The sequence below is a fragment of the Hoylesella loescheii DSM 19665 = JCM 12249 = ATCC 15930 genome (assembly GCF_000378085.1).
Classification (GTDB): domain Bacteria; phylum Bacteroidota; class Bacteroidia; order Bacteroidales; family Bacteroidaceae; genus Prevotella; species Prevotella loescheii.
Genome location: NZ_KB899220.1, coordinates 1 through 57671 on the forward strand (window position 1 = coordinate 1; position 57671 = coordinate 57671).

General features: G+C 46.8%; 44 protein-coding genes, 2 tRNA genes, 1 rRNA gene and 1 pseudogene (1 of these 48 running past the window's edge). 15 read left to right on the top strand and 33 right to left on the bottom strand.

Translation table 11 applies throughout. The annotated features are described in order from the left end of the window. The 3 genes from F453_RS0110800 to lptB all read right to left on the bottom strand — a co-directional run. Window positions 1–255: ribosomal RNA gene (locus tag F453_RS0110800) — 16S ribosomal RNA — on the bottom strand; the annotation flags it as partial. Between the two features lie 878 nt (window positions 256–1133). Then, window positions 1134–1206, bottom strand: a tRNA-Met gene (locus F453_RS0110810). 239 nt (window positions 1207–1445) lie between these two features. Then, the gene (gene lptB / locus F453_RS0110815) at window positions 1446–2273 is read right to left on the bottom strand and encodes an LPS export ABC transporter ATP-binding protein (protein ID WP_018968026.1); all 828 of its coding nucleotides are present in this window, start codon (window positions 2271–2273) and stop codon (window positions 1446–1448) included. A gap of 392 nt (window positions 2274–2665) precedes the next feature. Between lptB and F453_RS0110820 the strand changes: the two genes are divergently transcribed. Both F453_RS0110820 and F453_RS0110825 read left to right on the top strand, forming a co-directional pair. After that, on the top strand, window positions 2666–3412 hold the full coding sequence (locus F453_RS0110820; protein ID WP_018968027.1) for an MlaE family ABC transporter permease: 747 nt from the start codon (window positions 2666–2668) through the stop codon (window positions 3410–3412). Window positions 3413–3565: 153 nt separating this feature from the next. Then, window positions 3566–4354, top strand: a complete 789-nt coding sequence (locus tag F453_RS0110825; RefSeq protein WP_018968028.1) for an ABC transporter ATP-binding protein — start codon at window positions 3566–3568, stop codon at window positions 4352–4354. 128 nt (window positions 4355–4482) lie between these two features. Here the strand turns inward: F453_RS0110825 and F453_RS0110830 are convergent, their stop codons facing one another. From F453_RS0110830 to F453_RS0110845, 4 genes are all read right to left on the bottom strand, one after another. Continuing rightward, window positions 4483–4869: a hypothetical protein gene (locus F453_RS0110830; RefSeq protein WP_018968029.1), complete on the bottom strand. Its 387-nt coding sequence runs from the start codon at window positions 4867–4869 to the stop codon at window positions 4483–4485. Window positions 4870–5339: 470 nt separating this feature from the next. Continuing rightward, the gene (locus tag F453_RS0110835; protein ID WP_234398514.1) at window positions 5340–5615 is read right to left on the bottom strand and encodes a hypothetical protein; all 276 of its coding nucleotides are present in this window, start codon (window positions 5613–5615) and stop codon (window positions 5340–5342) included. A 321-nt stretch (window positions 5616–5936) separates the two neighbouring features. Beyond that, window positions 5937–6470 (bottom strand): hypothetical protein, encoded by a 534-nt coding sequence (locus tag F453_RS0110840; RefSeq protein WP_018968031.1) that lies wholly within the window; start codon window positions 6468–6470, stop codon window positions 5937–5939. Window positions 6471–6478: 8 nt separating this feature from the next. Continuing rightward, window positions 6479–7315, bottom strand: coding sequence for a hypothetical protein (locus tag F453_RS0110845; RefSeq protein ID WP_244869425.1), 837 nt, complete (start codon window positions 7313–7315; stop codon window positions 6479–6481). 733 nt (window positions 7316–8048) lie between these two features. On the opposite strand from F453_RS0110845, the pseudogene F453_RS16295 reads away from it, so the two are divergent. Further along, window positions 8049–8315, top strand: a pseudogene (locus F453_RS16295) (hypothetical protein). Here the strand turns inward: F453_RS16295 and der are convergent. From der to F453_RS0110905, 13 genes are all read right to left on the bottom strand, one after another. Beyond that, the gene (der, locus tag F453_RS0110850; protein WP_009237867.1) at window positions 8302–9615 is read right to left on the bottom strand and encodes a ribosome biogenesis GTPase Der; all 1314 of its coding nucleotides are present in this window, start codon (window positions 9613–9615) and stop codon (window positions 8302–8304) included. The pseudogene F453_RS16295 and the gene der overlap by 14 nt on opposite strands. Window positions 9616–9700: 85 nt before the next feature. Continuing rightward, the gene (era, locus tag F453_RS0110855) at window positions 9701–10582 is read right to left on the bottom strand and encodes a GTPase Era (RefSeq protein ID WP_018968033.1); all 882 of its coding nucleotides are present in this window, start codon (window positions 10580–10582) and stop codon (window positions 9701–9703) included. Window positions 10583–10709: 127 nt separating this feature from the next. After that, the gene (locus F453_RS0110860; RefSeq protein WP_018968034.1) at window positions 10710–11732 is read right to left on the bottom strand and encodes a beta-ketoacyl-ACP synthase III; all 1023 of its coding nucleotides are present in this window, start codon (window positions 11730–11732) and stop codon (window positions 10710–10712) included. Then, window positions 11732–11920, bottom strand: a complete 189-nt coding sequence (gene rpmF, locus F453_RS15405) for a 50S ribosomal protein L32 (protein ID WP_009231934.1) — start codon at window positions 11918–11920, stop codon at window positions 11732–11734. The genes F453_RS0110860 and rpmF overlap by 1 nt, the downstream gene beginning before the upstream one ends. Window positions 11921–11933: 13 nt before the next feature. Beyond that, window positions 11934–12461 (bottom strand): YceD family protein, encoded by a 528-nt coding sequence (locus F453_RS0110865; protein ID WP_018968035.1) that lies wholly within the window; start codon window positions 12459–12461, stop codon window positions 11934–11936. Between the two features lie 186 nt (window positions 12462–12647). Further along, entirely contained in the window at window positions 12648–12869 is a 222-nt protein-coding gene (locus F453_RS0110870) for a hypothetical protein (protein ID WP_018968036.1), read from the bottom strand. Between the two features lie 83 nt (window positions 12870–12952). Continuing rightward, window positions 12953–13366, bottom strand: a complete 414-nt coding sequence (locus F453_RS0110875) for a hypothetical protein (RefSeq protein WP_018968037.1) — start codon at window positions 13364–13366, stop codon at window positions 12953–12955. A gap of 99 nt (window positions 13367–13465) precedes the next feature. Beyond that, the gene (gene imm40 / locus F453_RS0110880) at window positions 13466–13840 is read right to left on the bottom strand and encodes an Imm40 family immunity protein (protein ID WP_018968038.1); all 375 of its coding nucleotides are present in this window, start codon (window positions 13838–13840) and stop codon (window positions 13466–13468) included. A gap of 266 nt (window positions 13841–14106) precedes the next feature. Further along, window positions 14107–14499 (bottom strand): DUF6984 family protein, encoded by a 393-nt coding sequence (locus F453_RS0110885; RefSeq protein WP_018968039.1) that lies wholly within the window; start codon window positions 14497–14499, stop codon window positions 14107–14109. Between the two features lie 20 nt (window positions 14500–14519). Further along, window positions 14520–15161: an SH3 domain-containing protein gene (locus F453_RS0110890; protein WP_018968040.1), complete on the bottom strand. Its 642-nt coding sequence runs from the start codon at window positions 15159–15161 to the stop codon at window positions 14520–14522. Window positions 15162–15365: 204 nt separating this feature from the next. Then, window positions 15366–15827 (bottom strand): Imm44 family immunity protein, encoded by a 462-nt coding sequence (locus F453_RS0110895; RefSeq protein WP_018968041.1) that lies wholly within the window; start codon window positions 15825–15827, stop codon window positions 15366–15368. A gap of 623 nt (window positions 15828–16450) precedes the next feature. Then, entirely contained in the window at window positions 16451–17176 is a 726-nt protein-coding gene (locus F453_RS0110900) for a nitroreductase family protein (protein WP_018968042.1), read from the bottom strand. A 304-nt stretch (window positions 17177–17480) separates the two neighbouring features. Further along, window positions 17481–18074 carry a Crp/Fnr family transcriptional regulator gene (locus tag F453_RS0110905; RefSeq protein ID WP_018968043.1) on the bottom strand — a complete coding sequence of 198 codons (594 nt, stop codon included), beginning with the start codon at window positions 18072–18074 and terminating at the stop codon, window positions 17481–17483. A 155-nt stretch (window positions 18075–18229) separates the two neighbouring features. Between F453_RS0110905 and F453_RS0110910 the strand changes: the two genes are divergently transcribed. The 5 genes from F453_RS0110910 (at window position 18230) to F453_RS0110930 (ending at window position 25203) form a co-directional block, all read left to right on the top strand. Continuing rightward, the gene (locus F453_RS0110910; protein WP_018968044.1) at window positions 18230–18715 is read left to right on the top strand and encodes a T9SS type A sorting domain-containing protein; all 486 of its coding nucleotides are present in this window, start codon (window positions 18230–18232) and stop codon (window positions 18713–18715) included. Further along, a complete protein-coding gene (locus F453_RS0110915) occupies window positions 18712–19632 on the top strand; it encodes a calycin-like domain-containing protein (RefSeq protein ID WP_018968045.1) in 921 nt (306 codons plus the stop codon). The genes F453_RS0110910 and F453_RS0110915 overlap by 4 nt, the downstream gene beginning before the upstream one ends. Window positions 19633–19782: 150 nt before the next feature. Continuing rightward, the gene (locus tag F453_RS0110920) at window positions 19783–20577 is read left to right on the top strand and encodes an HmuY family protein (RefSeq protein WP_026292560.1); all 795 of its coding nucleotides are present in this window, start codon (window positions 19783–19785) and stop codon (window positions 20575–20577) included. Between the two features lie 316 nt (window positions 20578–20893). Then, complete coding sequence (locus F453_RS0110925; protein WP_018968047.1) at window positions 20894–22849, top strand: TonB-dependent receptor plug domain-containing protein; 1956 nt, start codon at window positions 20894–20896, stop codon at window positions 22847–22849. A gap of 620 nt (window positions 22850–23469) precedes the next feature. Further along, window positions 23470–25203 (top strand): prolyl oligopeptidase family serine peptidase, encoded by a 1734-nt coding sequence (locus F453_RS0110930; protein WP_018968048.1) that lies wholly within the window; start codon window positions 23470–23472, stop codon window positions 25201–25203. Window positions 25204–27054: 1851 nt separating this feature from the next. On the opposite strand, the gene F453_RS0110940 is transcribed toward F453_RS0110930, so the two are convergent. From F453_RS0110940 to F453_RS0110970, 7 genes are all read right to left on the bottom strand, one after another. Beyond that, the gene (locus F453_RS0110940; protein ID WP_018968050.1) at window positions 27055–29634 is read right to left on the bottom strand and encodes a zinc-dependent metalloprotease; all 2580 of its coding nucleotides are present in this window, start codon (window positions 29632–29634) and stop codon (window positions 27055–27057) included. A 53-nt stretch (window positions 29635–29687) separates the two neighbouring features. Then, window positions 29688–32219 (bottom strand): zinc-dependent metalloprotease, encoded by a 2532-nt coding sequence (locus F453_RS0110945; protein WP_018968051.1) that lies wholly within the window; start codon window positions 32217–32219, stop codon window positions 29688–29690. Window positions 32220–32273: 54 nt separating this feature from the next. Continuing rightward, window positions 32274–33716 carry a PKD-like domain-containing protein gene (locus tag F453_RS0110950; RefSeq protein ID WP_018968052.1) on the bottom strand — a complete coding sequence of 481 codons (1443 nt, stop codon included), beginning with the start codon at window positions 33714–33716 and terminating at the stop codon, window positions 32274–32276. A gap of 86 nt (window positions 33717–33802) precedes the next feature. Continuing rightward, the gene (locus F453_RS0110955) at window positions 33803–34549 is read right to left on the bottom strand and encodes a DUF4843 domain-containing protein (RefSeq protein WP_018968053.1); all 747 of its coding nucleotides are present in this window, start codon (window positions 34547–34549) and stop codon (window positions 33803–33805) included. After that, window positions 34536–35990 carry a RagB/SusD family nutrient uptake outer membrane protein gene (locus tag F453_RS0110960; RefSeq protein ID WP_018968054.1) on the bottom strand — a complete coding sequence of 485 codons (1455 nt, stop codon included), beginning with the start codon at window positions 35988–35990 and terminating at the stop codon, window positions 34536–34538. The genes F453_RS0110955 and F453_RS0110960 overlap by 14 nt, the downstream gene beginning before the upstream one ends. Before the next feature lie 83 nt (window positions 35991–36073). Next, entirely contained in the window at window positions 36074–39340 is a 3267-nt protein-coding gene (locus tag F453_RS0110965; RefSeq protein WP_018968055.1) for a SusC/RagA family TonB-linked outer membrane protein, read from the bottom strand. 632 nt (window positions 39341–39972) lie between these two features. Beyond that, a complete protein-coding gene (locus F453_RS0110970; protein ID WP_018968056.1) occupies window positions 39973–41394 on the bottom strand; it encodes an MATE family efflux transporter in 1422 nt (473 codons plus the stop codon). 1339 nt (window positions 41395–42733) lie between these two features. On the opposite strand from F453_RS0110970, the gene F453_RS0110975 reads away from it, so the two are divergent. Next, a complete protein-coding gene (locus tag F453_RS0110975) occupies window positions 42734–43906 on the top strand; it encodes a sensor histidine kinase (RefSeq protein ID WP_025790056.1) in 1173 nt (390 codons plus the stop codon). Window positions 43907–44543: 637 nt separating this feature from the next. Here the strand turns inward: F453_RS0110975 and F453_RS0110980 are convergent. From F453_RS0110980 to F453_RS14725, 6 genes are all read right to left on the bottom strand, one after another. Next, a tRNA-Leu gene (locus F453_RS0110980) sits at window positions 44544–44625 on the bottom strand. Between the two features lie 268 nt (window positions 44626–44893). Beyond that, window positions 44894–45913 (bottom strand): S41 family peptidase, encoded by a 1020-nt coding sequence (locus F453_RS0110990; RefSeq protein WP_025790057.1) that lies wholly within the window; start codon window positions 45911–45913, stop codon window positions 44894–44896. Next, entirely contained in the window at window positions 45910–46827 is a 918-nt protein-coding gene (locus F453_RS0110995; RefSeq protein ID WP_018968060.1) for a DUF3316 domain-containing protein, read from the bottom strand. Before F453_RS0110995 ends, F453_RS0110990 begins: the two co-directional genes overlap by 4 nt. Then, complete coding sequence (locus tag F453_RS0111000; protein WP_018968061.1) at window positions 46817–49558, bottom strand: DNA gyrase/topoisomerase IV subunit A; 2742 nt, start codon at window positions 49556–49558, stop codon at window positions 46817–46819. Before F453_RS0111000 ends, F453_RS0110995 begins: the two co-directional genes overlap by 11 nt. Before the next feature lie 17 nt (window positions 49559–49575). Beyond that, window positions 49576–50280 (bottom strand): hypothetical protein, encoded by a 705-nt coding sequence (locus F453_RS0111005; protein WP_018968062.1) that lies wholly within the window; start codon window positions 50278–50280, stop codon window positions 49576–49578. Further along, window positions 50277–51380, bottom strand: coding sequence for an AAA family ATPase (locus F453_RS14725; protein ID WP_018968063.1), 1104 nt, complete (start codon window positions 51378–51380; stop codon window positions 50277–50279). The genes F453_RS0111005 and F453_RS14725 overlap by 4 nt, the downstream gene beginning before the upstream one ends. A 408-nt stretch (window positions 51381–51788) precedes the next feature. On the opposite strand from F453_RS14725, the gene F453_RS0111015 reads away from it, so the two are divergent. The 6 genes from F453_RS0111015 to F453_RS0111045 all read left to right on the top strand — a co-directional run. Next, on the top strand, window positions 51789–53330 hold the full coding sequence (locus tag F453_RS0111015) for a glycine--tRNA ligase (protein WP_018968064.1): 1542 nt from the start codon (window positions 51789–51791) through the stop codon (window positions 53328–53330). Window positions 53331–53332: 2 nt separating this feature from the next. Further along, window positions 53333–53956: a BamJ family beta-barrel-assembly machinery protein gene (gene bamJ, locus F453_RS0111020; RefSeq protein WP_025790059.1), complete on the top strand. Its 624-nt coding sequence runs from the start codon at window positions 53333–53335 to the stop codon at window positions 53954–53956. Window positions 53957–54749: 793 nt separating this feature from the next. Continuing rightward, window positions 54750–55619 carry an electron transfer flavoprotein subunit beta/FixA family protein gene (locus F453_RS0111030; RefSeq protein ID WP_018968067.1) on the top strand — a complete coding sequence of 290 codons (870 nt, stop codon included), beginning with the start codon at window positions 54750–54752 and terminating at the stop codon, window positions 55617–55619. 70 nt (window positions 55620–55689) lie between these two features. After that, on the top strand, window positions 55690–56706 hold the full coding sequence (locus tag F453_RS0111035) for an electron transfer flavoprotein subunit alpha/FixB family protein (protein ID WP_018968068.1): 1017 nt from the start codon (window positions 55690–55692) through the stop codon (window positions 56704–56706). Between the two features lie 230 nt (window positions 56707–56936). After that, entirely contained in the window at window positions 56937–57326 is a 390-nt protein-coding gene (locus F453_RS0111040; RefSeq protein ID WP_018968069.1) for an endonuclease domain-containing protein, read from the top strand. Window positions 57327–57554: 228 nt separating this feature from the next. Next, window positions 57555–57671 carry the start of an acyl-CoA dehydrogenase family protein gene (locus F453_RS0111045; RefSeq protein ID WP_018968070.1) on the top strand. 1593 nt of this gene lie beyond the right edge of the window, so 117 of the gene's 1710 nt are visible here — the first part of the coding sequence; the start codon lies at window positions 57555–57557; its stop codon lies beyond the right edge, outside the window.

Consider the following 57671-nt stretch of genomic DNA (forward strand, 5'->3'; position numbering starts at 1 on the left):
TGGCTAATCGGACGCATCCCCATCCTTCACCGCCAAACCTTTCGTCCAAATCGGATGCCGTCAATGGACAACATACGGTATTAGTCCGACTTTCGCCGGGTTATCCCGTGGTGAAGGGCAGGTTGGATACGCGTTACTCACCCGTGCGCCGGTCGCCATCGGGGATTGCAAGCAACCCCCATGCTGCCCCGCGACTTGCATGTGTTAAGCCTGTAGCTAGCGTTCATCCTGAGCCAGGATCAAACTCTCCATTGTAAAATGTCTGCGCATGAAGGAATCCCTAACGAAAGAGAAACCAAAACGCTAAAAGTTCTATGCCTTGCGGCATTATCCCATCAGGACGAGCACCCAAATCTATCGTAGTTCCACTCACCTGTATCGATTAACCCACATCCTCTATAAGAAGACAAAGGAGAACCGACGGTTCTTTAATGTTCTACCCAAACGCGCCATCTAAAAAAACGAGCGCGTCTGCTCTTGTACTACTACTGTCTATGTAAATCTTTCAATGAACTCTTTCATGTCGCTCACGGGAATTTTGTTCCCGAAAGCGGATGCAAAGGTAGGACATTTTTCAACAACACGCAAGCCTTTTTAAGGAAAATGTTCAAAAGGAATGCAAGATTTCGTATTTCTTTACATAAAACCAACGCAACAGGAGAATACACCTTATAGATATAGGGACGATTTTAGGGCACCTGCCACATCCACTCATAAACTATGAGACTCACGCGACAAATGCAAAACCACCAAAGCCATACCCTATAGAAGCTGCAAGACCCCAAAAGCGACCCCAACCTCACCCTCTCCCACCAGCCACCGACGACAACACGCACACCAAGGACACGTTTTCCGCACCCCAACAACTAAACCCTAGGCCACCAGTCCTAGTCTTTCACCACGTTACAGATGAAATGTAAGTTCGTTACACACGACAGGTATATTGCCACATGCGACATGCAACGCAACCACATACGAAAGGAAACTAAAGCACCACACGTACGCAACCCTGCCAGAGAACAGGAAATGAAGTTTACCATGCAATTTATGAATGCGTATTTTGGCATTAGAAACGAACAGAATACAATGCAAAAGAGGTGTAAGAAACAAAACCTTACACCTCTTTAATATAGTTGCGGAGACACGACTCGAACATGCGACCTCCAGGTTATGAGCCTGGCGAGCTACCAACTGCTCCACTCCGCGATATTTATTTTTTACTTTTTGCATCTCGTTCCCGATTTGCGAGTGCAAAGGTACACATTTATTTGGAACTACACAAACTTTCTGCTGACTTTTTATATAAAAACCATAAAATTGTTAATAGTGCGACTTTGCAGAGCGTTAGGCAAAGAACGCAAGCACACTCAATAACAACACAGGGGAAATTTGGCTAATCCCTGCACGTCATCACCACGTTGAGCGCGCAACATTTCACCAGTTCATCAATGCTCCCCATCACGTGCGCGACGTTCTTCATCCAGCGTTTGGAAATCTTTTTTGCGCAACACGAAGCTGTTACTGAGATATTTCTCGCGCACAATTTTATTCTCTGCCAGCTCTTCGGGCGCACCCTGAAAGAGTATTCGTCCCTCGAACAACAAGTAAGCCCTATCTGTGATGGTGAGAGTCTCTTGCACATTGTGGTCGGTTATAAGGATACCGATGTTGCGATATTTCAACTGCCAAACGATGTGTTGAATATCTTCAACCGCAATAGGGTCTACGCCGGCAAAAGGTTCATCGAGCATAATGAACTTCGGGTCAATGGCCAAACAGCGTGCAATCTCGGTTCGGCGACGTTCACCACCCGACAACTGGTCGCCCTTGTTTTTTCTAACCTTACCCAAACGGAACTCACGGATAAGGCTTTCAAGCTTTTCAAGCTGATATTCTCGTGGCTTCCCGGTCAGTTCTAACACAGCCATGATATTGTCTTCCACACTCAACTTCCTAAAAACACTGGCCTCTTGAGGCAGATAGCCTATACCCGCACGAGCCCGCTTGTATACGGGGAAGTCGGTAATCTCAGTATTGTCAATAAAGATATGTCCGTCGTTGGGCAACACCAAGCCCGTAGTCATATAGAACGAGGTGGTTTTTCCCGCTCCGTTAGGGCCAAGCAGTCCCACAATCTCTCCCTGGCGCACGTTGATTGAGACATCGTTCACCACCGTTCGCTTGCCATATCGCTTCACAAGTCCTTCGGCACGCAGCTCCATGTGAGTATCTTCGTGGTTCTGTTCGTTGAGTTGAAAATCATTCGTAGACATATCTTCTCCTTATATTCTGATAATTAAACCTTGGTGCAAAGGTAGGCATAAAAGTGGTAACAAGAAATAAAAAGCACGCGCAAGATGGCTGTTTCTATCATAATTTGCGTACTTTTGCATAAGTTTGGCTGCGCTCGGCAATAAGAAAACAAGTTTTCATTGCACTCACTGGCACCAACTTTGCATAAGTTTGGCTGCGATCGGCAATAAGAAAACAAGTTTTCATTGCGCTCACTGGCACCAACTTTGCATAAGTTTGGCTACGCTCGGCGATGCAAGAAGACGGATTTCGCACCAAATGACGTGCCAAACGACAAAAGGACTAAAACGTTGCCTACCGATAAACGGAGAGTAATCGAAAGGCTTACACATTATTATATATAGGATAAAAAATGTTGATACTCAACTATCTCAACACACTTGGGCAATACCTCATATTGATGGGGCGCTCCTTTTCGCGCCCCGAACGCATGCGGATGTTCTTCAAACGATACGTCAAGGAGATGTCACAGCTTGGCGTCGACTCGGTGGGCATTGTCTTGCTCATCTCTTTCTTCATTGGAGCAGTTATCTGCATACAGATGAAACTGAACATCCAAAGTCCGTGGATGCCCCGTTGGGTGTCGGGCTATACCACACGCGAGATTATGTTGCTCGAATTTTCATCAAGTATCATGTGTCTTATTTTGGCCGGAAAGGTGGGTTCTAACATCGCATCCGAACTTGGTACGATGCGCGTTACCCAACAGATAGATGCGCTCGACATCATGGGCGTTAACTCGGCTTCTTACCTGATATTGCCCAAGATATTGGGACTGGTGACCATCATGCCGTTTCTTGTGATATTCAGTTCGGCAATGGGCATCCTCGGAGCCTACGCCACTGCCTACATCGGACACATCCTTACCCCCGACGACCTCACCCTTGGCATACAACACTCGTTCAATCCTTGGTTTATGTGGATGAGTATCGTCAAGAGTTTGTTCTTCGCCTACATCATCGCCAGTGTGTCGTCGTACTTCGGTTACACGGTTGAAGGCGGTTCGGTAGAGGTTGGAAAGGCCAGTACCGATGCAGTTGTAAGCAGTTCGGTGCTCATTCTGTTCTCAGACGTGTTCCTTACACAGATGCTCAGCTAAACTTAGCGAGGCACCACCCACCAACAACCAACGGCAAGAGAAAAAGCGTTTTTAGGTATCGTAAACGAAAGGGGAAGCCTGATTTTTCGGGCTATAGGTGGTCACAACACAGCGAAAGACTAGCCCAAAGACAAGCCCCCAAAAGTAAAAACAATGATTGAAGTAAAGAAACTGACCAAATCTTTCGAGGACAAGACCGTTCTCAAAGGTATAGATTGTGTGTTCGAAACAGGCAAAACCAACCTCATCATCGGACAAAGTGGTTCGGGTAAGACGGTGTTAATGAAGAATATCGTGGGCTTGCTCGAACCTAGTTCGGGCGAGATACTATACGATGGGCGCAACTTCGTTACCATGTCTAAACGCGAAAAGGTGCACATGCGCCGCGAGATGGGCATGATTTTCCAAAGTGCAGCCTTGTTCGACTCGCTTTCGGTACTCGAAAACGTGATGTTTCCGCTCGACATGTTCTCCACGATGAACCTGCGTGAGCGAACAAAACGTGCACAAGAGTGCCTCGACCGCGTAAACCTTACCGACGCGCAAGATAAGTTTCCAGGCGAAATTTCGGGCGGAATGCAAAAGCGCGTGGCCATTGCAAGGGCCATTGTGCTAAACCCCAAGTACCTATTTTGCGACGAACCGAACTCAGGACTCGACCCCAAGACCTCACTCGTGATAGATGAACTGCTATCGAGCATTACCAAGGAGTTTGGCATGACCACCATTATCAATACCCACGACATGAACTCGGTAATGGGTATTGGTGAAAACATCTGCTTTATCTACAAAGGTAAGAAGGAATGGCAGGGAACAAAAGACGACGTGATGGGTAGTAAAAACCAGAAGCTGAACGATCTCGTGTTTGCCTCCGACTTGTTCAGGAAAGTGAAAGAGGTGGAAGAGCGCGAAGAAGCCAACTTGGCAGCCAGCAAAGGATAGTCTGGTTCTGTGCTGCAACAGAGTTACTTGCGCAATGCACGTTACACGCAACTTAAAGGTAAATTGCCCGTAATCAAAATTTGACCAGCCCTCGACAACAACCTAAAAGACCCTACGTAGAGATGAAGTTAGCGCATATACCACACACCCCGATGCTGCACCATAGGCACAACAACCTCTTCGCTGGTGCTGTCGCCATAAGCAAAGATTAGGAAAACATTGGCTGAACGCTTAACTGTATCGGCCACAGCGTTCACCACACGCACATCAAGGATGCCACGGCGTTCGTCTTTCTGCTGCCCCACAAACATCTTGGCGTTGTCTATAAGTTGTCGGCGATAGCTCGCAGGAATGCTGTCAGGCCGATAAAAGCCATCTACATAATGTTCGTATTTTCCTGCCAACAGTTGGGTATAATACTCCTTGGCTGCCTGTGCAGCAACTTCCCCAGGGTCGGGCCCCGACGAACAAGCCACAGCCAGTAATGCCACGAAAAAGTAAAATAGTTTCTTCATCCGTTCGTTATCCTGTTAATTCGTAACGCAAAGATACGAATTATCTACATAGTACTATGTCATTGCAACGCTAATTTCCATTCTGTTACAATGTTTTAAGGGAAAAAGGGTTGTTACAAATCGCTGTGCCTAGATTGTCATAAGGGTGAAAAACTTTATGAAAAAGCAACTTGTACAAGAAACACGTTCATTCGTCCAGTGGCAGCAACAAGCGAAATACTGCCAATTTATTACATCTCGGTTTATGAAAGATGTCTCATAGAGCACTTTGCCCCACTTGAGATTCTATCATTCATAAAACAATTGAGCGTCATGTTCTCACAACGTCCTGTCAGTTAACATTCTCCTCAACTTCCAATTGCTTGAGGTATCATTACTCTTCATACATCAAAGCATTATGATCCTAAACATTTTAACAAACATGTTCAGGATCATAATGCTTATTTGTTGATTAGTGCAATAGAGCATCATTACTCCGAGAACTCTGCCCCTTCGTTTGTAGTAGTTGTCTCATTTTGTTTCATATCACTTATCTTCTCTTCAGAGGCACACTCTTCCTTCGATATATCAGAATTGTTTTCTTCCACTACCTGTTCAGGCTTTCCACTTGAAGAAACCTCAGAGACAGCATGCCCTTGATCTTTGTTCTGCTTCTTTACTTGATAATCTGATATTTTCCTTTTTTTCTTCTTCTTACTTCTTTTTATTTCAGTTTTTTGCTTTTCACTTTTTACATGTTTTTCCATCCGCTTTAAAATGAAAGGGCTGAAAAGAAAAATGATCGACATAAAAGCTACGACAATAAGGATTATATAGAGACATCCCCTTGGGGTTTTGCCCGCTACATTCCTGCTCCTTGCCATACTACGACATCTACCACAGCAAAAACCATCGTCCCACAGCCCGTCACCATCATATTCCTTTCCACAATATCTACACTTACTCATGATTCATACGATTTAAATGTTAACTTATACCATACTCATCTTACCTTTTCAACATGTTGCCTCACTTGTTTATCTGATTGCTTACGGTGATTTCAATGCAACAATTAGAGGACTCCATGCTTATAGTTCTTCCCCTTCTTTGCAGATATATTTCTCCCACTTACACGCCTTATTCTTTTTGGAAACTTTAATGGCAGAAACCAAAAGGTTTGTAGAGATATCACCATCATTTTGGCCTATTGTCATTCCTACGAAATCGTCCAAATCCCGTGGGTAAAAACTAAACTTGAGACCTGTTTCATCTTCCGTCAGAAAATATCTTGGTCGGGAGGTATCTTCCATTTCATATACATAGATAAAACTGTATTTTTCTCCTTCTGAAGAGCCTTCCAATTCCTCCCAATTCAAAGGGGTATCGCTATCCATTTTTTTCGCTGTCCCGTCAGGATAAAGCGTAAAAACATCATCTTCTCCCAATTTGAATGTCACAGGTTTATCGAGGCTTGCACCTTCTTCACCAACAATAGCCGTACTGGCATTCTTTTTATACTCACTTTTAATGGCTTCCTTTACCAAATCTGGTCCCAAACATTTTATGGCTACAGCGCCTATCACGAGCAAAACGGATAGTACGGACATAATTTTCTTTCCCATAGTGTATTTTACTTTATTAAGTTATTAAAATTAGAGTGAATGTCATAGATGATTGCCTCAACATACCTATAATAGTCAGGCTTAGCCTTAGGATAGGCATTGGGATGGCAGGTACGGTAAGCGAGCTTAACGCCAGGTATAGTAACCTTTGCTACATCATGTACGGGAAACTCACTAAAAGGAATAAAGTCTTCGTCTGTCAAACCAAAGCTTTCTTTGATGTAGGCATCATAACGTCCTGTCAAGAAGAGAATGATGTCGGGATGAAGTATTTCTACTTCTTGAGCAATGACTCTCGAAAGGAATTGTCTTTCAATATTATGAGTATGGTTATCTACTGGCTTACCATCAATGGTAGATAGTTTGCTGATGTTATTCCACATACAAACTGTACGAAGTTTGGGATTAAAGGAGTGTACAATTTCATCAAGCTGGGACATAAAATTATTGATACCCTTAGCGTGGAAAGTGTTCTTTCGTCCTTTCTCATCAAAATACCACATGCCGTCATTGAGCGAATAATTGGTTGCATAGAAGTTCTCATAAGCTGACATTATGGTTTCTACGGTCTCAGGTTCATCTCCTGTATAGAACTGAGATGCTGAGTTAAAGTCATCGCATCTATCAATGCCATACCATTTGTTAGGTTCTTGTCCGAATACCATCACCTTTAAGTCACTATTAGTATACCATTTTTCCGTAGGAACACCTCCCTCCCAATGGCAGGTTGACAATAGGAAAGGATAACCTATACTAGTGCCCGACCTTTTTATTTCCCTACAGAACTTGTTCCAGTTGTCTTGATATAACTGTCTCAGACGTTCGTTTAATAGTAGATTGTTCATGGTCATTTGTCTTGACTAACAATTTATGCTAACTATTTCCCAGAAGTAAGCGGTTTAGTAAATAGAAAAAGCGTGGGAACTATTGGATGTTGTCTTATCTGAGGTTCTGCAATACCCACTACCAAACAACAAACAATAGCCCACGCCGTGAGGTATATTATGCCCTTTGGTAAGGGTACAATAATCCCAAGCGTGAGCGTACTGCCTATTGCCTTTGGTAGTTGAAATTTTGCAGATTTCAGATAAAAGACAATATATCAAACGCTCTTTTTGAAAGTTGAACTCTTTAGAACGCACACCTGCACACAGATGAACTAGAAATTCGGATACAAAGGTAGACAAAATTTCTTATTAAATGTCTCTTTTTGTGCATAATTATATAAATAAGACAAAAAAAACACATCAAAGAACACCATCCTTTATGAATAAGAGAATAATGACATTCTCAGAGATAAAGCCAACAGCAGACCGTCTAGGATATATTAGTGTATTGAAAATAAAGAAAGAGACAATTATCTAGGTATGGATTTAACAGCGCGAGTTCGGGATAAAACCCAATTGTTATGCCAACTGCCGCATAGCACTTGTTGGCGAGATTGTCATTGCTTTACTTGGCTTAGTCTTGTTCAAAAGTCATGGTATCTTATCCCGAACTCGCCAATTAACCATTCCATCGGTCACGTTTTCATCGTTCCGAAAGTGCGCTTGCTAAGCCCTGATTATGCAATATTAGATTAATCGCCACGTTAAATGTATTTTGGACCGCTGTTCCAACTTATCTGGAATGCTGTTCCAGTTGAATTGGAACACTGTTCCAACTTAGCTGGAACAGGAGTCCAACTTAGCTGTAACAAGGCGAGAGCTGAAAAAACTCACTACAAGAGCTTATTGGGTGGCGAATGAAAAATGGCGTTTGGAGGTGGGAAATACACGTTCGCAAGATAAAACAAGTTGGGGATACGAGCCTAAGCCGTATCCCCAACATCTTATTTTTGCCTGATAAACACGTTAATTGGACAACCATGCATATCCCAGTTATCGCGTATCTTGTTTTCCAAAAAGCGACGATAGTTCTCTTTTACATATTGCGGCAAGTTGGCGTAGAACACAAACGAGGGTATCTGCGTGTTGGGCAACTGCGTGCAATACTTAATCTTGATGTACTTGCCCTTGGTTGATGGGGGCGGATAGGCCTCGATAAGGGGAAGCATCACTTCGTTAAGTTTCGACGTTCCCACATGTGCCTTGCGGTTAAGATATACCTGCTTGGCCGTTTCTAGCACCTTGAAGATGCGCTGCTTGGTAAGCGCCGAGGCAAAGATGATGGGGAAATCAACAAACGGAGCCATGCGTTCGCGAATAGCATTCTCGAAAGTTTTGATCACCTTTTGATCTTTATCGGCCACCAAGTCCCACTTATTAACCACTACAACAAGCGACTTTTGGTTTTTCTGAATAAGCTGGAAGATGTTCATATCCTGCGCTTCGATACCACGGGTGGCGTCGATCATCAAGATACAAACGTCGCTATGCTCGATAGAACGTATCGAACGCATCACGCTATAAAACTCCAAATCTTCCGTTACCTTGTTCTTTCGGCGTATTCCAGCCGTATCTACGAGGTAGAAGTCGAAGCCAAACTTATCGAAACGCGTATAAATACTGTCGCGCGTGGTGCCTGCAATCTCGGTAACGATATTGCGATCTTCGCCGATAAAAGCGTTAATGATACTGCTTTTGCCCACGTTAGGCCTACCCACTACAGCAAAGCGGGGTATGCCGTCTTCAACGTTTTCAGAATCTCCGGGCTTCAGTTTCTCGATCACGGCATCGAGCAAGTCGCCCGTTCCGCTACCCGTTGCTGCGCTAATGGGGAACGGATCGCCCAAGCCCAGCGAGTAAAACACGGGCGCTTCGTAAATCTGCTCGTTGTTGTCGGCCTTGTTCACCACCAACAACACAGGCACTTTGGTGCGTCGAAGAATCTGCGCCACATCCTCATCGAGGTCGGTTACGCCCGTATTCACATCTACTAGGAACAGCACCAAGTCGGCTTCTTCGGTAGCCACGAGCACCTGTCGGCGAATGGCATCTTCAAAGATGTCGTCCGAATTGACCACCCATCCGCCCGTGTCTACAACCGAGAACTCGCGCCCCGACCAGTCACACTTACCATATTGACGGTCGCGCGTGGTGCCAGCGGTATCGCTTACGATGGCGCTACGTGTTTTTGTAAGTCTATTAAATAAGGTGGACTTGCCCACATTAGGGCGTCCCACGATAGCTACTAAGTTTGCCATAAATGTAAATTCTTAATCGTCGAAAAGCTCGTTTGCGTGACACGCCCTGCCAAATGTAGTGGATGCGTGGCCCACAAGAAACGTCTTATTCGGGGTTATAGCCAAAACTGTCGAGTTCTTTCTTCGAGCTTCGCCAGTCTTTATCAACTTTCACGAAGGTTTCAAGATACACTTCCTTGTCGAAAAACCTTTCCAACGCCTTACGTGCTTCCGTAGAAACCTTCTTCAACGCCACACCCTGATGCCCGATTACGATGCCTTTTTGGCTTTCGCGCTCAACGTATATAACGGCGTTGATATGTATCTTCTTTTCCGTTTCCTTAAATCGCTCGACCTTAACCTCCACCGAATAGGGTATCTCCTTATCGTAATAGAGCAGTATTTTCTCGCGAATTATCTCGCTAACGAAGAAGCGCGCGGGCTTATCCGTAAGCTGGTCTTTGTCAAAATATGGTGGCGACTCGGGCAGCAACTCTTGAATTCGACGCAGAAGGAGGTCTGTACCAAACTTGTTTTTAGCCGAAATGGGTAATATTTCGGCGTTGGGCAGCAGCGCATGCCAACGTTCCACGATGTCGCCGAGGCTCTTCTGGTCGCTCTCGTCAATCTTATTGATGAGCAGCAGCACGGGAATCTTCATGCCCCGCACCTTTTCCAAGAAGTCGGCGTTCTTTTCGGGGTCTTCCACCACGTCGGTAACGTACAGCAATACGTCTGCATCGTTAAGGGCCGAAACCGAGAAAGCCAGCATCGACTCTTGCAACTTGTAGTTGGGTTTTAGTACGCCAGGCGTGTCCGAGAATACGATTTGCACCTCGGGCGTGTTCACAATGCCCATAATTCGATGTCGCGTGGTTTGCGCCTTAAAGGTGGCGATAGAGATACGTTCACCCACCAGCTGGTTCATCAGCGTGCTTTTGCCCACGTTCGGGTTACCCACGATGTTTACAAATCCTGCCTTGTGCATGTATGTCGCTGTGATAAAGATATTTGTTTAGAGCTTGGATAAAGCTCAAAAAGACGCATCTTAAGAAATTAAGGATGCGTCTTCTTTAATATTAACCTATTGAAGTTGAAGCAAATGTGCCGTTCGCTTACTTTCCTTGGTCGGCTGTTTCCGCTCCGTCGTATGCCCACTTGTAGTAAGAAGCACCATGAACGAAGCCTGCACCGAAGCCAGTAAAGATAACATTATCTCCCTTCTTCAATTGCTTTTCAAAATCCCAAAGCACCAAGGGCATACATGCCGCACTGGTGTTTCCGTAGCGTTGGATGTTTACCAGCACCTGCTCGGGTTGCACGCCGATGCGCTTTCCTACCGCTTCGATAATGCGAAGGTTGGCCTGATGAGGCACAACGTAGTCAATATCATTGGGTGTTAAGCCATTGCGCTCAATCAGTTTGGTGCAGTCGTCACCCATTGCCGACACGGCATAGCGGTAAACGGTGCGCCCTTCCTGATAGGTATAGTGCAAGCGATGGTCTACGGTAAACTGCGAAGAGGGACAAACCGAGCCACCAGCCTTTACGTGAAGGAAGGGCAAGCCCATTCCATCGGCCACGTGTAGCGAGTCTACCAATCCCACGTTCTCTTCCGTAGTGCCTTCCACCATTACAGCTCCAGCCCCGTCGCCAAAGAGCGGACAGGTTGCGCGATCCTTATAATCGGTGATGGCTGACATCTTATCAGCGCCAATAACGATAATGCGTTTGTGGCGTCCGCTTTGTATCATGTTACAAGCCACATCGAAAGCGTACATAAAACCGCAACAGGCAGCCGAGAAATCGAATGCGAAAGCATTTCTCAAGCCTAGCTTACCCAGCACGATAGACGCTGTAGAGGGATGGATATAGTCGGGAGTGGTGGTGGCAACGATAACCGCATCGATACTGTCGGGATCAACGCCCGTCTTCTTCATCAGAAGTTTGGCGGCCTTACGGGCCAGATAAGAAGTACCGAGCCCTTCTTCCGTGAGGATGCGGCGCTCCTTGATACCAGTACGCGTAGTAATCCATTCGTCGTTGGTGTCTACGATACGCGACAGTTCATCGTTGTTCAGAACATAGTCGGGTACGTATCCAGCGACGCCTGAGATTATCGCATTGATCTTATCCATTATTCAGCAACCTCTTCCTTAACGATAGCTACCTTACCTCTGTACTGTCCACAAGTGGGGCAAACCGTGTGATAAATGTAATAAGCGCCACAGTTTGGGCATAGAGCCAGTGTGGGAGCTACGGCTTTATCGTGAGTTCTTCTTTTGAGTGTACGAGTCTTGGACTGTCTTCTTTTAGGATGTGCCATTTTGTCTTAATCTTTAATATTGGTTTTTTATTTCTTTCAATTTCATCCAGCGCGGGTCAATCGTCTCTTCTTCATCCTCATCGCCACTTCGGTTGGCAGCATGTGCATCCAGCATGTCTATCATTGCCGGGTTGCATTTGCCAGGAGCGTGCACATGCTTGATGGGTATGGTAAGTGCGATAAACTCGTAAACGAACCACGACAGGTCGAGAACCCCAGGGTCTTCTTCCAACGTAACCAGTTCGTCTTCTTCTGAATATTCTTCTCCGAACCTCACTAACAGCCGCTCTTTAGTACTTACAGGCTGCTCCATGTCGTCTAGACACAGGTCGCAAGGTATGCTGACCGAACCTTCAATATCGAAGTTCAGTTCAAAAAGGTCGCCGTTTCTTATAGCTTGCAGCTCAACGTTCACCTTTCCTTTCTTAATTTCGGGGGCGTCGATAGCCTCAAAGAATCTGTCGTCAAGCACGTATTCCAGCGAGGTTTTACCTTGCTTTAACGCCTTGATATCCAGCTTAAAGGTTTCTAAGTCACACATTTGGTGTGCAAAGTTACAAATATTTTCCGATAAGTTCTAATGAAACTCAAAAAAGTTAGCGTTAGTTGGTGAGGTTTTAAGCTATAAGATGGTGAACAGGTAAGTTTTAAGCCGATAAACTTAGGGTAATATAACATTTTCTATTCATACGTCCCAGCTTTTCCAGCATGCCCCACCCTCGCACAATCATCCAAAAGGATCGTGAGCAAACCGTATAGGATAAGCCTCATACATTTTACTATTACCACAAGAAACATGTTCATCACCATTTCTTTCCTCGGTGATAGGTTCAGCCCATACGCCCTGCTGCCAATCAGGTTTGAGCGTATATTGGGCCTTTTGTGATAAATACTCTATCAAGAGTAACTCTTCGGAAGTTGGTCGTCTGATGTGTTCGTTATTTTCCATTTGCTATTTGTTTTTAGCTTAACCAGGCACGTGAGTTTTCAGAAGCTTTGATAAGTCATTCGTTTTTACGCGCAGTCATTTAATTATTGTCCATTTACATCATTAATAGGCACAAACTTCTTTAGTTCCCTATCATAGCATGTGGAGTTCCACAAAAAATCAAACGCTTCTTTCGTTATTAATTGATAGTCAAACTTCTTAAAGAAATTCATATCGCAATCAAGATCCGACCAATAACCATAGTTTCTCTCATCAGGCAGCTTAACAATGAGATTGTTATTAGTGTCGAAGCCTATTTCGCGAACTGCTTGATGAAAATCTACATCATCGTATTCTATAAGCCATTCGGCCACAAAATCAAGAGCTTCTTCAAAGTCTGGATTGGCTTCGAGACGATGAAATAGCTTTGAGAAGAACCTTCCTAGGAATGATCTTTTCTCTTGTTTACTAACATTATCTTGACAAAATGGCTTGAAATTAAATTTGAAGTATATCATATAGACGAAACGTTAAACGTATACTCTAAAAGTCAAGATGGTTTTAAATCCTAACAATAGCCCCTCCCTATCTTGTTAGTTTTGTTACAAATGTTCCATTTAAAACTGATTGGCCAAATCAAGTATCACGAGATCAAACAGCACATCTGAGCCATCCTCATAACATCCCTTAGTCACACGCTCTAGTACGATCTGAATATACTTAACAGCTTCGTCACAACTATTATCAGTATACTCTTTTATTAATTCTTCGCACTTCCTCTCGTAATACCACCCGTCATCTGTAGGATAGACTCTTGTAGGGTTGTTTTTCTTTACATACACATCGCCACCCAAAATTGGAGTAACTTCTTCTCGCAAGATATTAACCATTCTCAATGCCTCATCTGGTAAAAATGCAACAGAGTAAACTCCGTATTCTTGCAAAGAGATATATTTAATCCCATAATAATCAGCTAATTCTTTAGTTGTCATTGTTTTTATTTTTCTTTTATAGCCTCTCCTAAGGTCACGATTTTAATATATGGGAAGGCTTGTTCAACACTACCAAATACTTAATGGCGAATTATGCCCGAAAGAAGAATATGGGCCTCGATAGAATTCCTTGCCGAAAGGTAAGAAGTGGGGCACGGCGTATTCTGTGCCCCACCACTTAAACTGATTCCTTAGCCTTAAAGTTAAGCTCTTACAGATGGTGTTGAGTGAGAGCTAATGCTCTAAGAGCAAAGGCAAGTGCATGTTCACCACCGTTTGAACGATTTACCCATTGGGATGTCCTCGAACTTATCCGTGCTACTTGGTAACGAGAGTATCTCTGTGTCGTCATATTTCCATAAATCTAATTCGCAAAGACTCCTCGTCCCATCAACAAGAAGATATGCTGCTACTCCCATACCGTCTTCATCGTAAAAGTGACAGTCTGCGATCCAATAGCTACGAATATTTTTTTGCGGGACTCCATTATTCATCGCGATCGCAATTGGCCCCATCCTTTCTTCCGTGATAGGTTCTACCCATATACTTTGTTGCCAATCAGCCTCTAATCTATATTGACCTTTTTGCGCCAGATACTCAATCAGGAGCAACTCTTCGAGAGTTGGTCGCCTGATGGTATTTTTATATTCAATTGCCATCTGTCTTTAACCTTTACTTATCAAGACATAAGGTTCCTCATCTTCTTCTTTATTTGCATTGAGCATTTATCGTACGGAAGGATTCGTGAGCAATGAACATATCCTATGCACGGTCCTCCATCCTTAAGATAAATTCTATACCAATCACCGCTTAAGATTGGGGTATAGAAAAAGATTTTATCCTTTTCTATCTTTGCCTTAACCTTAAACTTCGTAGATGGTCCTTCTCTAACGAATGTAAACCCATCAGGATCGTTAATCACTGCGGGGAACATCATATAGTCTTCTTTGTCTAGAAGGTTACGTCCCTCGCTATCATAGACTGCATTAATGTCTGTGTGTTTAAAGCTACGAGGAGGCTCAGTATTCACCATAAAATACAGTGCTTTGTCTCCCAAATCAAGCATCACCACAGAATCTAGCGGATTGCCGTAACTAAACACTCGGGCTTTTGAGATAGCTCCAACAACAAGCCCATGACCCTTGCCTTGGTAGAGCGATTTCACAGAATAAGAACTGTGCCCAATGCTAATACTATCCAGCAGTGAAGCTTCCATCATCTTATAAAGATCTTGTATGCAATCCTTACAAGAACGTTGAGCATGTGCTGAAAGAAAACAGACGTTTATTATCATGAATAATATGGCGAAGTTCTTTCTCATATATTATCTTGTTTATAACGCAATTGGTGATGCCCCATTTATTACCCATCTTGTTAGACGTAATAGAAGAAACCCAAGAAAGAGAAATTGTGACGATACGCGATGTGTTTTAAAACAAGCCCTATACACCATTTCCCGTTTGTAAGATATAAGTCCACATGCGGGAGCTTAATTCACTGATACACCCTTTACTAAAGATTGCCGTTAGCTTGGATTATAACTTATTTCTTCTTTGAAGAAGATTTTTAAGTCATTCAAGGAACGTTCTTTATCAAAATCCTTCACTTTTGCGGGGTACTTCATTGTGCTCAGCCGATCTATTATCGCATCTGCAACCATTTTCAAGCCTGCCTCTTTATTGCTCTTTATGAACGTAGCAAAATCTAGTTTTACATCTACCCCCAATGTTTTGTGAAAACGCACCTCTCCTAAAGCCTTATCAAGTATTACACACTTGTCTTCGGTGTATCGAGGCCTCTTAATGGTAAAGATGGAATCATATTTTGGATGGACACACACTATGCCTATAAAATATTCTAAAATAGCATCTCCATATTGGCGCATTTTAAGATATTCTTCCATTCTTTCACCCAATTCTATTAACTCAGGACTTTTAGTTACCTTGTCAAATTCACTAGGAAGGGTGGGTATTAATACTACTTTCATAATCTTAGTTAGTCCTTTGCGAAATGCATTTGAAACACAATGGTTCGTTTATTGCTGCCTCCATCGACATCGTATGCGTAAGAAACCTATTGCCCCCTCATAGGAACGGACGACAACGCGAATGCTACAACAACTAAAAGTTTCGTGATACAAAAGAATTTTAGTGCTATTAAATTGGGTTGAGTAAGTCGCTTAGGCTTGCTACTGCAAATATAGCGATTATTCTTTTTTCGTTCAAATAATTTTAAACAAAAAACTCACGGATACTAACAAAAAAGGATAAAACCCACAAGAAATAGGAATACACAATGAAATATATAGGCTACTGCTACTAACAAATCATGGTAATGCATTTATAATAATAGCATCTCACTCCGAGTAGAAGCCTTGACCAGCCTACAAAAAATAAAAGCCGATGCGCTACTAGCCTTTTGTAGTGACTCTACAAACGAACTGTAGTGACCCTACAAACGAGTTGTAGCGACACTACAAACAAGCGGTAGCGTGACTACAAAGGGCTTGTAGCCACACTACAAAGGCATTTGTACGCACCCTTCAACAAGCAGACGGGTGATAAAAGCTTTTAGGCGGGATGGCGTTTTGCGGTTAATTGAGAGGCGGAATTAGCTTGGCTGACTGTACAACTCGTTGAAATCCACCCTAAACCGATCGCCATGTATGCCCTCGGCATCGCGTATTCCACAGGCAACCACCATCGTAATCTCCGCGCTGCAAGGCAAACCCAGTGCGCGTTTCACCCGCAAACTGTCGAAGCCTTCTAACGGACAGGTGTCGTAACCCGCCTCGGCCATGGCCAACATAAAGGTTTGCGCCACCAAGCCACAACTCTTATGAAGCACTATGCGCGTATCGGTTTCGGAGCATTGGCGGAACATCGGGCGAAACACACCTACGCTAACGAGCATCGTTTTGCGCACCGCTCCCCACAGCCCAAAGAACTTACTATATAAGAAAGGTATCATCTTGCCGTAATAACTCTCTTTCTCCTTGATACGCCTTTCTTGGTCTTCGGGTGCCGAATGTCGCTTGATGTTGTCGCGTTCGAAGTCTATCAGTTGCTTTACGCGTTGACGATAGCGGTCGTGACGGGTAACGAACACCACCATTTGCTGCGCCGTCTGTGCGCTAACCTGATCTAAACAGGCCGTTGATAGCCGTTGCAACAAAGCCTTGTCGGTAACATGCACCATCTCGTAAAGCTGCATATTGTTGCTTGTTGGGGCCAATGTGGCCAACTCTAAACACTGACGAACGCGCTCTGCGCTGATTGGTTCGCCGTTAAACTTACGCGTAGCGCGTCGAAATTGTAAAATGTCTTGTAAACTCATGTTGTAATATTTATATGAGAGGTTCGTAAACTCGCCTTCTTAGGAGTTAAGGAATTTATGGAATTAACGCCCACTTCGTTCACGAGAAGTTAAGCCAATGGCTTTGCGACACAGGGAAAATAACGAGTGGGCGGGAAAATGAAATAATGAAAATACGACCAAGCGATAAGGTGGTTAGCTTTTTATCAATAAAACATTGGGCTTAACTCCTTAACTCCATACTCCCTTTAACTCCTTATAACTTTAACTTCCTCCTCTTTCTCCGATGCAAAGTTACAACACGAAAAGCCAACAAGACGTTGACTTAAGTTAAGTTTCTTCGCCGGTCGCACATTCTTTTTTGCAATCGGCTAAGGCTCTCAGGACTGATGCCCAACAAGCTTGCGATATGTTTTTGCGGAACACGCTGCAACAGTTCAGGCCGAACTGCCATCAGGTGTTTAAAGCGTTCTTCGGGTTTTAACGAAGCTAACGACATGGTCGTATCTATCGAGCGTTGCAAAACACGCTCGGTTGTGATGCGCCCGAAGGTTTCAAACTGATGGTAGGCAGCATAAAGTTCCTGCAAACGAGTCCTTTCCACGCTATACACCACGGTGTCTTCCAACGCCTGCAACCACAATCGGCTAGGCGTTTCATCTGCAAAGCTAACGAAATCTGTGGCCCATTGGTTTTCCAAAGTGATGTCGCACGTGGCTTCTGACCCATCTTCCTTAATATGAAAATGGCGCACGCACCCCTTCACCACAAAGAAAAGATGCCGACATACGTGCGAAGCTTCTAGCAAAAAATCACGTCGCTTAAAGCTTCTTTCCACAAAATAATGGTCTACGGCAGCCAATTCGGTATCACCAAAGGCCATTGTTTGCTGACAATGTATTTTCAAGGAATCGAACATAATGCTAAAAAATAAACACACAAAGATAGTCATATTATCGAAAACGAGGCATAGAAAAGGGCGAAAAATCACCACAAGTGAGTATTGCCGTAAAAAGAAGTTATTGTTACTTTTGTGGCGTTATAACATATTAGTTTTCATAAAATACAACTACAATGAAAATCAGAACAACCATCAGGGCACTTGTTTTCACACTTGTCCTGTCATTTGGTAGTGCGTGGGCCATGGCTGCCAGCCACGTAAAAGTGAGTGGCAAGACGGGCGAGAGCACATTCTTCGCACTGAACGACAAGCCTACGGTGACATTTACTGCCAACAAACTGGTTATCACAGCAGGCAACAAAACCGTTGAATATCCACTGAACGAGTTCCGCTCGTTCGAGTTCGCCGACCCGTCGTCTACGGGTATTGGCACTGCTCCCTCACCAAACGAGAGTGAAGCCGTGTTCAGTTTCGGCCAATCCGTTCACGGCGAAGGCCTACAACCTGGCTCGCGCGTGTCGATATTCAATGTATCTGGACAGCTCGTTGTATCGGCCACGGTTAACGCTGACGGCTCGGTAGACCTCCCTTTGAACGGCCAGACAGGCGTATTCATCGTTAAATCCACATCAAGAACCTTCAAATTCATCCAGAAATGAAATATTTCTTTACACTTGTTTTCGCCCTGCTCGCGGGCGTAACCACAACCACGGCGCAAACGGTAACCATCACCAAGACCGACGGAACCACCGTTAAATATAAGGCTAGCGAGATTAAGAACATACAATTTGCCAACGAAGAGGAACCGTTAAAGCCCATCCACGCCTTTACCGGCTACATCGTTGTCAACTCGCCCATGTTCATGGACACCTATTATGGCGAGGAAGCCAAGATGGAAGTTTTTGCACAAGGTAAGAAATTCATCTGCAAATTCACCGACGCCAAATGGGGAAAAGGCACCTTCGAAGTTACACTCAACAATGGCGAAATAGGAGGTTCGGGCAAGATGAGTGTTGCCGACCCACATAAAGCTGGCCAAACCAAAGAATACGAAGCGCTCATCTCGGGCCCCATGGCCGCCGTTAACATTTCCATTAAAGGTCTGATGGGTGGAACAACCATTAAATGGAGAAACGGGAAAGCTCCCCAAACCGTAAAATTGGCTGGCACATATCTAGGTGACAACTCCGTATCGGTGATGAAACTAACGTACATTGCTAAGAATACCGGCTACAGCTTCTGGGTGAACGACGATGGCACATACACGATCCAGGTTCTTGGCCAAAAGCTTGAAGGTACGGTTATGGGCGACCTAACCTTAGGGGCATACACCATCAACAACCTCGTCTATGATGAGAAAACCGAAACGTTCAGCAAAGACTATTCGAATGATGGTTTGAAACTCAAGTTTAAGAAGGGAGCGGAAACGGAATATAAAGAATATCCACTAACCAAGGCCACCATCAAAGCTACCTTTGGGAAAGACGGCAGTTTGAAGGTAGAAAATAATTTCACGGCTGGCAGCATGCCGTTCCCGCTCCAAGGCGTGTTCAACGGCAAGCTATCTAAAAGATAAGGTAGCAGCCAAAACAAAGCAGTAGGGATAACGGAGGGGGAAGCAACTGCAAGCATGAACTTTCTTGCACCAATGCTTTCCCCTCACCCTAGCTTTGAGGCAGACATGTCCGTACAGATAAAATTCACCTGCTACAACCCCACCAAACCCATGCGCATCACTGCAAAACCCATCCGCTTGTTGGCAACTGGCATGCTCGCCGCCTTGGTTTCGGCCTGCACGGGACTGTTCGACGGCATCTACGACTCGCCCGACAAAGCCCCAAAGATAAATGCCAATCAGCTGTCGATAGACGCCAGCGACTGGCATAACTGGTATTACATAGACTTCGACTCACTGAAAATGCTGGCCGAAGCTGGCGACGCCGATGCCTTTCTACATGCTCGCACCCACTTTACGCCCTACCCTATCCCTACGAGTAAGGACGAAACGCAGTTGGGCAATCAAACAGGCATCTACACCTATTGGTTCGACGTGTTTGGTAAGGGTATATCCAATAACGAGAAAAGAGACTTTACGCCCACCGCACGACAGCCCGAACCGCCCGCATGGAGCATCGCCATACACCGCGACAATGTGCGAACCAACAGCGGAGCGGTGCTCGAGACCAACTATACATCGATGAGTCAGTTGCCACAAAGTAGCGCACAGTTTATGGGAGCCGACTTCAAGTCCGACGAATGGACGCAAAACGAGGTTTGGGTAGACCAATCACAGATGCTCAACAGCCTCATCGGCTGCCAAGGTATCAGCATCAATCGCCCGCTATCCTCTTGGTTACGCTTGGAAATTCCTCCCATGCCACCCGCCTTTAAGCACAACAATCACGTGTTTATCGTCAAACTTAACAATGGCAAATTTGTGGCCCTGCAATTGGAAAGCTATATCAACCCTACTAATGGAACGAAATGCCATCTCACCATTAATTATAGGTATCCATATTAAAGCAAGGAGTTAAAGAGTTAAGTAGTAAAGAAGTTAAGCCAAATGTTTAGTTGCAAAGGGCAAAATTCTTCATTAACTAGCCAACCCGCCATCAAAAAAAGGAGGAAGGTATAAAGGCCATCTATACACATATTGCTTGCTCTTAGCCTATATCTTTTTGTTCTTTTGCCGAAAGCGCACTTGTATTTCTGTCAAAAGGCGAAAGTTAAAAGTCAATCGGCTTTATAATAGCCAAAGCACTTGAACTAACTCCCTGACTTCTTAACTGCATAACTCCTTAACTTAACTCCATAACTCCTTTACTTCTCAAAACAAGATGTCCCACCGCATATTCACCATTCTCTCCCTCCTCTTATCCCACGTATCGGTCAAGGCAACACTTCCTACCGATACGCTAAACCGCACCATCGACCTCGCTCAGGTTGTGGTTACGGGCACACGAACCCCAAAACTGTTGGCAAACACACCCGTTTTAACCAACGTTATCACACGAAGCGACATCGAAAAGGCCGATGCCACCAACCTGCGCGACCTTCTTCAAACCACCATGCCAGGCATAGAGTTCTCGTATGCCATGAACCAACAAACCCATATAAACTTTGCAGGCTTCGGCGGACAAAGCTTGCTGATACTCGTTGATGGCGAACGACTGGCGGGAGAAACGATGGACGATGTTGATTTTACCCGATTGAGCATGGACAACGTTGAACGGATAGAGATTGTTCGCGGTGCAGCCTCGGCCCTTTATGGCTCTAATGCCGCAGGTGGCGTTATCAACATCATCACCCGCAGTGCCACACAACCATTTAAACTAAACCTCAATGCACGCGTGGCACGCCACAACGAATGGCGACAAGGCATGAGTTTGCAATTGAAAGGGGGCAAGTGGGCCAACCTGTTGGCACTGAACCACACCTCCATAGACAACTACGACGTAACCAACGGACCATCGCCACTCTCACGCGTTGTGACGACCATCTACGGCGATAAGACGTGGAACGGCAGCAATCAGCTATCTTTCAAACCGCTGGAAAGACTAAAACTGACGGGGCGAGCAGGCTACTTCTTCCGCGAAACAACCCGAACGGCAGACACACCCGAACGCTATCGCGACTTCTCTGGTGGTCTCCGCGCCCTTTGGCAACCATCGCAGAGCCAACAATTGGAGCTATCCTACTCGTTCGACCAATACGATAAGTCGACCTACTTTAAGCTACCGCGCCTCGACATCCGATCTTACTCGAACGTGCAGAACGCCTTTCGCCTGCTCTATACTCTCAACCTGCGGCAAGGCGACGCTCTTTCTGTTGGTGCCGACTACCTACACGACTGGCTGATGAACCCCAATCTCGAAGGCAGAACGCGTAAACAGCGTTCGTGCGACGTATTCGCGCAATACGATCTAAACCTCGGTGAGAAATGGGAACTGGTTGGCGCGCTACGACTCGACCATTTTTCAGATAACCCCATCACACGCCTAACACCCAAATTAAGCGTTCGACACACGCCCCTGCGCCACCTAAACCTGCGCTTTGGCTATGGAATGGGGTTTCGTTCACCAACGCTCAAAGAGAAATTTTACAACTTCGACATGGCGGGCATTTGGCTCGTAACGGGCAATCCCAATCTCAAAGCCGAAACAAGCCATAACTTTAACCTCTCGGCCGAATACTCCCGATTGCGTTATAACTTCACGCTAAGCGGTCATTACAACTTAGTTAGCGACAAGATAGCCACTGGCGCGCCCTTCTTGACCAACCCATCAGACCCCATTCCACATCTTCCCTACGTCAATTTGGCAAGATATTCGGTCTTAGGTTTTGAAGCCACGGCCAAAGCAAAGTGGCAAAACGGCATGTCGGCTCAGCTTTCTTACTGCTTTACGCACGAACGTCTACCCAAAGATAAGGATGGAAAGCAAATAAACAACCAATACTTGCCCGCCCGAAAGCATACCTTCACTGCGCATTGGGATTGGAGTCACCGCTTCAACAAAACCTACCAACTGGCCATTAACGTAGACGGACGAGCACTTTCGCCCGTAGACAATTTGGAATATGTCGACTATTACGACCTCTCAAAAGGTACCAACACCATTCATTATCCTGCCTACACGCTGTGGAAGGTGTCTGCCGTGCAACAAATTGGTAGCATGTTCACGCTCACCCTCTCGGTAGATAACGTGTTAAACTATCGTCCCGAATACCATTACCTTAACTCGCCACTCACCGATGGGGCTAATTTTATGGTGGGAGCAGCAATCAATCTGTAAAGGTGAAAAGGTGAAAGGGTGAAAAGGTGAAAAGATAAGAGAGGGAAAATGGAAAAGATGAAAGGGTGAAAAGGTGAAAAAATAAAAGTGTGGAAAAGTGAAAGGAAGGAAAAGATGACTGCACCTGCTGATGAACGAGCAGGGATGGTGCAGTCTGGTATTACTAGAATGACTAATGGAACTAGATAGACTTGCTCCATTAACTTACTAAACACAAGACAAACTTACTTGTTAACTCATTAACTTATAAACTTGTCCACCCGTCAACTTGTCCACTCACCAACCTATACAATAAAAACAAGGAAAGCACGTTAAATAATAAAGCAATGCCCCCTCGCTATGCCCAACATGGCGAAAACAAAGCACCTAAACAAGTAAGAACCCGAACATCGTAGAAACAGGGGGTATGCCGACAGGGCAAACAATGAGTTGCCGTATTCCGCCTTTCCCCTTCGCTAACACGCCATCACAAGGGCTGTTCACCCCGCCACACTTCAAAGGCGGCTTAGGAAAAACGCCCCACTAACGGATAACTTGCCTACTCACTCAACGATTTACCACCTTCTCCCATTGGAAAGGGTATGGAGGAAGGCGCTCCCAACAACTAAATTCACCGCGACATGAACAAATTCATCTTTACATTAGCAGCATTTCTCCTCGCCGTAACAAATATATGCCACGCCCAAGTAACGGCTGACAAGGCTATTAAGAGCGTGAAATCCTATGGGTTCATCGACTTGGAGGGGGCCAAACTATCGGCCATCATTGTAGAGTATAATAGGTTCGTTCATAGAAGATGGGTGTCGAAAGCCACTTACGACATAACAAACTATGTTATCGAACAAGAAAAGCAGCACGGTTTCAACGATGTTATCGAGCAAGATAAGGATGCGGTGAAGGGCAACGAGGGACATATCGTAAGGGTATATGTAAACTCCAAGCCTCAAACTTCGTTCTCGGGAGGAACGCGCAAAGGTCGTTTCGTGGTTATCGAGGTAAACACGGCCTACATGCTAAAGGGTTCTAACCTCGCCTATACCACCTCGATGATGGCGGGTGTTAAGCAAATAAGGCGCGTGGGAACGATAAAGCCAGACAGGAAGATGCACGTGAATTACACCACTTCCGAGAAAACGGACCGCAGAGGACAAACACACACGGTCTATAACACCGAGAAAGACAAGATTATTCTACCCCAATTTGCAAGCGATAGGGGCTGGGCCTTTCACGAAATAGGCAAAAACGCCTTCCGCGCAACCCACTGTTACAGCGAATATACAGGCAAATACTACGACTTCGAACTACCCTACGCCATCTATCTGCCATCAAAGGAAGTGATGGAGGCCAACAAGGGGCGCATCGCACTGAATATTCACATGGAGCATGCAGGCGGACTAGACACCGACCCCATGTCGGGCGTAACCTCATCACGGGCTGCCGTAAAGCTGGCCGACAAGAGATTGCAACACCGCAACCCCGCTATCATCGTTGTGCCACAAGTGGAAGAGAGCCGCCGCTCTACCGACGACATGATGGCTTCTAGCGAAGTGAACACCGCCGTGTGGCAACTCATCGACTCGCTGCTGCTTCATTACAAAGGCTATATCGACGAAAACCGCATCTATGGTACAGGCCAATCAATGGGTGGAATGCTTCTTCTCAACATGGCAGCACAACGCGACAACTTCTTTGCCGCACTAGCCGTGGTTGGCGCACAATGGGGTAACAATTACAATAAGGCCTTTCAGCATAACAACGCGTCTGCCCGAACGCCTCAAAACGACCCCATTTCGTTTGGCGGAGCAGACCAAACCACCTGCAAAGAGTTTGAGAACTGGTATTATATGGTGTCAGACGACAACATACTTGTTCACACCTGCGTTGACGATCCGTTGGCCAAAGGACTGTGGGCGGCCCTGAAAGACTACTACCAAGCTGCTGGCACAGAACTAGCCTTTGCCCAATGGGACCCCTATTTGCCCAAAGCCGAGCAAGAGGCCAACGACAAATCGCTGGTTGCTCGCACAGCTTCGGCCCCTGGTTGTGGCATTGCTTGGGGCGCATTTACTCGTGGCAACCACATGTCTACATGGAAATACGCCTACAATCTCGATGCCCCTTTCGAGTGGCTCTTCGCTCAAAACCGCCAAACGGCAATAAATCGTGGCAAACTGCAACAGCTTAAAGCACCGTGGTTGGGGCGCGATGGCAATGGAAAAATCAAAAAGGGGTCGGGTACGGCAGGCCTTAATTCCGCCCAATTCACGCCCTCGGGAGCAAGCAATGTATTTGTAGAGGACTGGAAAGTTTCGTCGGTCGAGACCACAAAGAGCCCACAAGAAAGTGCGAAATGACGCTTATCCATTCGCAGTTTCTAAGGCGATAAAGGCCGAATGAATCGAAAAGCAGGCCTCGCCAATTGCTTCGCTTATCGTAAACACACGAGTTTGGGATGCGGCATCATACGTTTCGAGATTAGCCGAGATGCAAAAAGCATCTATTATACCAACTACCGCGTAGCGTTTGGTTTGTAGGAAGGTTACCCACTACACGGTAGTTCACAATGGTGGTATTAGGCATGGGGCTTCACACCTGCCAAGTCAAGTAAATTATATTTACAAAACACACGTTTTGTTTCCATCCCTTCTAGAAACGTTAGGCTGCGTTTTCTATGTTTTAACGATGAAAAAAGATAAGTTTGTGGCTTAGAAAGTGTATCGGGTTACAAGCTTTTTTGTATTGTAACCATTAATAAGCCACCCCATTTTATGCAACTCGCCCCTCACTTGCTCCTCAAAATTTCCCTACTTTTCATCCTTTTCTTGTTAACGTTACCTTGTTAATTTGTCACTTTTTCCTTTCTTTCTCCCTCCTATTTACTTGTTGTTTAGCCTACATTTCATCTTCTTTTGCACATAGCTTTCACACTAAACAAGTTGTTATCGCTAAGTTGTAACGGCATTCCACATAAGCTGGAACAATGTTCCAGATGACATGGAATAATGTTCCAACATAGATGGAACACCTGTCCCACATACTGGCAACAGCCCGTAAAACACTAAAACAAAGTACTTTAGCACATTTACGAACGGACGTTTAGCCACTATCAGGTGGCAGATTGATAAATTGGTGCGTAGAGAAGGCTACCTACCTTTTCGGAATAAAACGAAGATGGCGTTGTAACGTCTCTGTGTAAGACAGCCCATTTTCCTCCCCGTTTAGCCTCCTCGAGAATCGATTATTTGGCCGGCGATGACCAAAGGTTGGACCAGACAGGCACTCCTTATGTTAAAGAATAGTCATAAAACGTTACAAAATCAGGTAATCTACTTACGCCGAAACAGCTAAAAGCCATTGAATGCACTAGTGTGAGACAAGTTGCCATTGGTTTTGAACATGTCGAAGGTATAATAACGCCTCATTCTGCAAAATCGGGATTAAGTAGCATACACATTAAACTAGACTGATACAACAGACTACAATCATACCAACTACCGCGTAGCGGTTGGTCCGTTGGTAGGGCGGGGTTGGGAGCCAAAGCGACCTACCCTGCCTAGGCCATGCATATTATCCTTCAACGCCGTAGGTGTTGGTCATTTTCTGTTGGTTAGTTCGCATGAGAATGTTGGTTGTCTGCTGGTGCGATTGGATATGCTGGAAGAGAAAATGATTATAAAAAGCAGGCAGAATGATAGGGCGACGAGGAGAGTATTGTACCCATTCCTCATCTAAAAATGCGCTCAAACGGAAACAGACCAAGACCTACGGCCTTGCTTTCTCTCAACGTAGCTTAGGCAGGGTAGGTCGCTTTGGCTCCCAACCCTGCCCTTCCAACGGGCCAACCGCTACGCGGTAGTTGGCGAAACATCCCTCAGATGTACATTAACTATGATGAGTTGTTCTTATCTTGAACTAGCGTATAATATCAAAGCTACGAACTCGCGATAAACTACTATGCTTTTTTGAGCAAGACTAGACAGGTGAAGAAATGGCTATCTCGCCAACTACCGCTACGCGATTGTCGACATAACGTTTGTTTCTTATCCTGTACTCAGCCGCTCAATAAGGAATAGACCAACATCAATAAGTTGCTCCCCAATGCCTTATACACCGTTTTTCTCATAACAAGAACGGGGAATGTAAGACATCGGGGAGCATCAAAGCGCCGAACCTATTACTTTATGGCTGGCTATACGCAGAGGTTTTTACTTCAAATACGACTTCAAACGTTTTTCAAGAAGCATGTAATGCGCTTTCAAGTCGGGAGAAGCAACCTTTGGAATGCACGACAATAGCAAGCTGTGCAGTTTTTGGGCATAATATAATTGAAACTCGGAAGTGCGGTTAACCGTTGTTCCCCACAAGGGTTCGGGTTCGCCATAAGCATTACCGAAGTTAAGGAAAGCGGTTGCGGCATTATCCGTCTGCCCGTCGGTTGTGGGAAAACAGGCATGCAAGGCACACGACTGATGTGCACAAACAGAGCGAAGCGGGTGCATAGAAAGGTTTGGTTGCACGCTGTCGGCATGCAAATTGTGCACATTGGGCGCCTGTTTCATGTCGGCTACACCCGATTGCAACAAGTCTACATAAAGCCGCTGCATAGACAAGTCTACCGTAGAGAGATGCTCGTTGCCTGCGATGGTTTTCTCAAACACGTCTGCATAGACGTCTTCCATATACTCAAGCGGTGAGTAAGAGGTGGAATCCAAGTAATAGGATATGGCCAACTTGGCATTAGCCATCATGGCAAACGACTGCACATCGCGTGCCAATATCTTAAACGGCTTGTTTGCACCGTATGGCAACTTACGTTCTAAGGTGTCGTTACCTAATGTGGCGAAGGTTCGCGCTTGACGTAAGAGCCACTGTGCGGATGCCTTCTGCTGGTCTTTCGGCACAACCTTATATCGTGGCAAGCCCGACTTCTCGCTCGTTTGGTAGAGATAGATGCCAGGCACGTTTGCAAAAACATTGCGCACATAGCGCATGGCTTGCTGCAAAATCTCGTTATATAGTTCACCTTTACGCTTTCCGCCGTCCTCATCACCAATCCATCTGTCGAGGTTAGACAGTATGAATCGGAGGTTGGCCATACCATAATCGCCGGCCTTTACGGGGTCGTTGCTCAGGTCTTCTTCAATGGCCGAGGGGTCGTAACGGGTGTTTGTCTGCTGCAAACCATAGCGATAGAAGGGATCGCCCTCGTGCTTGTCGGCCAAGTTACGCAGCTGTTTTGCATCGTCTTCATAACCTTTCGAGTCGCGGAAGAGCCTATACGCCCATTCAACAGCATAGAAATCGTAGACACCTAGTCGCGGGGGCGTAAGCCGCACACCGCGATCGGAGGGTTGCGCCACGTAGTTGAAGCGCGCATAGTCCATAATCGAGGCCGTGGTGCCATGCTTTCGAGTGAACGTTGGCGAGCGCAACGAGTCTGTTGGGATGGCTGCCGATGCGGCCATGTTGTGCATAAAGCCCAAGGTATGCCCCACTTCGTGCGCAATGATGTATTCCAACGTCTGTTCCACGATGCTGTCGGGCATTTGCGCAGCACGTGCGGCGGGGTCTAACTGTGCCGTTTGCACCAGTCGCCAGTTGTCTATGGTGTTCACCACATCGTTATAAACCAACACCGTAGCATTGATTATCTCGCCCGTTCGTGGGTCGGTCCACGATGGTCCCATGGCGTTTTCAACGTCAGTGGGCAAATACCTGATGCATGAATAGGCGAAATTATCGGGATCGAAGTCGGGATTATCGGTGGGAAAATCGGCTACTTGCATCACATTTTTAAACCCGATGCGTTCGAAAGCCTTGTTCCACCACAATATACCGGCCTTAATGGCGCGCTTCCAAAGCGGTGGAAAGGTGTTCTCCACATAAAAAACGATGGGCTTAACGGGTTCGGTTGGCGTCCCTGAGAAATAAGCCGCCGTGTCTTTGGGTTCTATACGCCAACGCTTAACAAACGTAGCCTTGTCCACCGAACCATCATTGGCCAGCACATCCTTGTTAATGAGGAACATACCCACACGCGTATCGCTCAAACGAGGCGTCATTTGCTCGCTGGGTAACAAAGCAAGCGTGAAGTTAACGCCAATGGTTACGGGGTAATTAGAGATGGGCGTGCCACTCTTTCCCGACAAACTAACCAGGTAATGGCGGTCCATCTTGATGCAAGCGTTGCGTTCGAACACCTTGAGCGCGGTTATTCTCGACAGGTTTTCCTTTAAGGATGAACTCACCGAGTAAGATCCCACATTCTTGGCAATGATGGGAAAGAAGCGGTCTTCTTTGAGGAAGAACGACGAGGCATCAAACAATACCGATGCATTGCCTGCACTCCGCGCCTTGATGGGGAAAGAAAAGAAGTCGAGATTGTCGTAGTTAAGTCGTGCGGCAATGCTTGCCGAAGGGCTATTTTTCGGGATAAACAAGTCGGTGTTTACTACTTGCATCACCACCGAACTATCTTTCTCGATAAAGCGCACATGCACGAGGTTGGAGTTTTTAAAGCCCAAGTCGCCCATTTTGGGGTTCGATACCGACGAGATAGTGGCTCCAATAAGCATGTCGCGCCCCAAAGAAGCTTGCGGCAGCTCAACCAATATCTTTCCATCCGTTTTGTGCAACGACACGAAAGTACCCCTACACGACTCGGTGGCGTGTTCGGTTAGTGCGCGTTCGTAGGCCGACTTCTTCTCGGTTTGGGTGGTTTGCGCCTTTTTCTTACGTTTGAAAAGGGGGAAAGCCGTTGCCGAAGAGCCAAGCACGACAAGCATCAACGAAAGTGAAAAAATGCGTCGCGACATTGCGCTATATAATAAGGAGTGTGTCATTTGCCGTCCTCCAATGCCTTGTTCACCTTAAAGAGCAACATCTCGTAGTGCGAGCGCGCATCGGGCGAAAGATTAGACTTAATGCACTTTTCAAGCATGGGCTTAAGCTTTAGCAACGAACTGTAAAAGTAGAGCGCCGAACCATCGAGCAATGCGGCATCAACGGTTGGTGCAAGCGATGCTGTGGGATTGCCGTAAGCCACTGTAACAGGAAGCGCACCTTGAAGTGCAGCCGGGCCATTGCCACCTTGCTTATTGGCTTTATCAACCACGGCTCGCGAGTAAGTGAGGTAAGCGCGCTGCAAAACCCTTTCTTCCTGCGAGGGGGCTTTTTGCTGCACCACGCTTTGGAAAACAGCCGAGAAGAGGTCGTCGAAATATTCTTTCTGGCTGTAACTTTGCGGAGAGAGGTGCGACGACACAGCTAAACGCGTGCGTACACCAAAAAGATCGTAGCCGATAAACTCCAATAGTTGGTCGTAATAGCTAACCGAGATGAAGCCTTTACGTTCGAATGCGGGGTCGGCATAACGCTTAAAGCGCTTAGCTTGTGCCAAACACCACAGCATGGCTTGACGTTGGCGTGCTTTAGACACCACTTCATAGCGCGCCACACCCGAAGAAAGCTTCATGTCGTTGAGGTATATTCCACCCACGTTGCTCAGCACACGCTTGAAAAAAGCATAGCGCTGCTGTGCAATAGCTAGGTAAAGCTTTTCCTTTATACGGCTATCCTCATCCTTCTTTACCCAATTATAGAGGTTGCGCTCTACAATCTGGAGGTTGCGCAATCCGTATTCGCTCGCCTTAATGGCGTCGTTGCCCAACGCTCCCTCTTGTACACGTGGGTCCCAAGCCAACGAAGAGGTGCGGGAAAAACGGTAACGAGGGTTCGTAACACGCTTATCGACCATCTTTTCGAGTATTGCCGCCTCTTCTTTAACGCTTGTTTTAGCAGGGTCGAAGTAGCGATAGGCCCACTCAATGGCGTGTTTGTCGTACATACCCGTTGCAGAAGGCATGAGCACAACACCCTTATCGGCAGGTTGAGCCACGTAGTTAAAGGGCGTATTGGCCATAATCGAGGCCGCCAAACCATTGGCGTGGGTGAAAGATGCATTGCGAAGCGAGTCTACGGGGAAAGCAGATGACGCCCCAATGTTATCTAGCAGACCCAAGGCATGCCCAACTTCGCGTGCTACAAGATAACGCAAGCCCTCGTTGAACTTGCTTTGCGGCAAACGCGAAGTACGCACTGCGGGGTCGGCAGCAGCTGTCCCGATGAAGAACCAACGATAAAGTTGGTCGCCAACGTTGGCAGGAACAAACACCGAAGCATTGATTATCTCGCCGGTTTGTGGGTTGGCCACGAATGCCGAAGAAACTTTCTCTGAGGCACTAGGCACATATCGTATGCAAGAAAAAGAGATATTGTCGGGGTCGAAGGCTTTATCCGATGCGGGAAAGTCCACCGCTTCAATGGCATTCAGGTATCCGGCCTGCTCAAAAGCCTTGTTCCAAAGCTCCACTCCCTGCTTTATCGCCGCCTTCCACTCGTGGGGAAAAGCGTCATCGATGTAAAAACGTATGGGATTTACAGGTTCGCTGCCCTTGCCTAGTGCGTAAGCCTTCGCGTTTTTGGGCGTAAGGCTCCACCGTTGGGCAACAAACGTGGGCTTACTTTTGGTTATGGCGTTGCTGAAAGTTAGCTTCGACACGGCCGCAATGCCCACTCGCGAGTCGGATATACGTTGGCGCATCTTGCTTTCGGATAGCAAGGAGATGCTGAACGTTGCACCTACGGTGGTGGGGATTTCGCTAGCCACGGGCAACGACATCAGCGTGGCCGTGAGCAGATAATTAAAATCGACTTTCACCGTGATGTTGCGCTCGAAGCTTTTGATAGATCTCACAAACGACATATCGCTCTTGGGCGAGGCGTTCACAGCCAAATCGCCCGACTTCTTGGGAATGAGGGGCAGCATGGTGTTGGGTCGTGCCAAGAAGTTAGTGGCATCTATCACAACGGCCGAACTGTCGTTGTTGTATGCTTCCACTTTAAAGCCCATCAAAACAGGGTCGCGATAGCTTACGCTCAATGCTTGCTGCATCTCTCCGCTAGCGCTGCCATCGGAATAAACCACACCATTTGGCGTTTTCATGACCAAGCTGCTGTCTTGCAATTCGAAGAAGAAATGCAAGGGCGAGAAGTTCTTTGTCCCCACGGTTATGTAGGTTGGGTCGGTGGTAGACGATACGGCGCCGCTCAACAACATCTCCTTATGCATGAGCTTTACAGGCACTTCCAAGTAAAGTTTACCGTCTAGCTTATGCACGGTAAGGAAACCGCTACGTGCCGTTTCTTTCTTTTTGTCTTTAAATAGTCGGTCGTACTTCGTCTCTTTCTTTGCTTTCTTACTGTCGTCGGCTTTTTTGTTGTCGTCGGCAAAGGCTTGAAAGCCAAAGCACAATAAGAACAAGCCTATCCCTATTGTGCGCACCGTTGCCTTGATTTCGTTTGTTATCATCCTATAAATATGGTGTTGGCGAAGGGTGATTTATCCACCCCACGCCAACATTCTTTATTGCCTGTAAGTGATGTTCTTTATGGTTCCCGTTATGTTCTTCTTCTCCCAAAGCAGTTTGTTCTCGTTCAGGTCGAAGCAATAAATGCTTCCTACGAGGCTTCCACTAGCTGCATTGGTAGCCACGAAGAGCTTATCGCTGCCCTCGGTTATCAACATATCAACGATGGTTTCGCCCGAATCGCCGAACGTTGACAACGCACTGGTGGGGAAGTGTCCGTTAGAGAGCACGTTGTAAGCATAGAGTTTGTTGCCCGTTGCATAATAAACGAGGTTCTTTTCGGGTGAAACCCTTACCACCGAGTTCTTCGTAAGTCCTGCACTGGCTGGCACATCGGCGGCGTGTTTCAATGTAGCCACCTCCACCTTAGTCTTGTTCGAGGGGTAATAACCTGGCGACACATAGTAGCACCTGAACTTAGATGCAGCCTTATTCCAGGTCATCAGCACGATGTTACGCTCACTATCTACGGATCCCATACCGATGAGCGAGTCGCCCGAGAAGGTTCCTTTAAGCAGTTGAGCAGGCACATTGCCCGTTGCCTGCACCTTTTGGGGCACGAGTCTACCCTCTGCATTATCGAATAACACATATCCTTGTATGTAGCGTAAGTCTTGTTGCTTCCATGCCGTAGCAGCATCTGCCAGCGATATTTTTTCAGTCTTCAAGCTATCCTTAATATATTTTCCGAGGTCGAAGAGCGAAGTTTCGGAAAGCGTGAGCCGATAGGGAACATGGTCTACCATGGTCAACATCGACTTAGGATAGGTCTGGGCGCTACGCTTCAGGTAAGAGATGTTGCCCGTTGCAGTAGTTTTGAAGCGGGTTGTCATGAGGTTACCGTCCAACTCGTAGATGGTGCTTGGGTTGCCAACGGCCACATAAACAAGTGGCGTTTTGTTGTCGCGTGCCAATGCATAGTCAATGCCCTTGGGCACAGAAGTGAAGTCGGCGTTGGGGTTATTCTTCTGAAGAACATCCAAATCGAACGATTTGCTGCTCTGTGGTTCGGGTAAATACGACACAATCGTTCGTCCTCCGTGGCTGGCCAGTATGTAAAGGCCCTCCACGTATGAATATTGCACGTTCAATTCGAACTCGTATAACTGTATGTTATCGCCGTTACTCACCTTCAATCGACAAGGGAACACGCCAAACTCTTCACATACATAGTTGAGCTGAGCATCGGTAGACACCACTCTCTTGTTTATTTCCCACGCGTAGGAGACGTTCTTCTGCGCATTGGTTTGCACCACTTTGGGGGCTATTTTTAGCGTATCCCACCTGTCGAGCGTGTATTTCTGTTGCAGGTCTTGACTCAACGACAGCTTGGAAGAGTTGCCTGAAGGCGATGTCGAGTCGTCGGTGATGCACGATTGCAAGGACAACACAGCCACCGAAAGAACCAAGACATGTAGCAAATATTTCTTTATCATCATTGTTTATTTTTCTGTTAGCCATAGATAGGCAAAGGCATTGGACTGCACAAGACGCTTTCTCCATGCAGATGCCTTTACCTTGATAATCACAATTCGTCAGGATGCTCCGCAAAGTATTTCACAACTTCTTGCACCCTTAGATACAGATAGCCCTGCGCCGTGGCGTCGGTTCCAGTAAGAATTTTCCTTATCGCGTCTTCGTTACCATCGTAATACGAAAGCAACTTACGATATTTGTTCTTGGTAAAAGCACCTAAACCCCAGTAGGTTTCAAGCAACGTCCAGAAGTCGGGCTTAGACAATACGTTGTTAAAGGTAATCTTCACCGTGTTGTTAGCCTTAAATCTCACGCCAAGTGCAGAAGTAGGAACCAAGTTCAACACAAGTTTAATCGAGTCGTTCTTGTCTTCCGAGAGGTTCTCCCTTATCAATTTCACAGGCACATAAGCCCGATAAGCATTGGGCAAGAAAGCAAGTGTGTCGGCATTAAACGTGTAATGCTTGCCACTAACGGCCGTACTGCCCGCGCCAATTTCTACACGAAAGGCCTGTTTGTCGGCCGATAGGCGACCTGCCAAGTTAACAGGAACGTACACCACATGTGTTAACGTGTCGAGCGGTTTCACTCCAAAGGAATAATTTAACACTGTGTCGGCAGGTTCTGCAAAGTAGAAGTACACCTGATTTCCCGATTGGTAAGTGCCGTCTTCGCTGTACTCGCCCGTATAATCTACGTTGCTGCAAGCCACCAGAGCGGTCAAGGCCGCGCAGGCCAGTAGTATATGTTTGAATGTTTTTTTCATCTGAGCGTTGTTTTTTCTATTGTCCACCATATTCCTTTTCTCTCTCTGGCCAAGGCAACACGAAGATTGTGCTTGACGGTTGGTAAGTGCTGATGCCGCGATAGTCGCTGAAAGCCTTGTTATAATGCTTCAAAGCAAAGAAGGTTTGCCCTTCGCCGGGCATCTCCCGCATGCGTTCGCGCAGCATTTCCTTATCGAAAGCGGTGCGGTCGGCCACTTTGGCGTCGGCCACAGCTTCAAGACCACGACTGGTTCTCACCACATTTAGCAGGCGCACAGCCTCTTCCTTGTTATTGTCGTAGGTACACTCGCTAAGTATGTAATACATCTCTGGCAGACGTATGAGGGTGAAACCTTGCAACGGACTAGTGTTCACCTGAGCGTCGCTCTCTAAAAGACGAACGAACGAATAGGTCTTTATCCCATCAGAAGTGGTGTTCTGACGGTAATATCCCGTATAGCGGAGGTCGGCACTAGTGGCCGAGAAAGCTGACGTTTCATATAATTCTTCCAAATCGCGACGACCTTCGGTGAACGTTCCACGCGCCGTTTGTGAGAGAAATATTGAAGATATTTCGGCCGAAAGCGTGTTGTTGTATAGTCCGAAAATCAGTTCGCCGGTTGCGGGGAATCGCTTCACGTTCACCATCGAGGTAAGTTTCTTAAGCGAGAAGTTGCTTGTGGCGGCAATAACCTGCCGTGCATACTTGGCTGCATTGGCCGTATCGCCCATGGCATAGTACACCCTTGCCTTGGTGGCAGCCACTGCATATTTGTTGAAAAACGCGGCACGACCTTTAAGATAGTCGCTCGTTGGAGTTTGTTCTATATTCACCTCGTTGTCGTCTGCCAGCAAACGTTCTGCCTCATCGAGGTCTTTCAATATTGCATTGAACGTTTCGTGAAGCGTCAGTAGCTGCTTGTTGTTCAGGTCGAACGTGGTGGCGTAGGGTATGCCACGTGTTGAAGCGTTGCTCCTCTGATAGTCTTCGGCAAACAAGCGCACAAGGTCGAAGTGCAAAAAGGCACGCAAGCCATGGCACTCGCCACGCATAAAGGCCAACTCCTTGTGGTTGAATTGGGGGCTCTCGGCATTGCGCAGCACATTATTCACATACGAGATGGTTTGATATTGACCTTCCCATATCCCGTCTACGATGGTGCGCACGTCGCTACGCAAGTAGTCGTATTGCGACACGAAGTAACTTGTTTCCGAAGAATTGTCGTAACCGAACAGCTGCCCCAACTGGTCTACGAAACCGTAACTCAGGTTCTTACCATAAAGGTTGCTTGCAGCCATGCTTCCGTAAACGCCATACATGGCATTTCGATAGCCGCGAATGGAGCCGAACTGTTCGCTCTCGTCCACCTCGCCTGCGGGGTGAACGTCTAGGAAGTTGTTGCACGATGTGGCGAAAACCACTGCCACCAATCCTGCCAACAGGTTTATCCAATATGTTGTTCTCTTCATTGTTTTCTTGTCTTATCTTTGTTTCTTATTGTGAATGTGGCGCGTGGCGTTCGTTAGATAGTGAACGCACGAACCGCCATTGGCTAGAAGCCCAACCTCACTGATAGTTCTACACTGCGCTCGTAAGGGTAGCTAAGTCCGCGTTCGCGCTTTACCGACGAGAGGTAGAACAAGTCGTTGGCCAACATTTCCAAGTGCAATCGCCTCAAACCGTATTTTTGGATGAAAGCCAAAGGCACCTCGTAAGCGAACGACAAGCTACTTAAGCTCAGGTAATTGTTGGTTTGCACGAAGCGCGATGTTTGCATGGGCACACTCGAATCGCTGATGCGCTTGTATGCCGTTTGTTCGCCCACTTGCTTCCATCTGTCGTTAAACACCCTTTCGTCGGCATTATAACGCGGGTCGGCTCCTTCCACTTTAGAGGCCAATGTCTGGTTGTAGACCGCACCACCAAACGAATAACGCAGTGATGCACCCATTGAAAACTCGCGATAAGTGAGGTAAGAGCTGAGCGAACCGTTGCCAAAGGGCGTGGTATCTCCAAACACAACCTTGTCGTTGGGATCGTAAACGAAGGTGTAACTACCATCGCGCTTGATGAACACTTCATTACCCGTGATGGGGTCGATACCTGCCGAAGGAACAACTTTCAATGCTGTAAGCGACTGCCCTTCTTCATAAATGGGCAACGGAGCTAGTCCGTCCTTGGCCTGATTTTTCTCGTTTTGCTCGCGCAAAGCGTTGCTTATCTTCTTTATCTTATTTTTGTTATAGGCATAATTGAGGCTTAGCGACCATTGCCAGTCTTTATTCTGGATGGGTATCACGCGTGTTTGGAACTCCAAACCACGGTTTTCAACCTCGCCAACGTTCTCGCGCGACGTTCTCACACCCACCGATGGGGCCTTGGTTATGTCAAGCAAAAGGTTGTCGGTATTCTTTAAATAGAAGTCGGCAGAGAAGTCCCACCTTCCCTTAAACATCGTTAGGTCTAGTCCCACGTTTCCACTAAGGGTGCGTTCCCACTTCAAATTGGTGTTACCTATACCCATAGGAACGGCTCCAATACCTTTTATATAATTATATCCGTTGAGATAAGTGTACATCGTCAGTGCCTGATAGGGTTCGAACGAGATGTTACCCAAGTAGCCCACACTAGCACGGAGCTTAAGTAATTGGAAAGGCGAGCCTTTGAGGAACGACTCGTTGTGAACGTTCCAACCAGTACCCAAACTCCAGAAGGGAGCAAAACGGGTGTTCTTACCAAACTTCGACGAGCCCTCGTAACGGTAAATCACGTCGAGGAAATAACGATTGTCCCAAATGGCATTGGCATTAACGAAGAAGCCCACACCGTTATACTTGGTGTCGGTGCCCGAAGGACGTCCCGTGGGATAGCTTCCCGCCAACGATGCATGGGCAATATTGTCGGTGTAATAACCCACAGAAGCATACGTACTGCCGTCTACCGAGTTAGATTCGATGCTTGCACCCGCCATGGCCGTAAGGAAAAGCTTCTTCAACAGATAGTCGTTATACGATGCCATCAGCTTTCCTTGATAGGTGGTGGTTTTGGTAAAGGTCTCTTTCAGACCTCCTCTGCGCGACACGTCGGCCACGTTTTTAAGTTGGTCGGCCGAGAAAGGCGACACGAAGGTACGACCGTCGTACTTGCTTTTCTGTATCGAGAAGTCGCCGTCTATTCGGAATTTCTCACCCAGCCACAATTGTAGCGAGGTGGTATTGAGGAAGTCGAAGTTGTCGCCCTTGCTGAAACTGCCCAGCGAGGCTTCGTAAAGGGGGTTCGACAAGTCGTAGTTAAGTTTGGGCTTAAGCGCTCCCGTCTCGTCGTAAGGATATTCGTAGGGATTTTGTTTCACCCAGTCAGAAAAGTCGCCATAAGGCGATTGGGTCGATCTTACCGAAGAAATCGTAGCCGTATTGGTGACAAAGAATTTGCCGGGGAGGTTGTACGAGAGTTTGAAATTTGTAGAAAGGCGTTCGCGATTAGAACCTTTCATCACACCCGCATCGTTTCCGTAGCGCACGCCCAAGTTGTAACGAGCATGCTCGTCGCCACCATCAATGCTCAAGCTTTGTTGGGTAGAGATGGCGTTGCGCAAAGGCTTCGAAATCCAGTCGGTGCTTACACCGTCTTGTATCTGATTGTAATATTGGGCATATTTCTTATCCAGCGCGTATTGCTCGGTAAGGTCGGTCGAGGTATAAAGTCCTGCCAAGCGTTCGTACTCAAGCTTCTGCGAGGCCGAAAGCAGGTTGTAGTCGCTAAGGTCGGGTGTCGACAAGCGCAGCGTACCACTATAATTAAGTTTCAGTTTTCCACCCTTCAAGGCCTTGGTGGTGATAACGATAACACCAGCAGAAGCCTTCGCGCCATACAATGCCGATGCCGACGCATCTTTAAGCACCGTCACGGTTTCGATGTCGTTCATGTCCATGTCGTTCACATAGTCCACTTTCACCTGCGAACCATCCACTACAAACACGGGCATGTTGGCCTGTCCCGTAAACGTTGCACGTCCACGTATGTTGATATCGGCCATCTTGTTGGGGTCAGAACCTCCTGCATTGTCTTCCAAGATGTTCATGCCTGGCACAAAAGTAGCAAGACTTGTCAATACGTTCTTAGTGCCCACGGCCAACAGTTCGTCTTTCTTGATAGACACTTGCGCACCAGTAAAGCTGTTCTTGTTCTTTGTGGCGAAACCTGTTACCACCACTTCGCCCAGCACATCGGCATCGTCGTGCATCACGAAGTTGCCCGCTGTGCCGTTCTTCACTGTTTTTTCCAGCGGCTTGTAGCCAATGTAGTTAAAGGTAAGTTTCACCTCTGGCTGGTCAGTTTCTATCTCGTAATGCCCATCTAGGTCGGTGATGTAGCCACCACTAAAGCCTTGCATCCTGATGGTTACACCTGGTAGGGGTTGCCCTTCGGCATCGGTTATCTGCCCGTAAACACCCTTTCTACGTTCAACTACGTTTTTACGGTTCAGCTTGACCGTGTTACCCGTGATATTGTAGCTAAAAGCAGCCTGATTAAGCACTTGTCCTAAGACGGCCCGAACGGGCTGTTCGCGGGCATCAATGCTTACGCGGTCGGCCTTTTCAAGCTGCGATGCGTCTACATCGAACTGTAAACCTGTCTGTTTTGAAACCTCGTCAAGGAAAGTCTTTAACGTAACTTGCTTCATTGCCAGCGTCACTCGCATATTGTCTACGCTTTGCGATTGCGCCGATATCGTCGGCGTACCACCAAAGAGTAGTACAAGAGCCAACACCGCCAAAACACGTAACACGAAATTAGTCTTCTGCATTTGTTTTCTCATCTATTGTTATCCTTTCTCTGTTTACTTTCACACGCTCCTTCACCAAGTAGCATTCCATCCCAATCAAGATGGTTTTCTGCAACACGTTCTTCCCAGAAACAGCGATTTTGCAAAAGTACGTAAAAATTAATCAATATGCAAATTAAATATCACTTTTTACGTTAAATCGGCACAAAAACAACCTTAGTCATACCATTTCGAACAAAAACGAAAGAGCGTTATGCCAAAGCCTGCACACATATATCATAAAAAAGAATTGTCTTTAGGATATTGTCTGCGCACCATTTTCCCAGCAATGCATCAGTACAAGACCGTTTGTAGTGGGGCTACAAGCCTTTTGTAGTCACACTACAAGCGCTTTGTAGGGTCACTACAACTGCTTTGTAGTGCCCCTACAAACCACTTGTAGCGAAACAGAGGCCTGCTAGCCGCTGTTCGCAGGTTAAAAACAATTAGTTAAAAGCCTAATCTCTTTTTACCCTAAAAAACATGTTTACACGCGCATTCGTCAAGGAATATTGTGCAAGGGCACTGATGCGCCTACGTTTCTAACTACATATCAAAGTGTCTTAAAGGTTTAGCAACACACTTGCACCACTTCGTTGGCATGCACAAAACACAATGTGGACCAACTATAACAGCGCCTGCCGCCCACCATCTGCATTGTTTTTCTCTACACCACCTTCAGCCTTTAGCCACGCACCCCACTTCAAACGAATAAGGAACAGCGTGCCACGGAAGGTAAGTTCTATGGCCATGGCGGTCCAAACGCCTTGCAAACCATACCAATGTGCAAGCACGGCAGCGAGCGTTAGGCGAACTCCCCACATGCTAGCAAGGTTCATCAGCGAAGGCTTAAGCGTGTCGCCCGCCCCCACACATACGCAATTGCCCACGATGGCGGCAGCAAACATCGGTTCGGCAAAGGCCTCAATGCGAAGCACCTGCGTGCCTAGGTCGCGTATCTCTTCAACGGGCGTCATCAGGCCTATCATCTCGGGGGCGAAAACATACATCACCACGCCCATCAAGGCCATAACAGCCATACCCATTCCCACCGTCAACTTGGCGAAACTTCGACACAAACCATATTGTCCTGCACCCATACTCTGCCCTACAAGCGTAGTGGCGGCATCGCCTATACCATATCCCGGCATGTAACAAAGGCTTTCTGCAGTGATGGCAAAGGTGTTGGCAGCAATAGCAAAGTTGCCCAACGGTGCAACGATATAGGTACTAACAATCTGCGCTCCGCTCATCAACACGTACTGCGCTGCTATGGGAGCGCTTATCTTAACGGCATTTCGCACGTACGACCACATCCAAACGAAACGCTCCTTGTCGAGTCGAAGCGCCAAGATGGACGAGCGAAACAGCGCAAACCAAGCCTCAACCGAGGCGACAATGGCGATAGATAAGACCGTGCCCAAGGCTGCGCCAGGCACGCCAAGGCCTGCCACGTAGATAAAAAGATAGTTGAAACATACATCCAACACACACATCAGCACACTCATTATACTGGGTATCTGCATGTTGCCAGCACTCTTCAGCATGTTAGACGAAAGGATGCCTAACTGCAAAAACGGCACCGAGAGGGCATAAATAAGAAAATACAACGAGGCATCGTGGGCTATATCGTCACCGCCACGCAACCAACCGGGCAACCTAAACGCAATGAGCGAGGCGCACAAGGTAACCAATAAGCTGAAAGCTAACGTTGCCACCAGCGCATGGCGCATCACTTGGCGCGCCTTAACAAAGTCGTTTGCACCGATAAAATGGGCTACTTGCACCGAAAAGCCTAACGAAACAGCCGAACAAAGACCGCCAAAGAGCCACGTGGCCGACTCAACCAAGCCTATGGAAGCAGATGCCGTAGCACCCAATTTGCCAACCATGGCCGCGTCGATATAAAACATCAAGACGTTGGTTACTTGCGCCAATATCGAGGGAATGCTAAGTCCCACTATAAGACTTAGCATTTCGTTGTGCGTAAGCGTTTTCCCTTGCCTTATGCCAGCTAGAAGTGCGTCGTTGCTTTTCTTGTTAAACATGTTCCCTCTTACTTACTTTATCGCTCACAGGCGTCTTGCAAAGATACGTATTAAGTCGTCAACAAACAAAAAAGCGATACCCTTTTGTAACGAGGATACCACCCTAATTGCTAACATTAATGCCACGTTTTGTATCGTCCCACTGCGAAACCACTCCACAGGTGGAAGTTATCCAAAACCAGCCTTAAATAAAATTTTTCTCTGATTCACTATTGAGTGGCGGGGGGTTCGTCGGTTATCCTATCCCCGCCGCATAGCCCATTGCAGCAAAAAGCTGCAAAAAGGGCGTTCATCTAACATCATCCTCTTTCTACCTTATCAAACTAACCTATTGAAGCATCAATCTAAACTGACTATCCTAAAACACAACCTTTCTTTACTTGCCTTTGGTCTAATACCCAATAATCCTGAAAAATCTATCTTACCTATTAATACCTAACCTAAATATGTATTGTTACCTGAAATATCAATCTTTGTCTTTGCCTTAGCCTAATACATTCCTATGTTTCCGTAATTTCAATCTTATCTTGCCTATGTCTTTGTAAATACCTATGGCTATCCTTATCGTCAATCTTTTAATCTTACCTTTACTCTCGCTAAACCTTATATGTTGTATATTTTGTCTTTTCTTCTTTTCCTATCCCCTTTGCCAGTGGCGAAAGGGCTGTTTTCCCAATACAATCTAAATGCCTCTTAAAAGTAATACCTTCTACCTAAACAAATTGGATCACTCCAACAACTAAACAATCTTCAATCTTATACTTAACTAAACACCTACTTTATTCTTTTCTCTCAAACTTCTCACAATTTTTCGAATTTATCGTGATTGTGATTTGTTTTCTTTTTTACGATGCAAAGTTACAGCTGTTTGCGCAAACAGCCAAGAAAAAAAACATGTTTTTCATCATAAAACCACTTCTCTTGACCCTAATCAAGTGTGTTTGTGTTCGCACACAAAGGTAAAATAGAGTATAAAATACGTATAAAACCAACAAAATGAGCCACTTACGCACCCTTATTAATGCATGTGTGAAATAATCTAAAAATCTTTTTACGATAAGAAAAATTAGTTGTTGCACAACATAAAAACGAAAACGAAACGCAAGTAAAAGAAAAAGAGAACACTTTGGAACTATGTAGCTGTTCCTAAACGTTAAAAAAGCATTCCGCCATAAAGACTCATTCGCTTCTGGGAGGAATGTTTTCCCAAAACCCTGCGGGTAAAATGCGCTACTTAAACATCAAACGAAGCCTGCACCAGAACTCACCAATGGCAGGCAGGAATACCGATAGCGACCACCGCTACACAATATATATATAATAAGTGCGTTATCAACGTATGCAATGGACAGACAGAATTAGGCAAATGAAAATCATCCTGGTGACGGTCGCAACAATAATTGTTACGGCATCGCTAGTGGTGTCGCACTTGCTTACACGCGACCTAGAAGCCGAAGAACGCCATAAGATGGAGATCTGGGCGGAAGCCATGCGCACGCTAAACCAAGCTGACGAGAACACCGACCTTAATCTGGTGTTGCGCGTTATCAATGATAACAACACCATTCCTGTGGTTGTGCTCGACGCCAAAGGCAAAGCACAAACCGCCCGCAACATCAACCTGAAAGGTAAAGTGGGAGAAGACAGCGTGCTGTTGGTAAACAATCTGGGGCGCCGACTGCTCTCCGAGGGGCGGTTCATTCGCATATCGCTCAACGATTCTATACAAAGCGAATACATCGACGTGTGTTATGCCGACTCGCTGATGCTTCAACGCTTGGCAACCTATCCCTACGTGCAACTTGGCATCGTACTGGTTTTTGTCATGGTGGCCATCATTGCCTTGCGTACATCTAAGCGAGCAGAACAAAATAAGGTGTGGGTAGGCCTGTCGAAAGAAACGGCTCACCAGCTGGGAACACCCATATCGAGCCTTATGGCATGGACGGAGGTGCTGAAAGAGACACATCCCGACGACGAGTTGATACCCGAAATGGAGAAGGATATTAGTAGGTTGCAACTCATTGCCGATAGGTTTTCGAAGATAGGTTCTATGCCCGAGCCCGTCCCCGCAAGCCTTAACGAGGTTATGGCACACGTTATCGACTACATAGACAAGCGCACCCCCAAGCGCATTGCTCTTAAAACGCAGTTTCCTGAAGAAGATATCATACTTAACCTCAATGCCTCGCTCTTCGAATGGGTTATCGAAAACCTATGCAAGAACGCAGTAGATGCCATTGGCGAAAGTGAAGGTACCATCACGTTAAGCGTACAAAAGACACCTCAAAAAGTGCTTATTGAGGTAAGCGACACGGGAAAAGGTATCCGCAAGAAAGACATCGGCAACGTTTTCCGGCCAGGGTTCACCACCAAGAAACGTGGTTGGGGACTGGGATTATCACTGGCCAAGCGTATTGTGGAAGAATATCATAAGGGTAAGATTAGCGTGAAAAGTTCGGAAGTCGGCATCGGCACAACGTTCCTTATCGAACTGAAAGCGGAGCGATAAGCCTCGCCACCTCTACCAAAAGTTTACATTCTCCACGTTATTGCAATAGGAAAACCTATGCATCATCACGACCCGCCAATGCCACTTTGCGACACAATAATCCGTGCTTAAAATCTAATCACGAAACAAAACACCTACTCTACCCTTGCGTCTCTTAACCTTTCAAACAGCCAGAATTAAACTTTAAAACACAGCTTTCACTTCTATCGCCGAGTTACATATTAGGTGGAACGCGGTTACATGTGACATGGAACAAGGTTACAGATGAGCTGGAACAAGGTTACATCTTAGGTGGAACACAAGTACAAATCAACTGGAATAACGCGAACGACGTATCATCGCAGTTTTAGAGCATTGAAAACGGAATGCAACTGATGGCAAATGGTAGATTATTGGTTACGTACATGATGATTCAGGGTAAAAAAACGACATCATACGCACTATTGTATTAAAAGTGATTGCGATGAAACTATCCGCGCTCTAAGAATGCAACAAAAACCTGTATGCACTGTTGCAACAAAGCGTTTTACTCCCCTCTCCCCTTGGAGAGCGGCTGGAGGCGGAGCCCATTTTTGAGATTGAGGCATAAAAACAAGAAAAATCCCGACCGCTCGAAGTGAGCAGTCGGGATTTGTTGTGCGCCTGATAGGACTCGAACCTACACGTCGCGAAACACTAGATCCTAAGTCTAGCGCGTCTACCAATTTCGCCACAGGCGCTAATTTGCGGTGCAAAGGTAGTTATTTTTTAGGGGCAGGCCAAATTTTTCGACGTCTTTTTATCTGTCTTTTACGCGCGCGCGTATATATAAAGAGGTGTATGTGGGGTAAAAAGAGCATTTTCTACATCATGCCTAAGGCAAAACACCCGCTCGACAAGCCTGTTCTTATGTCGGAAATTAAGTGGCGTGCACCCCACGGTCTTTAAACATTGATCTGCTCAACCCTACGATTTCCTAGCGCAAGTTGATGTCAGGCCGCGGGCATTTTACTGCGCCAACAGCTTTCGGGCATATTCAATGAGCGTATCCCTTCCCTTCAAAAGGTCAGCAGTTCTCATGTCAACTCGGTGCGTTGAGGGGATGCCGAACTCGGTGTCGTTACCTTCGCGGTCGTACATAGGACAAGCCGAGAAGCGCACCATCCACCCATTGGGCAACTCGCTAGAAAAAGGTAGCCCGGCTCCACCACCCGTTCGGTCGCCAACCACTGTGACTTGGGGCAAGCACAGCATGTATTTCACAAACTCGTTGGCCGCACTGTACACGCCGCGATTGGTTAGAACCACCACCCGCTTTTGCCATCTTAGCCCCTTAGAGGGTTTAAGTATCTGCTGACGACGTGGTGAAAAGTCGTTATGTCCTCGTCCTGTCTTGTGCTGTATATATCCCACCAGCACTTCTTTGTTGGTAAAACGAGCCGCAAGCGCTTCGGCACTGGTCACCAATCCACCCCCATTCTCGCGCAAATCGATAATTAGGCCGTTGCATGGGGCGAAATAAAGCAAGATGCGATCAAGGTTACCAGCGCCAAAATCATTGGTGAAGGTGGCGCAACGCAGGTATCCCACATTATCATTAAGTATCCGATACTTCATGCCAGCCGCAATCTTGTAATCCGTTCCTAGGTAAAGCTTCAACACGCTCTCACTAAAATTGGATGGATAATCTTCTTTCCACGACCAGTCGCGCCCAACATCGAAGGGTGCATAGAGGTTAACGTGCCCGTCTTTAAGCTCACCTAGCATGTTGGTCAGCACCTCAAAGGTTTGCTCTTCGGTCATTCCGTCGTGGAATTGGGGTGCATATTTGGCGTAAACGGCATTCCAATCCAATCCGTATGCTTGCTTCTTATAGTCGAAAAAGCAATAATGCTCATCGATTATTCGCCATAAAGCCTCGAAATTTCCACGTGGATTATTATCGTATTGCTCTACGTCTACACAGGCGCCGAACAGTCCCCACACCGCCATTAGTGGGAGGAAGAAGTGTAAAAGTAATCTTTTCATGGCGCAAGTTTAATAAGAGAGAAACGTTTTACAAGACCTATCACCACGCCATGTGTGTAGACATGGGTTTTCAATCCATTGACATGCGATTGCTGAATATCGCCCATGTAGCCGAAACGAACGGTTGAACGCAAGACCGGAAAGTCGACGGTGAGCATCTGCCGCAATGAGGGTGCAGACACAATGGTGGTGGGAACGATGTTGTGATCGTAGTTGCCTTTGGAGAATATCTCGTAATATGATTGACCGTAGTTGGGCGAAAACATCACGCCAAGCATGGGCACGGCCAATTCGTAACGAAGAAGCAGGGGCACATTACCCACTTGCGCCTTATAACTGGCCACTGCCGAGGGGGCGAGATGTAAGAACACGCGTGCCTGAGCTGGGTTGTTAGAGTTGTGGGTGTTGTAGATAAAGCCCACATTGGTCTCTACCCTACCGCCAACTTGTAGCTGCAAGCGGCGGTCGAACCAATGGAAGCCGTAGTGTAAGGCGTAACTGAAACTGTACATACCTGCTATCTCGTTACCGCTTTCAGCCCTATTCTTCAAGTAAGCCACATTTCCCGTTTGCGTGATAAGATGCGACAGCCGTTGGCCTTCTCGTTCGCGCTGCGTCTGCGAGATATAACGGAGGTCGTAACCCGTGTAATGTTCGGGCGAAAGATAGGTGTCTAGCACCTGCGCATGACTAATGCCCAGCATGCGTGCAGTGGTTGTTATCTTGCTGTTAGTGGGTAACTGGTCTTGAATAACTTCGCTTTGGGCCTGCGCCACAGAGCTAAGACATAACAAAAGCAGGCAAAGTGCCCACCTTGCCCACGTCCATTGGCGAACGTTGGCACAAGTGAGGACCTTGCCTGCATGCATAGCGAACACCTTCGTGGGTCGCGATTGGGGTGCATTAAGTTTCATCTTGAAAAAGACTTGGTTGTTCGGGACTGGCCATTGGCTTGATACGGGGCGACGCTGAGGTGGTTGGTTGCGGGCTCATTTCGCCTTCATCGCCTTGTTCTGCATCGTCATCTGGCTCTGGTTCAGGCTCAGGCAGTCGCGTTGGTTCCAACTCTTCAATGTGATCTACATGCCAAGTGGTGATGCGTTTACCTTTAGCCTTGAAGCCTTTTACGCCTACAAACTCTTCAATCTCAATCTCCATGGGTGCACGATCTTTGTCGCTGCCGCCGAACACTACGCTAATGCGCGGGTAAGGCTGATCGGTGAGGAAGAGAAGCTCACTATTGGGGTTGTCGCCAAGGAAACATTGCTTACGTTTTGTTCCCTCCATAGTGAAGCGTTTGATGTAAGCGTAGTTGTCGTTATCGGCATCGCGCACCACGGCACTCCACACTTTGCTTTCGTCCCACTTCTCAATGAGTTTCAAATTGTCTTCGTAATGGTTGTTGGCATCGAAGTCCGAGAGGTAGAACTCGCTGTTATCAAGCACCACTAGTATAGAGTCGCTCTCGTTAAACTCGCCCAACAGCCGGCCATGATCATCGTAATTGATGCGCTTTACATCGGGGTCGAACCACACCTTGCGGCCTCCCAGCGTGCTATGTCCTGCTTCGAGCAGACCTATTTTCTTGACAGGTCGCTTACAGATGATGTTTCCACGCGAGGTTCTCGACTTGATAATCACCTTCGAGAAGTCGTAATCCACGAGGCCTTTCCTACGACTTGTGGGTGCTTCGGGCTCTAAAAGCACGCGTATTGTTTCGGCTTCGCCGTTGGGGTTGGCCGTGAAATAAACCACTTTCGAGCCGGCTGTGCCTTGCGTAAGATCGTATTCGCGGTCGCGGGTTACGCTTGTGATGTTGAAGCGCTTGATAAAATAATAGCCCTCCTTTCCATCGCGATACACCACGTTGTAAGTGGTGCGCCTGTCGTTGCGCTTATATACCTGCACGTGCATCACGTTCTTGCCCACGAAAATCTTATCGGCCACGCGCATCACCTTGTATTTGCCATCGCGATGGAACACCAAGATATCGTCGATATCCGAGCAGTTGCACACGAACTCGTCTTTTTTCAACCCCATTCCGATAAATCCCTCACGACGGTTAATGTATAGTTTCTCGTTGGCTTCTACCACTTTGGTGGCCTCGATGGTTTCGAAGCTCTTTATTTCGGTTAGTCGCGGATGGTCTTTTCCATACTTCTCGATAAGGAATTTGAACCACTTGATGGTGACATCGGTCATGTGCGCCAAGTCGTGGTCTATGCCCGCAATCTCTTCTTTGATACGTGCCAGCAGTTCGTCGGCCTTATCTTTGCTGAATTTAAGTATGCGCTGCATCTTTATTTCCATCAGTCGCATGATGTCGTCGCGGCGCAATTCGCGTATGAAGTTGGGTTTGAATGGCTCCAACCGGTTATCGATGTGCTCCACGGCAGCATCCATATTCTCGGCGTTCTCAAACTTCTTATCCTTGTATATTCGTTCCTCGATGAATATTTTCTCAAGCGAAGAGAAGAAAAGTTGTTCTAACAGCTCGTCTTTCCTTATCTGCAATTCAAGCCTTAGCAGACCCATTGTGCTGTCTACGTTATGACGAAGCACCTCGCTAACAGTGAGGAAGCGTGGCTTATTATCTTCGATGACGCAGCAATTGGGCGAAATATTAATCTCGCAATCGCTAAATGCGTAGAGTGCATCTATGGTTTTGTCCGATGAAACACCTGGAGCAAGATGCACTTGTATCTCTACTTCGGCCGCCGTGTTATCGTCTACACGTTTGGCTTTTATCTTCCCCTTATCCACGGCTTTGAGAATAGAGTCGATAAGCGTGGTGGTGTTCTTGCTGAAAGGTATCTCACGGATGACGAGCGTCTTGCTGTCTAGCTTCTCAATCTTGGCGCGCACCTTGATAGAGCCACCCCTCTGACCGTCGTTATATCTACTGGCATCGATCGATCCGCCCGTGGGGAAGTCGGGGTAGAGCCTGAACGGTTCACCCTTAAGATAGTGTATGGCCGCCTCGCACAGCTCGCGCATGTTATGAGGAAGGATTTTTGAACTTAAGCCGACGGCAATTCCTTCCGCCCCTTGTGCCAAAAGCAAGGGGAATTTCACAGGTAGCGAGATGGGTTCTTTATTTCTACCGTCGTAACTAGCTTGCCATTGCGTGGTTTTGGGATTGAAAACGGTGTCGAGGGCGAACTTAGAAAGCCTCGCCTCGATATAACGCGGAGCGGCTGCGCGGTCGCCCGTGAGAATGTTTCCCCAGTTTCCTTGCGTGTCGATAAGCAAGTCTTTTTGCCCCATCTGCACAAGGGCGTCGCCGATAGAAGCGTCACCATGAGGGTGAAACTGCATGGTATGGCCCACGATATTGGCCACTTTGTTGTACCTTCCATCGTCCATGCGCTTCATCGAGTGCAGTATACGGCGTTGAACAGGCTTCAAACCGTCAGCGATATTAGGCACGGCGCGTTCCAAGATAACGTACGAGGCATAGTCGAGGAACCAGTTTTGGTACATGCCACTAAGGTGATGCACCGCCGAAGCGTCGAAGCGGTCGGCGGGTTTATAGTCGGAATGCGTTTCAACGCCCTCTTCCTCGTTTTCGTCTTGTTCCATTTCATTGGCCATGTCCAGGCCTTCTTCTTCCATTTCGTTCGGGTCTTTTACTTCGTCGTCCATAGTGTGAGTTTCCTATATTATATATTTCCGCCAGATATTTCGTGCGTTATAAAGTTAAGCCACCGTCCAAACGAGGGGAGATGTCTCGTTTCTGCGTGCCGCTTTATTAGCTGGTCGAGGTACGACTTATCGCAGACAGCAGTTGGTCTTGCTTTTGAATACTTCATGTTCCGCTCCTTAAACATGGCCTCAAGATAGCGACAATGAAACTGTGCTGTGGTTGCGAAGTTGCCATTCTCGATGTTCCCCATCAGTTCGGGGTCGTTATCACGTACATTGTAATGGTTTATGTATCTTATAAACTCTTCCTTTTGAGGATTACTTTTAAACACGTTTCTGTTACCAAGAAACCATGTTTCTATACAGATATTTTGTTCAAACAGCACTAGTTGGGCATCTTTCAACTCCCGCTTATCCCCTACCAGCTGTTCATTTATCCGCTTTTCTATCTCGACACGGGTATCTCCTTCAGTGTCAAGACTTACCATTAGATAATCGTAACGCCCCTTTCCACCGCTATTTATATCATTAATGTCGGCCACGGCATTAGAGATATGATTATAAATTGAGCCTGTTCCACAGGCGCTAAACAGGTAATAGTTGTCCGTCTGCACCTTATCCGCATAGTCAATCTTTTTCAGCTGTGGTGCCAACAGGCTCAACCAAGCAGTATATACCATTGGTTCGGTGCGCATTCCCTCTACAATGATATACACATTCATAGCTGCCCCGTTTTATAAGCGTTGGTTTGCAACAGCTGCATAAAGGCATCGTGGTGCGAATGTGTACCAATATTCAGCTCGCTGGCATCATGAATGCTCACGTCGCTGCCATTTCTTGTCACCACTTTCCATTGCGATGTGGGTATGGTGTTAATGATATAGGGGTGATGACTGGTAATTATCATCTGCACATCAGCATCGGGATTGCGCACCAAGTCAGCTAGAAGGTCGATGCAATTCACACCCAATCCGTTCTCAAACTCGTCTATAAGGATTACGTCGCCATCTTTAGCTAAGGTGAGCGTCACTATTTGAGAAAGGGCTCTATACATGCCTGAAGAAACAGCACCACTCGAAATCCATGCATCACACCCTTTTTCTTTGATACGAAGAACCGGCATCGCTCGTTTTTCATTCATAAGAGTTAAAGTAAAATCTATCTTTTCTACCAATGGAAATATACCTTTGAATATTTCACTGATTGCATAGTACTCTGGCAGTTTGTTTTCCTTTAATAAGAAAAGGCTCACCATAGTGTTTCCTGAACGCTGTTTCTCAATATCGTCCAATGTCATATTACAAAACGACCTATCTTGTGGAACAGTGGAAATGCAAGTTAATCGGTCATCTGTGTCCAGTTGGTAAATTTGCCTGAACGCCACAACAGCGTTGGCAACATCCTCTTCCTCTTTCAACAAGCTTAGTGCACTACGATTCGGATCTAACTTGACAATCTTCTCACCCTTGTATTTTATTTCGTCTTTATCGCGAGAAATAAGTTCCGTTCCATCTATCAATAAATACTCTTTAACAACAGGGTATTGCTTAGTAACATACCAACTCTCACCACTTTGTTTCTCGTCTAGTCCAAATTCCCCCACCCAACGATATTCTTTTCCATTTTGTGAGAACCAAACATCCCACTCCACAGCATTGAACGATGAACCTTTAGATATATCACGCAGAGCAAGCAACGCCCTCAATATCAGCGTTTTTCCCACTCCCGATGCGCCAACGAACAGCGTAGTATTGGCAAATTGAGCATCTTTGATGTTCCAACCTGTCTTATGATTGATAAAAGTTAGCTTCTTAATTTTCATGACTACAAATGGATAGCGTTGTTAAAGATGAGCCGCGCGCCTACCTGACGGCAGCCAAATAACGGCACACAGACTTACACTCCACTTTATGATGGTGTGCATTACTCCAAATGCAAAAATACAAATAAAACTTGGATTAGCCGTATTTTATCGTCGCCAATTAGTTATTTTGGACACATTTTGCTTCTTTGGACACCATTTTCGCGCACCTCGCATCGTTAAAGGGATGGCTTTAAGCACTTTGTTTCCTGCTCCTTACACAGTGTTTTTCTCGTCACACCAATATCCGAGCAAACTTATCATTGCTGTTTAGCCCCACCTAAAACGCTGATTTTAACGCCCCAGTTCGCCTTCTATCGGAAATAATGTGTAACTTTGTGCCACAAATAAGTAAATAAGAAAAAGATAATGGCACAAGAAGACGTTTTTAAGAAAATAGTTTCGCACTGCAAAGAATATGGGTTCGTGTTTCCCAGCAGCGATATTTACGATGGTCTGGGAGCCGTTTACGACTACGGACAAAACGGCGTTGAACTGAAAAACAACATCAAAGAATATTGGTGGAAGAGCATGGTGCTGCTGCACGAGAACATCGTGGGCATCGACTCGGCCATCTTTATGCACCCCACCATCTGGAAAGCCAGTGGACACGTGGATGCTTTCAACGACCCCCTTATCGACAACCGCGACTCTAAAAAACGCTATCGTGCCGACGTGCTGATAGAAGACCAAATTGCCAAATACGAAGAAAAGATAGACAAAGAGGTGGCTAAGGCAGCCAAGAAGTTCGGCGACAGCTTCGACGAGGCTATGTTCCGCCAAACCAATCCACGCGTTCAGGAGCAGCAAGCCAAGCGCGATGCACTGCACGAACGCTATGCGCAGGCCATGCAAGGCCCTAACTTGGAAGAGCTGAAGCAAATTATCGTGGATGAGGAGATTGTCGACCCCATCAGCGGAACAAAGAATTGGACCGACGTTCGCCAGTTCAACCTGATGTTCTCTACCGAAATGGGCTCGCTATCCGATGCCGCCAGCAAGATTTATCTGCGTCCCGAAACGGCACAGGGCATCTTCGTTAACTACCTGAACGTGCAAAAAACGGGCCGCATGAAAGTGCCCTTCGGCATCGCACAGATAGGAAAGGCGTTCAGAAACGAGATTGTGGCACGCCAATTTATTTTCCGTATGCGCGAGTTCGAACAAATGGAGATGCAGTTCTTCGTTGCCCCCGGCACAGAGCTCGACTGGTTCCACACGTGGAAAGAAACACGTATGAAATGGCACCAAGCACTTGGATTTGGGGCGGAAAACTATCGTTTTCACGATCACGAGAAGCTGGCTCACTACGCCAACGCCGCATCCGACATCGAGTTCCGCATGCCCTTCGGCTTCAAAGAGGTGGAGGGCATACACTCGCGTACCGACTTCGACCTCTCGCAACACGAGAAGTTCTCGGGCAAGAGCATCAAATACTTCGACCCGCAAACCAACGAAAGCTACACGCCTTACGTTATCGAGACCAGTATCGGCGTAGACCGTATGTTCCTTTCGGTGATGTGCCACGCCTTCGAAGAAGAGAAGTTGGAGAACGGCGAAACACGCACCGTACTGAAATTGCCCGCTGCATTGGCCCCTGTTAAGTTGGCCGTGATGCCGTTGGTGAAGAAAGACGGACTGCCCGAAAAGGCTCGCGAGATTGTGAACGCATTGAAATTTAAGTTCAACACGCACTACGACGAGAAGGACACTATCGGCAAACGTTATCGCAGACAAGATGCCATTGGTACGCCTTACTGCGTAACGGTTGACCACGACACGCTCACCGACAACTGCGTTACGTTGCGTTTCCGCGACACCATGCAGCAAGAACGCGTGAATATAGACCAACTTGAAAATATCATTGAAGATAAAGTGAGCATCACGGCATTGCTCAAAAAACTGCAATAACAATGAAGAGAAAAAGCTTTTTATTCATGGCTGCGGCCACATTGATGGCCTTTGCCTTCACCGCATGCAGCGAAACAGACAACTCGACCGACGACTTTCCCAACTGGCAAGCAGCCAACGAGGCCTATTTCGACAGCATATATAATGTAGCGAAAGCCAATACCGCACAATGGCGGGTGATACCTAGCATCACGCTAACTCCCGAAGCGGTGAAAAATAAGACCGACAACGTGGCCGTGCAAGTGATTGAAACTGGTGACGGTAGCGAACGCGCGTTGCAAAACGACACGGTGCGCGTGATACTGCAAGGTCGCCTTAAAGCTTCGCCTGGCTATCCACAAGGTAAGGTTTTCCAGCAAACCTACGTGGGAAGCGATGATCATTCCACGGCCAACGCAGCCAAATTGGCGGTGGGTTCGGCTGTTCCTGGACTACAAACGGCCTTGCAAAACATGCCCATAGGAGCTAAGTGGCGCGTGTATGTACCTTACCAGCTGGGCTTCGGCTCGGCTTTGGGAAGCGGAACGGTTGCAGGTGCTTCATCTACAACGGTGCAGGTGCCAGGCTTTTCTACGCTGATTTACACCGTAGAACTGGTGAAAATCATTCGCCAAGGGCACAAATAAGTCCGCATAATCTTTTTAGGTGTGTTCTATAAACTCTTTACAGAAGTATCTGTGATATAAGGGGAGCTTATAGAACACACCTATTTAATATACGCGCACGCGTAAGGCGTTGCCTTTAAGCATGCTTTTCGCAACACGATGTTTTGCTTACAGGTTCTCGCCTACCGAGAGGCGACACCCCCTTTTCACCCCTTACACCAAACGTTTAGAACGCCTTCACAGGGCGTTTTCTTTATTTTTGGGCAGTACAAATTAGCTTGTAGTGGCAGTACAAAGGCTTTTGTAGGGCGACTACAAACAAGTTGTAGTCACGCTACAACTTATCGGTAGTGTCACTACAACTCACTTGTAGTGACACTACAAACGACTTGTAGCGCAACACCTTGCCACAAACGCCAATATCGATTACCATAAAATGCGCGAGTTTGGGATAAGTCATCGTATAATCCAAACAAAACCATACAAACCAATCAATGGGAAAAAGACCAAGACCTACGGCCTCGTGGGGGTAGATGCGCTACTTAGGCAGGGTTGGAAGTGAAAGCGACCTACCCTTCCATAACGAGATATTTAACCCCACAAGGCCGCTGGTCTTGGTCCTTTTTCCCATTGGTTAACTAGCAAAAGCTGTATACAAGTGAGCCACAACAAGGCATTCGCCCCATGGTCTATCGTCCGAAAACGCACAACGATATCCCTCTCTTTCGTTTTTTTCGTTTCATTTCTTTTGCCATAAACCAAAAAAAGCGTACTTTTACAAGCAGAAATCACATTATATTACTATAAAAAATCTATGAGTTTGAAAATCGTTGTACTTGCCAAACAAGTACCAGACACGAGAAACGTGGGCAAAGATGCCATGACGGCAGAAGGCACTGTGAACCGCGCTGCCTTGCCCGCTATCTTTAATCCAGAAGACTTAAACGCATTGGAGCAGGCTCTACGCCTTAAAGAACAGCACCCAGGATCTACCGTTGGCGTGCTGACAATGGGCCCGCCACGTGCAGGTGAAATCATTCGACAAGGGCTTTACCGCGGAGCAGACACTGGTTGGCTGCTCACCGATAAGCTTTTCGCTGGCGCCGACACGCTAGCCACATCCTACGCCTTGGCTACGGCCATCAAAAAGATTGGCGATGTGGACATCGTTATTGGTGGACGACAGGCCATTGACGGCGATACGGCACAGGTTGGACCACAAGTGGCACAGAAATTGGGCCTTAATCAAGTTACATACGCCGAAGAAATACTCAAGGTTGAGGATGGCAAGCTAACCATTCGCCGACATATCGACGGGGGTGTAGAAACAGTTGAGGCTCCCATGCCTTGCGTGGTGACAGTTAACGGAAGTGCTGCCCCATGCCGTCCTTGCAACGCTAAGCTGGTGATGAAATACAAAAACGCACGCTGCCCCATGGAACGCAACGGCAAAGAGCCACATCCCGAATTGTTCGAACTGCGTCCTTACCTCACGCTCAACCAATGGAGCGTGGCCGATGTGGATGGAGATGCAGCCCAATGCGGACTTAGCGGGTCGCCCACAAAGGTGAAGAGCGTGCAAAACATCGTGTTCCAAGCTAAGGAAAGCAAGACGCTTACGGCCGCAGATGCCGACATCGAGGCGATGATGAAAGAATTGTTGGACGAAAAGATTATCGGATAAGTGGACGAGTTTATATGTTCAGCGGCAGCAAAACAAAGAAACTCGAACACGTAAGAACTTTAAAAAAGACATGAACAACGTATTTGTATATTGCGAGATAGAAAACACCACGGTGGCCGAAGTGTCTCAAGAGCTGTTGACCAAAGGTCGCAGTCTGGCCAACGAGCTTGGTGTGCAACTCCATGCCGTGGTTGCCGGCTCGGGCATCAAAGGCCATGTTGAAGCCCAGATTTTGCCTTACGGCGTAGATAAGCTCTTCGTCTTCGATGGCGAAGGGCTCTTCCCATACACGTCGGCACCACATACCGACATCCTCGTGAACCTCTTCAAACAAGAGAAACCACAAATCTGCCTGATGGGCGCAACCGTTATCGGTCGCGATTTGGGACCGCGCGTATCGTCGTCGCTTACTAGCGGACTTACCGCAGACTGTACCCAACTGGAGATTGGCGACTATGATGACAAGAAAGCAGGCAAACATTACGAGAAGCTGCTTTACCAAATTCGTCCCGCCTTCGGTGGAAATATCGTGGCAACGATCGTTAACCCCGACCACAGACCACAAATGGCTACGGTGAGAAGTGGTGTGATGCAAAAGAAGGTGTTGGACAACAACTATAAGGGAGAAACCGTTTATCCCGACGTAGCACAGTATGTACAACCCGAAAGTTATGTGGTAAAGGTGCTCGCGCGCCACGTTGAAGAGGCCAAACACAACCTCAAGGGTTCGCCCATCGTTGTGGCCGGTGGCTATGGTGTGGGTAGCAAGGAGGGTTTCGACCTGCTTTTCAAGCTTGCCAAGGAACTGCATGGTGAGGTGGGAGCAAGTAGGGCCGCCGTAGATGCAGGCTGGGCCGACCACGATAGGCAGATAGGCCAGACTGGCGTTACCGTTCATCCCAAGGTCTACATCGCTTGCGGCATCTCTGGTCAGATACAACACATCGCCGGAATGCAAGACAGCGGCATTATCATCTCTATCAACACCAATCCCGATGCACCCATCAACAAGATTGCAGACTATGTTATCGTGGGCACGGTAGAAGAGGTGGTGCCGAAGCTGATTAAGTATTATAAGAATAAGTAGTAAAGAAACAGACCCAAACCAGCAATCGGCCTCACCCCCAACCCCTCTCCAAAGGGAGAGGGGAGTAATATGCTTAGACAATGATTTGCAAGTTACTTCGATAAAAAATGGCCGCAGGGCTATCTCCGACTACAACCTCAGGAGTATTAAATTGAGGCCTGCCAGTGAGAAGTCTATTTGGGTATGCGGAATGCTTACATACAACTAACAGCTTAAACTGCAAGAGCCTGATGGGCAGAGACAAAGACTACGGATACGAAACAGCTGCACCAGACCGCTATTCACTATTGAAGGCGTTTGCACACAACAACCGCAAGGAGATGACACCCAGTGAAGAACGCTTGTGGAATGCACTCAGACATCTGTCGTGCGGATATAAGTTTAGACGGCAACACGCCATTGGCGACTTCATCGCAGACTTCGTTTGCTTGGAGAAACGTCTGGTCGTGGAAGTGGATGGCGAGTATCACAACTCGCCAGAACAACAAGCAGACGATGCTATTCGTGGTCAAGTTCTCGAACAAAAGGGGTTTAACGTCATCCGTTTCAGTAACGATGTGGTTGACAAAAGCCTCGATAAGGTTCTGCACAGCATCAAAGAATATCTATTTAATCATTAAGGAATTATCACCCGCCTCATCTCCAAACGGCAAGATAACGAAGAAAATGTTCGCCATTCATTCACTTTATCACGCTATTCACAGGAGATTCAAGCTTAACTTCACGAGCAAAACGAAGCTGGTTCACAAACGAAGAACAGACATTCGCCTGCATGAAGCTAACAAGCATACCACTCCCCTCTCCCCTTGGAGAGGGGTTGGGGGTGAGGCCAATTTATTTATTACGATATGGCAAATTACTTTTTGGACTCCCCCGAGTTGGAGTTCCACCTTCATCACCCATTGATGAAAAGAATTGTTGAGCTGAAAGAGCGCAACTTTGAAGATAAAGACAAATACGACGAC

Coding starts and splice junctions, on each gene's coding strand:
- lptB (WP_018968026.1), bottom strand. CDS start 2,273: ATGTCTACGAATGATTTTCAACTCAACGAACAGAACCACGAAGATACT.
- F453_RS0110820 (WP_018968027.1), top strand. CDS start 2,666: ATGTTGATACTCAACTATCTCAACACACTTGGGCAATACCTCATATTG.
- F453_RS0110825 (WP_018968028.1), top strand. CDS start 3,566: ATGATTGAAGTAAAGAAACTGACCAAATCTTTCGAGGACAAGACCGTT.
- F453_RS0110830 (WP_018968029.1), bottom strand. CDS start 4,869: ATGAAGAAACTATTTTACTTTTTCGTGGCATTACTGGCTGTGGCTTGT.
- F453_RS0110835 (WP_234398514.1), bottom strand. CDS start 5,615: ATGGAAAAACATGTAAAAAGTGAAAAGCAAAAAACTGAAATAAAAAGA.
- F453_RS0110840 (WP_018968031.1), bottom strand. CDS start 6,470: ATGGGAAAGAAAATTATGTCCGTACTATCCGTTTTGCTCGTGATAGGC.
- F453_RS0110845 (WP_244869425.1), bottom strand. CDS start 7,315: ATGAACAATCTACTATTAAACGAACGTCTGAGACAGTTATATCAAGAC.
- der (WP_009237867.1), bottom strand. CDS start 9,615: ATGGCAAACTTAGTAGCTATCGTGGGACGCCCTAATGTGGGCAAGTCC.
- era (WP_018968033.1), bottom strand. CDS start 10,582: ATGCACAAGGCAGGATTTGTAAACATCGTGGGTAACCCGAACGTGGGC.
- F453_RS0110860 (WP_018968034.1), bottom strand. CDS start 11,732: ATGGATAAGATCAATGCGATAATCTCAGGCGTCGCTGGATACGTACCC.
- rpmF (WP_009231934.1), bottom strand. CDS start 11,920: ATGGCACATCCTAAAAGAAGACAGTCCAAGACTCGTACACTCAAAAGA.
- F453_RS0110865 (WP_018968035.1), bottom strand. CDS start 12,461: ATGTGTGACTTAGAAACCTTTAAGCTGGATATCAAGGCGTTAAAGCAA.
- F453_RS0110870 (WP_018968036.1), bottom strand. CDS start 12,869: ATGGAAAATAACGAACACATCAGACGACCAACTTCCGAAGAGTTACTC.
- F453_RS0110875 (WP_018968037.1), bottom strand. CDS start 13,366: ATGATATACTTCAAATTTAATTTCAAGCCATTTTGTCAAGATAATGTT.
- imm40 (WP_018968038.1), bottom strand. CDS start 13,840: ATGACAACTAAAGAATTAGCTGATTATTATGGGATTAAATATATCTCT.
- F453_RS0110885 (WP_018968039.1), bottom strand. CDS start 14,499: ATGGCAATTGAATATAAAAATACCATCAGGCGACCAACTCTCGAAGAG.
- F453_RS0110890 (WP_018968040.1), bottom strand. CDS start 15,161: ATGAGAAAGAACTTCGCCATATTATTCATGATAATAAACGTCTGTTTT.
- F453_RS0110895 (WP_018968041.1), bottom strand. CDS start 15,827: ATGAAAGTAGTATTAATACCCACCCTTCCTAGTGAATTTGACAAGGTA.
- F453_RS0110900 (WP_018968042.1), bottom strand. CDS start 17,176: ATGAGTTTACAAGACATTTTACAATTTCGACGCGCTACGCGTAAGTTT.
- F453_RS0110905 (WP_018968043.1), bottom strand. CDS start 18,074: ATGTTCGATTCCTTGAAAATACATTGTCAGCAAACAATGGCCTTTGGT.
- F453_RS0110910 (WP_018968044.1), top strand. CDS start 18,230: ATGAAAATCAGAACAACCATCAGGGCACTTGTTTTCACACTTGTCCTG.
- F453_RS0110915 (WP_018968045.1), top strand. CDS start 18,712: ATGAAATATTTCTTTACACTTGTTTTCGCCCTGCTCGCGGGCGTAACC.
- F453_RS0110920 (WP_026292560.1), top strand. CDS start 19,783: ATGCGCATCACTGCAAAACCCATCCGCTTGTTGGCAACTGGCATGCTC.
- F453_RS0110925 (WP_018968047.1), top strand. CDS start 20,894: ATGTCCCACCGCATATTCACCATTCTCTCCCTCCTCTTATCCCACGTA.
- F453_RS0110930 (WP_018968048.1), top strand. CDS start 23,470: ATGAACAAATTCATCTTTACATTAGCAGCATTTCTCCTCGCCGTAACA.
- F453_RS0110940 (WP_018968050.1), bottom strand. CDS start 29,634: ATGCTTGTCGTGCTTGGCTCTTCGGCAACGGCTTTCCCCCTTTTCAAA.
- F453_RS0110945 (WP_018968051.1), bottom strand. CDS start 32,219: ATGATAACAAACGAAATCAAGGCAACGGTGCGCACAATAGGGATAGGC.
- F453_RS0110950 (WP_018968052.1), bottom strand. CDS start 33,716: ATGATGATAAAGAAATATTTGCTACATGTCTTGGTTCTTTCGGTGGCT.
- F453_RS0110955 (WP_018968053.1), bottom strand. CDS start 34,549: ATGGTGGACAATAGAAAAAACAACGCTCAGATGAAAAAAACATTCAAA.
- F453_RS0110960 (WP_018968054.1), bottom strand. CDS start 35,990: ATGAAGAGAACAACATATTGGATAAACCTGTTGGCAGGATTGGTGGCA.
- F453_RS0110965 (WP_018968055.1), bottom strand. CDS start 39,340: ATGAGAAAACAAATGCAGAAGACTAATTTCGTGTTACGTGTTTTGGCG.
- F453_RS0110970 (WP_018968056.1), bottom strand. CDS start 41,394: ATGTTTAACAAGAAAAGCAACGACGCACTTCTAGCTGGCATAAGGCAA.
- F453_RS0110975 (WP_025790056.1), top strand. CDS start 42,734: ATGCAATGGACAGACAGAATTAGGCAAATGAAAATCATCCTGGTGACG.
- F453_RS0110990 (WP_025790057.1), bottom strand. CDS start 45,913: ATGAAAAGATTACTTTTACACTTCTTCCTCCCACTAATGGCGGTGTGG.
- F453_RS0110995 (WP_018968060.1), bottom strand. CDS start 46,827: ATGAAACTTAATGCACCCCAATCGCGACCCACGAAGGTGTTCGCTATG.
- F453_RS0111000 (WP_018968061.1), bottom strand. CDS start 49,558: ATGGACGACGAAGTAAAAGACCCGAACGAAATGGAAGAAGAAGGCCTG.
- F453_RS0111005 (WP_018968062.1), bottom strand. CDS start 50,280: ATGAATGTGTATATCATTGTAGAGGGAATGCGCACCGAACCAATGGTA.
- F453_RS14725 (WP_018968063.1), bottom strand. CDS start 51,380: ATGAAAATTAAGAAGCTAACTTTTATCAATCATAAGACAGGTTGGAAC.
- F453_RS0111015 (WP_018968064.1), top strand. CDS start 51,789: ATGGCACAAGAAGACGTTTTTAAGAAAATAGTTTCGCACTGCAAAGAA.
- bamJ (WP_025790059.1), top strand. CDS start 53,333: ATGAAGAGAAAAAGCTTTTTATTCATGGCTGCGGCCACATTGATGGCC.
- F453_RS0111030 (WP_018968067.1), top strand. CDS start 54,750: ATGAGTTTGAAAATCGTTGTACTTGCCAAACAAGTACCAGACACGAGA.
- F453_RS0111035 (WP_018968068.1), top strand. CDS start 55,690: ATGAACAACGTATTTGTATATTGCGAGATAGAAAACACCACGGTGGCC.
- F453_RS0111040 (WP_018968069.1), top strand. CDS start 56,937: ATGGGCAGAGACAAAGACTACGGATACGAAACAGCTGCACCAGACCGC.